The sequence below is a fragment of the Qipengyuania gaetbuli genome, assembly GCF_020171365.1.
GTDB lineage: Bacteria > Pseudomonadota > Alphaproteobacteria > Sphingomonadales > Sphingomonadaceae > Qipengyuania > Qipengyuania gaetbuli_B.
In genome coordinates this window covers 1887672-1944675 of record NZ_JAIUZO010000002.1, presented here as the reverse complement: position 1 = coordinate 1944675, position 57004 = coordinate 1887672, and the positions used below count along the sequence as shown (strand labels likewise).

The following is a 57004-nucleotide window of genomic DNA, read 5'->3' as shown; positions in this document are numbered from 1 at the left end:
TGCGAGGAATTTGCGCCGCTTGCCCCTCGCAGGCAAGCGGGTTGCCGACGGGAGGTGTGGAAAGCGCGCCCTATTCGGCCGGCCGGGCGCTATTTCACGAAACAGGGCAGGCCATCGGACTTCAGCCGGCCGCACAGCGCGTTTGCCGAACCGCGATCGCCCGCGACGGCCTGGAGGCGGTAGACCTTGCCGATATCGACCTGCGCCTCGATGACGCGGTGGCTTACCCCGCTCAGCGCCTCGGTCTGGCGGATGAGGCGAGCCCAGGCCGCTTCCGCTTCCTCGCGGCTCGGGAATGCGCCGACCTGGACGCCGACGCCCGAACGCGGTTCCGGCTTCGGGGCAGGCGCGGCTGCGGGCTCGTCCCCGGCATTGAGCGTGGTCGCAAGCGACGGGGCGGCGGCGCTGCCGGGCTTGTCGGCCAGGCGACCTTCGCGGGTCTGCCCTTCGCCCACGGCAAAGCTGGTGTCGCCCGTGCCGGCATAGGTCTTGCCGCCCGGGTTTTCGGGCCGCGACTTGTAGGGTTCGTCGGGAGCGGCAATCAGGCTGCCGTCGGCAGGCGGTTCGCTGGCCGCGCCGCCGAGAAAGTACCAGGTGCCGCCAAGGATCGCACCGATCAGTACCACGGCGAGCACGCCGATCAGGACGATGCGCGAGGTCGCATAGCCACCTTCGTCGCCTTCTTCCTCGTCGGCTTCCAGCCACGGCAAGCGCTCGTCGCTGTCGATCAGCTCGAGATCCTCGCCTTCGTCCCAGTCTGCGCCCTGGTCGTAGCCGCCTGCGGCCATTCCTACATCTCCTCGACCGCCTCGACCCCGAGAATGCCGAGGCCGTTGCGGATTACCTGCCCGATCTGCGAAGCGACGAACAGCCGCGCTCCGGTCAATTCGGCATCCCCCTCCTGGATGATGCGCTTTGCCGGATCATCGTTACCCGCATTCCAGTAGCTGTGGAAGGCGGCGGCAAGATCGCCGAGGAAAAAGGCGATGCGGTGCGGTTCGCGGGCGCGCGCGGCGGCCTCGACGATACGCGGGAATTGCGCAGCTTCGCGCACCAGCGCCAGTTCGTCCGCGCCGAGGCGATCAAGATGCGCATCGCTCGGCTCGACACCAGCCTTGCGCAGCGTCGAGCGGATACGCGCATGGGCGTACTGGAGGTAGAAGACCGGGTTGTCCTTGCTGGCCTCGACCACCTTGGCGAAGTCGAATTCCATCTGCGCTTCGGGCTTGCGGGTCAGCATGGTGAAACGCACCACGTCCTTCCCCACTTCCTCGACCACGTCGGCCAGCGTCACGAAAGTGCCCGAACGCTTGGACATCTTCACCGGCTCGCCGTCGCGCATCAGGTTGACCATCTGCACCAGCTTCACGTCGAAGGGGATCGGCTGGCCCTGCCCTTCGGAAAGCGCGGCGACGGCCGCCTTGATCCGCTTGACCGTACCGGCATGGTCGGCGCCCCAGATATCGATCAGCGCATCGGCCTTCTCCGCCTTCTGCAAGTGATAGGCGAGGTCGGCCCCGAAATAGGTCCAGGTCCCGTTCGATTTCTTGATCGGGCGGTCTTGGTCGTCGCCGAACCGGGTCGAACGGAACAGCGGCAGTTCGACCGGCTCCCAGTCTTCGGGCGGGGCCTTGCCCTTGGGCGCTTCGAGCACGCCGTCATAGACGAAGCCGTGTTCGCGCAGCCACTTTTCGGCATCTTCGGGCTTTCCGGCGGCCTGCAATTCGGCCTCGGAGGCGAAGGTGTCGTGATTGATGCCCAGTAGCGCGAGGTCGGCGCGGATCATGTCCATCATCGCCGCGACCGCCTTCTGGCGGAACAGCACCAGCCACTCTCCTTCGGGAGCAGCGGCGTATTTGTCGCCGAATTCGGCAGCCAGCGTCTTGCCGACCGGCTTCAGATATTCGCCCGGGTACAGGCCTTCGGGGACTTCGCCGATGTCTTCGCCCAGCGCTTCGCGGTAGCGAAGGTGTGCCGAGCGGGCGAGCACGTCCACCTGACCGCCCGCATCGTTGACGTAATATTCGCGGATCACCTCGTGGCCGGAAAATTCCAGCAGGCCCGCCAGCGCATCGCCCACCACCGCGCCGCGGCAATGGCCCATGTGCATCGGGCCGGTCGGGTTGGCCGAGACATATTCGACATTGACCTTCTGGCCGCCGCCCATCGCGGAACGGCCATAGTCTGCGCCCATGGCGGCAATCGCCGACAGCTCGCGCAGCCACGCCGTGTCGGCAAGGCGCAGGTTGATGAAGCCCGGGCCGGCAATGCTGGCCTCGACGATATCGGGTTCGCGCGTGAGGTGATCGACGATCAGTTCGGCCAGCGCGCGCGGATTGGTCTTCGCCTGCTTGGCCAGCACCATGGCGGCATTGGTCGCCAGGTCGCCATGCGAGGGATCGCGCGGCGGTTCCACCGTGACGTTCGATCGGTCGGTCCCGGACGGAAGCTGTCCTTCCATCTCGAGAGCATTGAGAACAGCGTCGATTTTCGCCGCGAAAGAGGCGTGGAGTGTCTGCATGTCAGCCATGCCCGCGCGCCTAGACGAATCGGGCGAAATGGCAAGATGCGAGGGGCGCTGGCGCCCGCCCGGTCAACGGGTGACGTTGTAGCGCAGCTGGTCTTCGGTCAGCTGGAAGCCGACGAGCAGTTCGAAGGTCGCGCGCTGGACGGCGGCACGCACTTCGGGATCGGCCAGCGGATCAAGCGCGGCATCGGGATCGCCCGCCTCGCGCTTGCGGGTGATGCGTTCGCGCACGTCGGCGGGCAGCGTCGCATCGGCGCGGTTGACGAAGGCACCTGCCTTGGCCGACGCGCTGGCGCGTTCCTGGCCATCGGCAAAGGTCAGCGTCACGGTGCCGACACGCTTGGTGACGACCGCGCTGCCACCGCGCAGGACGGTGGAGAAATAGGGCAGTTCGACCGTGCGCGCGCCGCGCACATCGCTGCGGCGGGCGACCACGTCGAAGCTCGCTTCGGAATAGACGCGCTCCACGTCTTCCGAGCAGGTCGAGGTCAAATTGGTGATCGCGGCCGTCACGTCGAGATCGGCCTGCGTCTTGGTGCCCGTGTTGCGGAACACGGTGATATCGCCGGTATAATCGGGGATGCCGACAGCCGGGCAGGCCGTGCGCACTGCGGTAATGCCGACCGCGTTTCCGGACACCACCAGTTCACCATCGCTCTTGCATCCCGCCAGTGCGAGACCCATTCCAAGTGCGGTCAGGAGGCGAAAGCGATTGGTCATGTCTGCGGCATTCCTCGTAAGTTCGTATTCAAAGACCCGACCGGGGCGAGCGTGCCCTAGCTTGGCGCGATGCAAAGCGCTAGAGGGGCGCGCATGAACGCCCCCTTTCCATCCACCGCTGCGGGCAATGACCCCCGGCTGCCCCTGAAGCTGCTGATTGCGGCACCCCGCGGTTTCTGCGCCGGCGTCGACCGCGCGATCGAGATCGTGGAACGCGCGCTCCAGAAATACGGTGCGCCAGTCTATGTGCGGCACGAAATCGTCCACAACCGCTACGTGGTCGATTCCCTGAAGGCCAAGGGCGCGATCTTCGTCGAGGAACTGGACGAGGTGCCCGACGATGCACCGGTCGTCTTTTCCGCCCACGGCGTGCCGAAATCGGTCCCGGCCGAGGCCGAACGGCGCAAGCTCCTTTATGTCGATGCCACCTGCCCGCTGGTGAGCAAGGTGCACCGCCAGGCCGAACGCCAGATCGAAAAGGGGCAGCATATCCTCTTTATCGGCCATGCCGGCCACCCCGAGGTGATCGGCACCATGGGCCAGGTCCCCGAAGGCCAGATCACCCTGGTCGAAACGGTCGAGGACGTCGCCGCCCTGCCCTTCACGCAGGATGACGACCTCTCCTTCCTCAGCCAGACCACGCTGTCGGTCGACGACACGCGCGAAATCATCGAGGCGCTGCAGGACCGCTATCCGCAGATCGTCGCGCCCAAGGCGGAGGACATCTGCTATGCCACCAGCAACCGGCAGGCGGCAGTGAAGGAAATCGCGGGCGGCTGCGATCTCGTCCTCGTCATCGGCGCGCCCAATTCGTCGAATTCGCTCCGCCTCGTCGAAGTGGCCGAGCGCATGGGCACCGATTCCCGCCTCATCCAGCGGGCCGAGGATATTGAGCCCGAATGGCTCGAAGGCGTGGCCACGCTGGGCCTGACGGCAGGCGCCTCCGCACCCGAAAAGCTCGTGCGCGAAGTGGTCGACCGCCTGTCCGACTGGCGGCAGGTGAGCGAGGAAATCATCACCACCGCCGAGGAAAACATGGTGTTCAAGCTGCCCCGACAGCTGACCGAATAGCTTGGCGGTCTACACCCATCTCGGTGCCGAGGAGCTTGCCCGGCTGATTGCCGAATACGACGTCGGCCAACTGGTTTCGGCCAAGGGCATCGCGGAAGGCGTCTCCAATTCGAACTGGCTCGTCGAAACGACGCAGGGCCGGTTTATCCTGACCATGTACGAGCGACGGATCGACACGGGCGACCTGCCCTTCTTCCTCGGCCTGCTCGACCACCTGGCCGAACGCGATTGCCCGGTGCCGGCAACGATCCATGATCGCAGCGGCGGCCTCTATCGGCTGATCGAGGGCAAGGCGGTGGCGCTGATCGAATTCCTGCCGGGCGTTTCGCCCAATGCCCCAACGCCGGGGCAGGCCCGCGCGGTCGGCGCTGCCCTTGCCGAAGTGCATCTCGCCGCGCGCGAATTCCCGCTCGACCGGACCGACGACCTCGCACCCTGCAATACGCTGGCCATACTGGAGCGGTGTGGCAGCAGCGCGCTCGCTTCCATCGATGCCGACCTTCCGCGCGCTCTCGAAAAGGGCCGCGAGGTGGTGGCTGCGTGGCCGGACGACCTGCCCGGTTCCGTCATCCATTCTGACCTCTTCCCGGACAATGTCCTGATGCTGGGCGAGCAGGTGACGGGGATGATCGACTTCTATTTCGCCTGCAACGGGTCGATGGCCTACGACCTTGCCGTCACCCATGCGGCATGGTGCTTCGACAAGCGCGGCGAGCGGTTCGACGCGGCCATCGGACAGGCCCTGATGGATGGCTATTGCGGTGTCCGGCCGCTCGGCGATGCCGAAAGGTCGGCCCTGCCGCTGCTGGCGCAAGGGGCGTGCCTGCGCTTCGTTGCCAGCCGGGCCGAAGACTGGCTCGACACGCCGGCGGACGCGCTGGTGACGCGCAAGGATCCGATGGATTTCGTGCGGCGGTGGGATTTCTACGTCGAAAACGGCACCAAGGTCTTCGCCTGAGCGGAACAGGCGGCTAGGGCGCACGGCGATGAAACACGTAGAACTCTTCACCGACGGTTCGTGCAAGGGCAATCCGGGCCCGGGCGGCTGGGCCGCGCTGCTGCGCATGGGACGTCACGAAAAGGAAATGTCGGGGGGCGAGCCTCACACGACCAACAACCGGATGGAAATGACGGCGGCTATCCGCGGCCTGTCCGCCCTGATCGAACCCTGCAAGGTCGATATCTATACCGACAGCAAGTACCTGATCGACGGCATTACCAAGTGGGTGCACGGCTGGAAGAAACGCGGCTGGGTCAATGCCAGCAAGAAGCCCGTCATGAATGCCGAACTGTGGCATGACCTCATCGAGGTGACGGCGCGTCATGATGTCGAATGGCACTGGGTCCGCGGCCATTCGGGCCACCCGGAAAACGAACGGGTGGATGCCCTCGCCAACCAGGCCGCCGACAGGGCGGCGGTCGGCGAGGGGTCATAGGGTCAGCTTTCGTCGACCGTTTCGGCGCCGGGGCCGTTCTTCTTGACCGATTCAATTGCGTTCTTGGCGCTGGCCTTCGAGCTGTAACCCTCGGTCCAGAAGATCGCTTCCGAATTGTACATGAAGTAGGCGACGAACTCGCCGGCCTTGTTCTTCTTGATCTTGAAATGGTGAGCCATCGATCTTCTCCCGTTTTTGCGGCTTCGGATGCCCCACACTAACAAATGATATGCGCTTGGCTAGGGGAAGCGGGCCGGCGAATAGAGTGTTGCATCAATTGTGCGGGTCATTTCATCGCTTGTGGCGCCCGTCAGCAGCTGGGCTCCCAGCCGCGCCGCCGCCGGTGACGTCTGGATGCCGAAGCCCCCCTGCCCTGCAAACCAGGCAAATCCCTCGACCTGCGGATCGAAGCCATAGACCGGCAACCGATCCGGCGCGAAGCTCCTGAGCCCCGCCCACTTGCGCTCCAGCGCGCGGACTTTCCAGTCGACGACCTGTTCGAACCGCTCGATCGCTTCGGCGACTGCCAGTTCCTCCGGCGCGGCATCGCAGGCCTCGACCGGATCCTCGTCATGCGGGCTGAGCCACACCCGGCCCGTCTCCGGCTTGAAGTAGAAGCTCCCCGCGATGTCGAGAACGAGCGGCAGGTCCGCGTCCGGTGCCGGATCGGTGCGCAATTGGGCAACGGTACGCCGATAGGGCTGGATGCCCAGGGGCCTCACCCCCGCAAGCGTGGCCACCTCGTCCGCCCAGGCCCCGGCGGCATTGACCAGCACTGCGGCGCGATAGGTCTCGCCCTTTGTGTCCTTCAGCGTCCAGGCACCGTCGTTACGGAAAGCGGTAGCCAGCCGCGCGCGGCACGCGATGTCTACGCCTAGCTGGCGAGCACGGCCGAGATAATGCGCATGGAGCCCTGCCACGTCGATGTCGGCACAGGCAGGTTCCCAGATGGCCGAGGTCCAGCTCTCGCGCAGGCCGGGGACACGGCCTTCCAGCTCGTCCCGGCCGATACGTTCGATCGTCGCGCCGCTATCGGCGAAGCGGGACATGAAGGCGTCGAGTTCTCCGGCGTCGCTTTCCCGCCCGATGTAGAGCGCGCCGCGCGGGCTCAGGAAACCGTGTTCCCGCAGGTACGCACCCGAGGCGATCGTCAGCGGGACGATCTCGGGGCCGCCGTAGCATTCTTCCCAGAAGGCTGCCGACCTCCCCGTCGAATGGTAACCGGGCTGGTCCTCCGCCTCGAGCACCAGCACGCTCGCACCGGCCTCCGCTAGTTCGGCGGCAAGGCTGGCTCCGGCGATGCCGGCCCCGACGATGGCAAAATCATAAATCTTCACGACGAGGCGGGCGCCACCCGGTCAAGGAATTCAGTCACTGCGCCGAGCGCGCGGTTTCGCACGGCTGGCACCTCGCGGAATATCTCGTGATGGGCCTCGGGGCCGAACTCGACCAGCTCGCCGCGCGGCAGGCGTTCAGCCGCGCGTTTGGCCGCGGCGTGGCTGACCAGCTTGTCGTTCGCGGTGGAGACGATGAGCACCGGCACGTCGATGCCCTCCATCGCGCCCGAAGCCTCGATCGCCCGGGTCGAGGCATAGGCACGCTCGACCCAGCCCCAGCTGCCCGGACCCATGACCAGTTCGGGACGCTTCTCGCGCCACCAGAGTTCGTCGGCATAGCGTTCACCGTCATGCGTCAGCAGGTCGCGGCGGCGTGCCGGGATTTCGCCGGGCTTCTCACTCCACTTCCAGGCGGGCCGCGTGGGTTCCCCGACCTTGGTCATGACCTTGGCGACGCCGTGAAGCAGCGGCAGCGGCAAGGGCGGGCCGCTCATGCCGAGCATGGGAGCGGACAGGACCACCGCATCTGGCGATACGGCACCGTCTACGAGGGCGCGCATGACGATATGCCCGCCCATGGAATGCGCGGCGAGGACATGCGGCCCCGGGGTCTGTGCCGACCAGTCGCGCCACAGGTTCGCAAGGTCATCGACCCAGTCGGAGAAGTCGCCGACGTGGCCGGTAATCGCATCGTCGCCCAGCCGGCCCGAGCCTGCCTGACCGCGCCAGTCGGCTGCGGTCACCCGCCAGCCGGCGCGGTGCCATTCTTCCAGCGTCTCGAGGTATTTCTCGTAGAAGTCACCGCGACCCGGCAGGAACAGGATCGAGCCGCGCGGCGAGCCTTGGGCACCCGGCCAGTCGATCCGGCGCAGTGCATGGCCGTCTGCTGCCGTCCACACGCCTTCGCTCGCATGGGCCGGGATGGCGCGGCGGTCGATTGCTGCCGGGGCGGTTTTTTCGGTGGCGTCGGGAATGATGTCCTCCGGCATGCGCGTCGATGGCATGGTTACTATTTGGTAAGCATGTTTCGGTAGCACCACCCCCTGAGACGAGTTCCGGGGGCGTGATGCACGACCAGATTTTCACCTACGTTTTGCTTGCCGCCTTGGCAATCGGCCTGCTGTGGGCAGCGGTGACCGATCTGAAGAGCCGCACCATCGGCAATCGCCTGAACCTGGCGATCGCCGCCGGCGCGCCGCTGTTCTGGTGGGCCAGCGGACTTTCGCTCTGGCCCGGCGTTGCCATACAACTCGGTATCGCAGTCGTTACCTTCGCGGTCTGCTGCCTGTTCTTCGCCATTCGCCAGATGGGCGGCGGCGACGTGAAGCTGCTGACCGCGCTGGCGCTGTGGTTCCCGCCGACCAATTTCATGGTGCTGGTCATCATCATGGCCATGGCTGGCTGGGTACTGACCCTGGCCATGGGCATGTGGGGCGTTGCGCATTCGCGCGTCGTGGGCGGACGTCCTGTCCGCGACACGCTGCTGCTGGGTGCCTGTACGCTGGTCGCGGCGAATTTCGCCAGCGCCGTCCTGGGCGGTCCCAAGCTGGCCCTGCCCGATGCGATCATGGAACCGCTGGCCTCGAACGGGGCCGCTTCGATCGCGGTCGCGCTGGTGCCGGTTGCCATTCTTGCCTTCGTTACGCTGGCCTCGATCCGGATCATCCGCCGGCACGACCAGCAGCCGCGCATTCCTTACGGACTCGCCATCGCAATCGCCGGCCTCTGGGTCGCGGGCGGTGATCTCGTTGCAGACTTTTCACGGGCCTCTTTGGGCTGACAACCCGATTTTAACCAATCGGATCGTAGAGACGGAAACCATAGCAGCCCGCCATCGATTCACGCGGGCCTTATGAGGGGGCTTAAAAGCCATGGATAGGAAGAAGCTGGTTCTGCTGGTTGGTGCGCTGGTCGTTGCGATCGGCACGGCACTTGTTGCCCGCAGCATGTTCGCAGGAGCCGCGGCTCCGGATGCCAACGCCGCAGCGCAGGTCGAAGCCGCCGGACCCAAGGTCCTGGTCGCGCAGCGTGCCCTGCCTACCGGCACCATCATCACTGCTGACGCCATCGGCTACCAGCTGTGGCCGGAAGAGCTGGTGCAGGATGCCTACTTCCTCGACGGCGAGGCAGACATCAGCAAGCTGATCGGCACCGTCGTGCGTCATCCTATCACGGCCGGCGAGCCGGTGACCCAGGGTTCGCTCGTGAGCCCCGGCGATCGCGGCTTCCTTGCTGCCGCCCTTACTCCGGGCATGCGTGCCATCACGGTTCCGGTCGATGCTAAGAGCGGTGTTGCCGGCTTCGTCTTCCCGGGCGACCGCGTCGACATGGTCCTCACCCAGACGGTGACTGGTAATGACGGCCTGGCGCTGAAAGCGTCGGAAACCATCCTTCGTAACCTTCGCGTGCTGGCGACCGACCAGTCGACCACGCAGGAAACCATCGATGGCGTTACCCAGGTCAAGGCGTTCCGCACGGTTACGCTCGAAGTGACCCCGGTGATTGCCGAGAAGGTGGCCGTCGCCCAGACGATCGGCACGCTCAGCCTCGCGCTGCGCGCCATCGCCGACAGCGAAGGCGAACTCGAACGTGCCCTCGCCTCGGGCGACGTGAGCATCCCCGACGATGCCACGCCCGAAGAAGAAGAGCGTATCCTGCGCACGGCGATGAGCCGTCCGGACGATGCCCGCGGCACCTATGTGACGGGCGGTGACGTCTCGCGCTTCCAGCGCACCACGATGCCGCCGCAGGGTTCGCGTGGCCGCACTTCGGACAATGACGATGGTACGTTCTCGAACACTTCGCCGCGCAGCTCGGCCCCGTCGGCTCCGGTCGTTCGTGGTCCGATGGTCCGCGTGACTCGCGGCAAGAGCACCGAGGCCGTTCCGGTCGCGATGCAGGGTTCGATCCACAGCATGAACAAGGCCATCGGCGACGGTGCGGGCAAGGCAGCGGACACTGTTCCGGTCGCGCTCAAGACCCTTCGCTAAGATCAAACAAGCTCAGGAAGCCATTCAGGGGGCAATTCCATGAAACGTCGTCTTTCCACCAAACTGCTGCTTGCCGGCCTGGCGATGGCGCCGCTGGCAGCCGCACCGACGACTACGGCCACGGCCCAGTCGGTTGTCCGCCCGAGCCAGGACATCGTCCTCTCGATCGGTCGCGGCGAACTGGTCAACGTGCCCGGCGCAATGACCGACGTGTTCATCTCGAACGAGAACGTCGCGGATGTGCAGGTCAAGTCGCAGCGCCAGCTCTACCTGTTCGGCAAGTCCGGCGGCGAGACCACGGTCTATGCCAGCAACGCGGCCGGCGACATCATCTGGTCGGCCAATGTCCGCGTGGGTTCGAACATCGGCAGCATCGACCAGATGCTCGCCCTGGCGATGCCCGAAGCGCAGATCAACGTAGCCACGATGGGCACCAATGTGGTCCTCCTCACCGGCACAGTGGCAGCTCCGGAAGACGCGGCAGAGGCCCAGGCCCTCGTCGAAGCCTTTGTGGGTGAAGGCACCAATGTCATCAGCCGCCTGCGCATGGCGACCCCGCTGCAGGTCAACCTGCAGGTCCGCATCGCCGAAGTCAGCCGTTCGCTGGTTCGCACGCTTGGCGTGAACCTCCAGTCGATCGACAGCTCCAGCGGCTTCAAGATCGGCATCGGCCAGGGTCGTCCGGCAGCGCTGTTCGCTCCCGGCCAGTCGCTCGGCATGAACGCCAGCACTAACGACGTCGGCATCAACCCCATCACGGGAGAGCAGGTCATCGTCCCGGCGACCTCGATCATGGGTGCCGACCTCGGCAGCACACTCGGCTTTGCCGGCAAGTTCCTCGGCCTCGACATCGGCGGCGCGCTCGACCTTGCGGAAACGCAAGGCCTGGTGACCACGCTGTCGCAGCCGAACCTGACCGCCCTGTCGGGCGAAACGGCGGAATTCCTCGCCGGTGGCGAATTCCCGATCCCGCTCAACCAGGGCCTCGGCAACACCACCATCGAATACAAGAACTACGGCGTCAGCCTGGCCTACACCCCGACAGTGCTCTCGAACGGCCGGATCTCGATCCGCGTGCGTCCCGAAGTGTCGGAACTGTCGGCCCAGGGCGCGATCGAGTTCGAAGGCTTCCGTATCCCCGCGCTTATTACGCGCCGTGCGGAAACGACCGTGGAACTCGGCTCCGGCCAGAGCTTCATGATCGCCGGCCTGCTGTCGAACAACCAGTCGAACCAGATCGAGAAGGCACCGGGCCTCGGTGACATCCCGATCCTCGGCAACCTGTTCCGTTCGACCGACTATCGTCGCGGCGAAACCGAGCTGGTCATCGTGATCACGCCGTACCTGGTGAAGCCGGTCAATGCGAACGACATTCGCCTGCCGACCGACGGTTACCAGAAGCCGACCGAATTCCAGCGCCTGCTGGGCTTCCGCGAAGGCGACAGCACTGGCGAAGGCCCCGCCCGCCCGGTTCCGACCGTGCGCGACGCAGGCAGCGCCGATCCGCAGATCTCCTACGAGACCTCGGGCGACAACAAGCGCGTGGCAAACAAGGGCGAAGCCCGCCGCGAAGAGAAGACCGCCGCTGCAAAGCCCGGCTTCAGCTTTGAATGAGGGGACGAGACGTGACTAACGCAATCAACCGCAAGCTTACCGCTTCGATCGCAGCCTCGCTCGCCCTCGCACTGGGCGCCTGCGGCAGCTCGAACATGGAAAACCGGACGCTTTACAGCGTGAAGCAGCCGGTGGTGGAACGCTCCAACTTCGTGCTCGACGTGAACACGAATGCCGACGGCCTGCCCGTGTCCGAACAGCAGCGCCTCGCCGAATGGTTCGAAAGCATGGACCTGCGCTACGGTGACCGCGTCGCCATCGAGGATGCCACCGGTTCGGCCGCCGTCCGCGAAGACGTCGCCGTGCTCGCCGGCCGCTATGGCCTGCTGCTTGCCGAAGGTGTGCCGGTCACTGCCGGATACGCCCAACCCGGCCAGGCACGCGTGGTCATCACCCGTTCGACCGCATCGGTCCCGGGCTGCCCCGACTGGTCGCACACAGCCGAGGGCAACGGCGGCAATGCAACCAACCCGAACTACGGCTGCGCCATCAACAGCAACCTCGCTGCGATGGTCGCCAATCCCGAAGATTTGATCCGCGGCCAGCAGGGCAGCGGTGAAACCGTCGTCACCACCTCGACCAAGGCCATCAAGGCCTATCGCGAGATGGAGCCGACCGGAAAGGGCGGCCTGCCCGAAGTCAGCACCACTGAAGGGGATTAATTCATGAGCGCTTCCTGGAAATCCGGAATGCCCGGAAATCGCGATCCGTTTGCAGCCTTCATCTGCGACGAAACCGCGCTGGATGTCCTGCGCCCGGTGGTGATCGAACTCGGCTGGCAGCCTGAAAAGTGCAACAAGGGTGGCCTGCGCAACGCGATCCAGTCGCTGTCGGTGTCGGCCAGCCCGAACATCCTAATGGTCGACCTGTCGGAAAGCGGCGATCCGCTGAACGACATCAACGCCCTCGCCGAGGTTTGCGAACCCGGCACGGTGGTGATCGCGATCGGCCAGGTCAACGACGTGCGCCTCTATCGCGACCTGCTCGCCAGCGGCATCCATGACTACCTGCTGAAGCCGCTTTCGGCTTCGGTGCTGCGCGATTCGCTGAATGCCGCACAGGCCGTCTTCCTCGCACCGCGCGGTGGCGAAGCCGACCAGGTCAAGCGTCACATCTCGACCGCAGTCGTCGGTACGCGTGGCGGCGTCGGTGCATCGACCATCGCGACCTCGCTCGCCTGGATCTACGCGGAAAAGCACATGCCGACCGCGCTGCTCGACCTCGACGTGCACTTCGGTGTCGGCGCACTCACGCTCGACCTCGAACCGGGCCGCGGCCTGACCGACGCGATCGACAACCCGAGCCGCATCGACGGCCTGTTCATCGAACGCGCCATGATCCGCGCCAACGACAATCTGGCGATCCTGTCGGCAGAAGCGCCGATCAACTCGCCGCTGATGACCGATGGCTCGGCCTTCCTGCAGCTGCAGGAAGAGTTCCGTCACGCCTTCGAGATGACGCTCGTCGACATGCCGCGCAACATGCTGATCAACTTCCCGCACCTGCTGAACGACGTGAACGTCGTGACGCTGGTCACGGAAATGACGCTCGCCTCGGCGCGTGACACGATCCGCATCCTGTCCTGGCTCAAGACCAATGCCGCGCATGCCACCCCGGTGGTCGTGGCCAACAAGGTCCAGCCCGGCATGCAGGAAATCAGCAAGGCCGACTTCGAGGCTTCCATCGAACGCTCGATCGACGTCTCGATCCCGTACGATGCGAAGGCCGCAGTGAACGCCGCCAAGCTTGGCAAGACCTTCGTAGATGCGAACGGTTCGAGCAAGGCGACAGGCGCGATCAAGCAGCTTTCCTCGCGCATCATCGGCCTCGGCGACGAAGAGAGCGACGAGGCGCAGGATGTCGGCGGCAACAAGAAGTCGCTGCTGGGCAGCTTCGACATCAAATCGCTGCTGGCCAAGAAGGACAAGGCCCAGTTCGAGAACGCGGGCGAATAATTATCCCGGAGGCGGGTTGGCCCCAGCGCCCCCGCCTCCCGGACTGACCCAATAATCACGGGACGGGACGGAGAGACACGATGAACTTGATCCAGCTCTTGCTGGTTACCGGCGGGCTCTTCACGCTGCTCGTGCTCGGTTACGTGGCTTTCGCAGGTCCCGACGCCGGCAAGAACAGCCAGCGCCGCTTGCAGCAGCTCCGCTTCCGGCATTCGGAAAGCACCGATGCCAAGGTGGAATCGCAGCTAAAGAAGGCGATCGCGGCCCGCAAGCCCAAGCAGTTCAAGCAGGCCGGATCCGGCTCGCGCGTTGAAGCTCTCGCTATCCGCCTCGACCGGACCGGCAAGGGCTGGACCCTCAGCCAGTACGCCTATGCCTCGCTCGGCATCGCGCTCGTGCTTACGCTCCTCATCTTCCTCAAGAGCGGCGCGTTCCTGCTCTCGATCGGCGTCGGCCTGTTCGCCGGTGCGGGCATCCCGCACTTCATCGTCGGCCGCGCGATCAAGAAGCGCACCAACCAGTTCAACGTGAAGTTTCCCGACGCCATCGAACTGCTCGTTCGCGGCCTTCGTTCGGGCCTTCCGGTTACCGAGACGCTGGCCGTCGTCGCCCAGGAAGTTCCCGGACCTGTGGGCGCGGAATTCAAGGGCATCGTCGAGCGCATCAAGATCGGCCGGACCATGGAGGATTCGCTCCAGCAGACCGCCGATCGCCTGGGCATTCCGGAATTCAACTTCTTCTGCATCACGCTCGCAATCCAGCGCGAGACGGGTGGTAACCTCGCTGAAACGCTGTCCAATCTGTCGGACGTGCTTCGCAAGCGTGCGCAGATGAAGCTCAAGATCAAGGCAATGAGTTCGGAATCGAAGGCCTCGGCCTACATCGTCGGCGCGCTGCCCTTCATCGTGTTCGGCATGATCTGGTGGATCAACCCGACCTACATCGGCGCCTTCTTCGAGGATGACCGCCTGATCGTGGCCGGCCTCGGCGGGCTCGTGTGGATGAGCATCGGCGGCTTCATCATGGCCAAGATGGTCAGTTTCGAAATCTAAGGAAGCAGGGAAGAGTAATCATGGAACCCGCAAGCGGCCCCACCCTCCTCGGCTTCGACGTGATCCTCGTCGGCTCGATCCTTGCCGGGATCGCGGCACTGGCGGTGTTCGTGGCGATCTACTCGGCCGTCACCATCAAGGACCCGATGGCCAAGCGCGTCAAAGCGCTCGAAGGCCGCCGTGAGGAGCTCAAGCTCGGCCTGATCACGACCAGCGCCAAGAAACGCCAGAGCCTCGTGCGCAAGAACGACACGGCGGACAAGGTCAAGGACACGCTCGGCAACCTCAAGGTGCTGCAGCAGAGCCAGGTCGAGGACATGCAGCAGAAGCTGGCCTGGGCCGGTCACCGCAACAAGGAAGTCGCGGTCCTGCTCATCGGCCTGCGCATGGTGCTGCCTATCCTGCTCGGCGGCATCGCCGCGATCCTGCTCTACGGCGTCGAGATCTATCCCGACTGGCAGTTCAAGCGCGTGGCCGCGCTCGCGCTGGCGACCTTCCTTGGCTACAAGGGCCCGGAAATCGTCCTCAAGAACAAGGCCACCAAGCGCACCGATGCAATCCGTAAGGGCCTGCCCGACGCGCTCGACCTCCTGGTCATCTGCGCCGAAGCCGGTCTGACCGTCGATGCCGCCTTCAACCGCGTCGCCAAGGAACTGGGCCGCGCCTATCCGGAACTGGGCGACGAATTCGCCCTGACCGCGATCGAGCTGTCCTTCCTCAACGAGCGCAAGCAGGCCTTCGACCACCTTGCCTATCGCGTGAACTTGGAAGCGGTGCAGGGCGTGGTCACCACCATGATCCAGACAGAACGCTACGGTACGCCGCTCGCCAGTGCGCTGCGCGTGCTGTCGGCGGAATTCCGCAACGAGCGCATGATGCGCGCCGAAGAGAAGGCCGCGCGTCTTCCGGCGATCATGACCGTGCCGCTGATCATGTTCATCCTGCCGGTGCTGTTCATCGTCATTCTCGGCCCGGCGGCCTGTTCAATCTCCGACGCCTTCAGTGGCGGTATCGGATAACCCGGCTACCCGGCAGAAAAGCGGGTCGTTTTCGAGAGCCTGGTCGACTACCTAGTCGGCCAGGCTTTCTGCATCGAAGTCCCCCGCATTGTCGCGCACGCGGGCGAGCATGTCGCGCAGGGCCGCCTGCTCGCTCTCGTCGAGCACCGAGAACATCTCCCGCTCGATCGTCAGGGCCAGCGGCATGATGCCGGCATGGACCGCCCTGCCCTCCGCAGTCAGCGCCAAGAGGTGCGAGCGCCCGTCCTTGGCATTGGGCGTGCGTTCGGCCAGCCCGCGGCTTTCCAGCGTCTTGCAGGCGCGATTGACCGGCACCTTGTCCATCAGCGTGAGCTGCGAAAGCTCGCGCTGGGTCAGCGGGCCGCTGTCGCCGAGCACCGCCATGATGCGCCATTCGGTGGTCTTGAGCGCGAACCGCTTGCGATACTGCTCCGCAATGCGGGTCGAAACCGCGTTGGAGGCGACCGACAGCTGGTACGGCAGGAAGTCCGCTAGGCGCTTGGCAGGTTGGCGTTTCGACATGACGCCACCCTTGCGAAGGCGGCGCGCCTTGGCAAGACCGTTGCGTCTGTAACCGTCACAAGCGTTACTATTCGTAGCCCGGCTCGTCCCACCAGGGGTAGAAGTCGGGCATGTTGCCGCCGACCGTGTCGGGATAGGCGGGCGCACGCTTCTCGAGGAAGCTGGCGATGCCTTCCTTCGCATCGGCACTGCGGCTGAGACGGTAGATCGCGCGGCTGTCCACGCGGTGCGCCATCATCGGATGTTCGAGCGGCGAAATGCGCCACAGCATCGCGCGGGTCATAGCGACCGAAACGGCCGAGGTGTTGTCGGCAATCTCGCGGGCGATACCCATGGCAGCATCCATCAGCTCTGCCTGCGGATGGAGCGAGCGGACCAGCCCCCGGTCGAGCGCTTCCTGCGCATCGAACACGCGGCCCGTCATGCACCATTCGAGCGCGGTCTGCATCCCGACGAGGCGGGGCAGGAACCAGCTCGAGGCCGCTTCCGGCGTGATACCGCGCCGCGCGAAGACGAAGCCGAAGCGCGCATTGTCGCTCGCCAGCCGGATGTCGAAGGGCAGCTGCATGGTCGCGCCCACGCCCACGGCCACACCGTTGCAGGCGCCGATCAGCGGCTTCTTCGAGTTGAACAGGCGCAGCGTCAGCCGCCCGCCGCCATCGCGCACGCGTTCGTCGGACAGGCTGTCCACCGGATTGGGATCGGAGAAGACGTGCCCCCCGCCCTCCGGCGTGAGGTCGGCCCCGGCGCAGAACGCGCGGTCGCCATGCCCCGTCACGATCACCGCGCGCACGCTGTCATCGGCGTCGGTCACGTCGAGCGCATCGATGAACTCGTCCATCATCACGCGGGTGAAGGCGTTCATCTTCTCCGGCCGGTGCAGCGTGACGATGGCTACGCCATCGGCGATGTCGAGCTTGATCTGCGTGTAGGCGCTCATTCGGATTCCCTCTCCTTTAACGCCTACAGGATGGAACACATGGAACAGGGTCCTGGGAGGAAATACATCCCCTCCCGCCCCGCCGGGTCCCAAGGCGCTTTTTCTCGCTGCGTTCCATGCACCACGCCTAGCGGCGAAGACAAGTGGTAGGAAAGCGTGCCCTTACCTCAGCGCCGCTCGAACGCCGCGATCAGCGAGGCAAGGTGGGCGCGGTGGGCGCGCGTTTCCGCGTCCGCCGCAGGCCCTGCCGCTATCGCCTTGATCCGCGCGATCCCTGCCAGCGCGGCCGAGCGCGAGACATAGTCGTAGGTCGGCAGCGGCCGCGGTCCCATGGGGGTCGGCTCCATCCCGCCGCCTGCGCCCGAAGCGATGCCGATCAGGCGGGTGAGGTATTCGACCTGCAGGTTCTGGCGATAGGTGTTCACCGCGCCGACGCGGTCCGCGTCGAACATCACGCCGGTCAGTTCCGCCATGTAAGTGCTGACCGGATAGGCCCCGCCATAGCGGCGCGTATCGGTAAGGCGCGTGAGCACATTGGGGTGCAGCAGATGGTCGAGCAGCGACTGCTGGACGCGCAGCGCACGGGCGTGCGGCTGGGGATCGACATTGGTCCCGTACATGTCGAAGCCGCGGCGTTCGACCTGCAGGCGGTTCAGCAGGTTCTCGCCCGCCGAAAAGGCATCGGGCGCAAAGGCCAGTTTGCTGACCACGCCGAGCGCGCGGCGCTGTTCGGCCACCGAGACAGGGACCAGCGGCTGCTGGGCGCCCGGCTGCCCGACCACCGAACGGTTGTTGTAGACGCCCGCGATCCAGCGCGAGGCGATATTCGCTGCGCGCGCCTTCTGGCCGGTCAGGCCGTAGTAGCTGTTCACCAGCGCCTGGTAGGTATCGCCGCTGTCGACCACGCGGTCGGCAAGAACGGCGAGCGTCTGGTCGACCAGCGCGGCGCGCTGCGTGGCCCAGCCGATCGGATCGTCCGACAGATCGTCGATCATCACGCGCGGATCGATATGCGTCCCGGGCGAACGCATGTCGTCGGCATCATTGCCATAGACCAGCGCCGGTTCGGTCGAGCGCGCCACGATGGCGGGCAGCAGGCTTTCTTCGGGCGTATAGCCGTACTGGATGGCCCAGACGTCATATGGGCCGGGCCGCGCAATGGCGAACTGGCCCTGCGGCTGGCCCGCAGGCGCGATGTTGATCTCGGTGTAATCCATCACCGAATTGGTCGGCAGTGCCGCGCCCGATCCGAGCGAGGACAGCGGTATCGAATGCGAGGAGCGCATGTTGTGCGTCAGGCCTAGCGTGTGGCCCACCTCGTGCAGCACGAGATAGGCCAGTTCCTGTCTCAGCAGTTCGTCCAGTTCCTCATCGCTCGCCCCGCGCGCCGCGAAGACGGAACGTGCGGCCATCATCTTGGCCTGCAAATCGGCGGCAAGCGTGCAGTTGGCTGCATGACGTCCCATGCCCGGAACGGACTTGCCGTAGGTAGGCAGGCCCGCCGTATCGAAAATCTCCGACTGCCATATCCGGCTCTTCAGGTAGACGTATTCCAGCATGATATCCGCGCCGATGATCTCGCCCGTGCGCGGATTGGTGAAGCTGGGGCCGTAACCGCCGAAGGGGGGCCTCGGCGATGAAGTCCAGCGCATCACGTTGTAGCGGACATCGCCTGCGTCCCAGCTCGCATCGTCGGGCTGGATCTGCACCTCGATCGCGTTGGAGATGCCGGCCGCCTCGAATGCTTCGTTCCAGGCCAGCGTCGCGTCGCGGATCGTGCCGCGCAATTCCCTCGGCGTGGTGTTCTCGATCCAGAAGGTGATCGGCTTGACCGGGTCGGACACTGCCGCAGACGGGTCCTTCTTTTCCAGCCGCCAGCGGTTGATCACGTCGCGGTAAGGCGCGTGCTCGACCGATGTCAGGTCGGTCTTCTGGTTGGTAAAATAGCCGACGCGGAAATCGTCGGCGCGCGGCTCGAAACCGGGTGCAGGCATCTTGAGGAAGGAATGCTGCACGAGGATCGCGACCGACCGCGCATCGGTGATGTCGGCCCCGCCGAAATGGAACGGTTTGGGATTGTCGAAGACGTATTCGACGCGGATATCGGTGTTGTCGGGGAAGTTGGCGAAGGTGGAAATCTGGGTCTTGTCTTCGGACAATTCGCCCAGCGCGAAGGCGGAGCCGGGCTTGTCGTCAGGCGATTGCCACGGCTTGATCTGCGACAGCGCTTCCTTTTCCAGCAGCGCGTCGGCCGAAATCAGGAACTTGCGGCCATCCTCGCTGGTGGCTGCAATCTTGACGTTGCCAATGGGCGCGCGGGCGATGTTCGCTTCCGAAGCGCGGGCGAGCGCGCTGTCGGGATCGAAATAGAAGCTCGTGTTGACAGCTTCCACCTCGACGCGGTCGTACTTCTTGTTGAAGGTGACGATCCGGTTGTCGCGGAAATTGCCGCGGAAATGGTTCGCCTCGACCGGGCCGTTTTCGGTGTAGGTGAAATAGATGAACTCGCTGCCCAACTGGTCGGCGTCGAGTTCGAGATAGACCTCGCCGGTCTTGGGATCGCGATAGAGCGGGAAGAGGCCGTCGGTCTTGCGGAAACCTTCGACGAACTGGGCGAGCGTCTTGGCCGCTTCTTCGCCGCCCTTTTCCCCGCCCTTGTCCTTGGCTTCGTCCTTGTCCTTGGCCTGCGCCGTGCCGGTTACCAGCAGGGCAGCGCCCAGGAACAGAAATGCCTTCTTCATCGAAATCCCCCTCGTGCCGAGTCCCGGCGCAAAGTGATCGGCTTTCGCGAAGAAAAAGCAAGCGATTAGGCGGAGCAGACACTGCCCGAAAAGCAAGTGCCGCCCGCCCCTTGCAGGACGAGCGGCACTGGATGCGGCCTGTGGCCGGAAACGCGCTTAGCGCGGCGCCATGCGGATCGCGCCGTCGAGGCGCACGTCCTCGCCGTTGAAATAGCCGCACTCGATCATGGTCATGGCGAGCATGGCGTATTCTTCCGGGTTGCCGAGACGCTTGGGGAACGGCACCGAAGCGGCCAGCGCTTCCTTCACCTGCGGCGGGGCAGCGTTCATCAGCGGGGTGTTGAAGATGCCCGGAAGGATGGTGTTCACGCGGATGCCTTCCTGCATCAGGTCGCGTGCGATCGGCAGGGTCATGCCGATGACGCCGCCCTTCGAGGCGGAATAGGCGGCCTGGCCGATCTGGCCGTCTTCACCGGCAACCGATGCCGTGTTGACGATGGCACCCCGATCGCCGTCTTCCGACAGCGGGTCGAGCGTCATCATGCCGGCAGCCGACTTGGCGATGCAGCGGAAGGTGCCGATGAGGTTCACCTGGATGATGAACTCGAAGGCGGACAGCGGGAAGTGCTTGATTTCGCCGGTCTGCTTGTCGCGGCTGGCGGTCTTCATCGCGTTGCCGATCCCGGCGCAGTTGACGAGGATGCGTTCCTGGCCGTGGGCTGCGCGCGCCTTGGCGAAACCGGCATCGACGTCCTCGTCGCTCATGACGTTGACCTTGCAGAAGATGCCGCCGATGTCCTTGGCGACCGCTTCGCCCTTCTCTTCGTTCATGTCGAAGATGGCGACCTTGGCGCCCTTGGCTGCCAGCGCGCGGGCGGTGGCTTCACCGAGGCCCGATGCGCCGCCGGTGACGACTGCGGGGGTATTGGCTGAAACTTCCATGGAAAAATCCTCTCGAAATGGGGGTGATTAGAGCGCCTCGACGATGGTGACGTTGGCGACGCCGCCGCCTTCGCACATCGTCTGCAGGCCGTATTTCTTGCCGCGCGCCTTCAGCGCGTGGACGAGCGTTGCCATCAGCTTGGTGCCGCTTGCACCGAGCGGGTGGCCGAGCGCAATCGCGCCGCCGTTGACGTTGAGGCGGTCGGGATCGGCACCGGTGTGCTTGAGCCAGGCGAGCGGCACCGGGGCGAAGGCCTCGTTGACCTCGAACAGGTCGATGTCCTCGATCTTCATGCCGGCCCGCTGCAGCGCACGGTCGGTGGCAAACAGCGGCTCTTCCAGCATGATCACCGGATCGCCTGCAGTGACAGTCAGGTTGTGAATGCGCGCCATCGGGGTGAGGCCGTATTCCTTCAGCGCCTTCTCGCTGACGACCAGCACCGCGCTCGACCCGTCGCAGATCTGGCTGCTGGTGGCCGCCGTGATCGTGCCTTCGGGGCTGAGCAGCTTGACCGAGGAAATCGATTCCAGCGTCGCATCGAAGCGGATGCCTTCATCGACCGTGTGCATTTCGGTGCCTTCGGGGGTTTCCACCTCGACCGGCACGATCTCGGCATTGAATGCGCCCGACCGGGTCGCCTCGATCGCCTTCTGGTGGCTCGACAGGGCGAAGCGGTCGAGGTCGTCCTTGGTGAAGCCGTGCTTCTTCACGATCATCTCGGCGCCCATGAACTGCGACCACTGGATGCCGGGGTATTTCTCCTCGAGGCCGGGCGACTTGTAGTTCCCCAGCCCCTCTTTCATGTGGAACATGGCAGTCGAGCCCATGGGCACACGGGTCATGCTTTCCACGCCGCTGGCGATCACGACGTCCTGCGTCCCGCTCATTACGGCCTGCGCGGCGAACTGGATCGCCTGCTGCGAGGAACCGCACTGGCGGTCGATGGTGACGGCCGGCACGCCTTCGCCGAGGCGCTTGGCGGCGAGCACGGCGTTACGGCCGACCTGCATGGCCTGTTCGCCGCCCTGGCTGACGCAGCCCATCACCACATCGTCGATCGCCTTCGCTTCGAGTCCCGAACGCTCCATGATCGCATCGAGCGACTTGGCAGCGAGGTCGACTGGATGGATTCCGGCAAGGCGACCGCCGCGCCTGCCCCCGGCAGTACGGACGGCTTCGACGATATAGGCTTCGGGCATTGCTCTCTCCGGTAAAAGTTGGTTTCGATTTGCTACGGGCTAGGATCGCTTTCCGTTTACGTCAACTGCGAAGTGCGGCGGGTGCGGGTGTGCGTTGCATGGTTGCGACAAAAGAACGCTATCACCCGAAAATCGCGGAAAACGGCCAAAAAAACGGTGTTGCAGCAATGCTACACCATAGGATGCAAATTGCTCGCAAGGATGCGCAGTCCTTTTCATCAAACCGTCATAAGGCGTAGTCCGTCGCGCAGGGAATGGACGAGGGGAGAATCTGGCATGAAGACCAGTGGCTCCAAGGCCTTCACCCATCGCATTTGGTTGGGGGACCATGGGCTGCGCTTCGGCACGGCGTCTGGGCTACTCAACCTGCAACGCCTTCGCCGCTCCGGCGGTGCGGGCACTTCATAAGGGTATGAAACCAGATGAAAAAATCTACGCAACTTCGCCTTAGCGCCGGATCGCTGTCCGTCGCTCTGGCCATGGTGGCGGCTCCGGCCTTCGCCCAGGATGCGGATGTCACCGACACCGCAGCCTCGGAAGAAGCCGCACCGGCCATCATCGTGACGGGTACGCGTCTTAACGCAAACCCGAACCTCGAGAGCGCTGCTCCCGTCCTTTCGGTTTCGAGCGAGCAGATCCAGTCGACCGGTACGGTTCGTATCGAAGACCTCGTCAACCAGCTGCCGCAGGTTTTCGCCGGCCAGGCCGGTGAAGTCTCGAACGGCGCTTCGGGTACTGCAACGCTCGACCTTCGCGGCCTCGGCTCGGTCCGTACGCTCGTCCTGATCGACGGTCGTCGCCTGCCCTACGGTTCGTCGCAGATCTCGTCGGCCAACCTCGACCTTATCCCGACCCAGCTGATCGAGCGCGTCGACATCCTGACGGGTGGTGCATCGGCAGTTTACGGTTCGGACGCAGTCGGCGGTGTTGCCAACTTCATCCTCAAGCGTGACTTCGAAGGCGTCGAACTGGACTTCCAGGGCGGCTTCCAGCAGCACGGCAACGACATCGACTTCTGGGAAGGCGTTCTTGACAGCGCCAGCCAGCCGAAGCCGGGTCCGATCGTGGACGGCGCAGAATATGCCTTCACCGGCATCTTCGGCACGAACACTGCCGACGGCCGTGGTAACGTCACCATTTACGCCAATTACGAAAAGCGTGAAGCCGTTACCCAGAACAACCGCGCATTCTCTGCCTGTACGGTAGGCCCCTCGAGCCGTGGCTTCGAAGGCGTCGGCTGCGTCGGTTCGGGTAACTTCCGCCTGTTCGGTGGCCCGGGTGGCTTCGCCTTCCAGCAGGAAGACGGCACCATCATCCCCTACGCCGGTGGCCCGCAGCAGACCTACAACTTCGGTCAGCGCAACTTCTTCCAGCGTCCGTCGGAGCGTTTCACGCTTTACGGTAAGGCGTATTACGAAATCTCCGACAACGTCGAAGCTTTCGCCGACATCAGCTATGTCGACAACTTCTCGGATGCACAGATCGCAGAAACCGCTTCGTTCGGTATCGGTTCGTACTCGATCAACTGCGACAACCCGTACATCCAGAACACGCCCGGCCTCCAGCTGACCGACATCTTCGGCTGTTCGGCTCAGGACATCATCGACGGCACGATCGTGAGCGGCATCACCGCTTCGCACCGTAACGTCGAAGGCGGCCCGCGTAACTCGCGCCTCGAAAACTCGGCGTTCCGTATCGTGGGCGGTTTCCGCGGCACGTTCGGCGACATCTGGGACTGGGAAGCTTTCGGCCAGTACGCCGAAACCTCCGACACCTCGACCTCGACCAACGACTTCGTCGTTTCCAAGCTGCAGCAGGCTTTCTTCGCAACGACCGATGCAAACGGCAACGTGGTCTGCGTCGATCCGTCGGGCGGTTGTGTTCCCTACAACCCGTTCCAGCGTAACCCCGATGGCACCACCGCCATCACCCCGGATCAGTACAACTTCATCCAGGGTGTCGGCATCGTCATCGGTGAAACCTCGCAGCTGGTGCTCGGCGCCAACCTGCAGGCAGACCTTGGTGATTACGGCTTCAAGTCGCCGCTCTCCGAAGAAGGCGTCGCCTTCCTCGTGGGTGTGGAATATCGCCAGGACAAGCTGAACGCGATCCCTGACGAAATCAGCCAGGTTCCGGGCGGCGGCTTCACGGGCGTCGGCGGTGCAACCCTGCCGGTTTCGGGTCGTGTGGACGTCCACGAGTTCTACAGCGAACTCCAGATCCCGCTGATCACCGACCGTCCGTTCTTCAACGAACTGGTCCTCGCCGGTCAGTACCGTCACTCGGAGTATGAAGCTTCGGGTAACGACACCACGAACAGCTTCGGCACGGACGCTTTCGGCGCCCAGCTGAGCTGGTCGCCGGTCGACAGCCTGACGCTGCGTGCCAACTTCCAGCGTGCAGTTCGCGCACCGAACGTTATCGAGCTCTATACGGGCCAGAACACCGGTCTGCCGAACCTGAACGTTGCCGGCACCAACAGCAACGGCGTGCAGGTCTATGACCCGTGCGCTACCAACGCTCCGATTGCTTCGCTCGCAGCTTGCGCCAACACCGGCGTGACTGCAGCACAGTACGGCACCATCCTCGACGTGATCTCGGGCCAGACCCAGGCACTGACGGGTGGTAACCCGCAGCTGCAGCCGGAAAGCTCGGACACCTGGACCTTCGGTGCGGTTTTCGAACCGACCTTCGTCCCGGGTCTGTCGATCTCGGTGGACTACTTCGACATCACCGTCGAAGATTACATCAGCGCCGGTATCGCGGCTCAGGTCTCGCTGGATAACTGCCTTGCAACGGGCGATCCGACGTTCTGTGACCTGATCACCCGTGGTCCGGGCGGTACGCTTGCAGCTGGCCCGCAGGGCGTCGGCTTCCAGCAGACCAACATCAACATCGCAGAACTGACCACGTCGGGCATCGACGGCCAGATCAGCTACCGTACCAACCTCGGTAGCCTGGGCGGCCTGAACTTCAACTACGCAGCGACCTATCTCGATACGGCTGACTTCATCCCGTTCCCGGGTGGTGATCCGATCGTTTGTGCCGGTTACTCGGATAACGGCTGTCTCCAGCCCGTTAACGCGCAGTACCGTCACCGTCTCGCTGTCACCTGGGAAAGCGACTTCAACCTGGATGCTACCGTCGCGTGGCGTCACTACAGCGAAGTCGATGCCTTCGGTGGTGAAGATGTGGGTCCGAACGAGTCGCTGATCGACGACAACCTGCCCGCTCGTAACTACGTCGACCTGTCGATGTTCTACGACGTGACGGAGTCGATCACCCTGCGCTTCGGTGTGAACAACATCCTCAACGCAAACCCGCCGGTCAGTGCATCGTCGGGCCCGCCGCTGGGTAACGGTAACACCTATCCGACCATCTACGACACCGGTCGGTCCTTCTTCGCAGGCCTGAACATCCGTTTCGGCGAATAAGAAGAAGCTAAACGCTACGAAGGAGCCGCGGACCGAAAGGTCCGCGGCTTTTTCTTTGCCTGCTGCATATCGGCGCCGGGTGGTGGCTGTCGCTCGCGCAATCCACCTTGCGGGGCTTGCCCGGCGGTACTTCCTTGGGGGCCCCATTCCTCTGCCCCCCTCCCCCCCGCCCCTCCGAAATCTTCCTGCGCTCGACGATCGCATGCTTCGCGGATGCCCGGCGGAGTTTTGCCCGCGTGACCATGCTGTTCGGGTTTCCCGCACAGGGCCGGCCTGGCTGCGCTGGACTGGACCAGAGGCAGGAGCGGGCCAGCCCTGTACCTGGAGGCGTGGCAACACGACTGCAGGCGCGACGCTCTCACATGCCCGTACACGCCGATGAATGCCCCGAGCACCTTCGCGCCCAAGCGCCCAAGCAAAGCCGGCAACAGCCCACGACGACACACTCGCCATCGGGCTTGCCCTTCACGAGCGGGCAATTCGCTTCATCCCGCAGGTAGATCGCGCCGCCCATGTCCGGACAGCGCAGCTCGATGTGCTCGCGTCAGGGCACGTTGTAGCAGGGGCCTCGTAGCCCGTTCGCGATGATCAAGACCGCCCGTGCCGCTTCGTTGAAGGTATGACAGGCACTGTCGGACCGCTTGGACACAGCATCGATCAAGAGCGCATCCCGGCCGTCCACCCGCAAGGGTACCGTGCACTCTGCCCTGGGTCACACCGACGCGTGCTGGAAAAGGCCGCCCTCCGATGATTCGTAAGCCCGCCAGCAACCGCCATCGCCCGCGTGGGCGCCAGATACAAAAACGGCCCCGTACCGAAGTACGGGGCCGTCCTGTCGGCCGTTACCGGCCAGATCGGATTAGAACTTCACGCCGATCGAGGCGAAGTACTCACGACCGTTGAGGTCGTAACCGTTACCGATCGGAGTGTTCGAGATGCCGAGCACTTCGTTGGTGTCCACCAGCGGCGGCTTCTTGTCGAAGATGTTCGAAACACCCACGCGGATGTCGAAGCTGTCGAAGTCGAAGCGCAGCGAGGCGTTGCTGACGAAGTAATCGTCGGCGTAGCCGATGTCGCGGCAGAACACGCCGTCACCCGCAACGATGCCGTCGGGGATGAACGCGCCGGTGACCGGATCGTTGCTGCCCGAACCGTTACCAAGGCAGGTGTTACCGATGAAGCCGGTCGGCTGGCCGTCCGGACCACGTCCGAAGGCGTCCGACAGCGGGTCGATACCGTCTTCCTGCTGCTCGGTCTCGCCGATGTAGCGGGTCTGCCAGGTGAAGGTCACGTTGTCGACCTGGGCGCTGAAGATCGCGCGACCCGTCCAGGACGGGAAGCCGAACTCACCGGCGTCGCTGTCCACCGTCGGTTCACCGGTGTCGGTCAGGAAGACCGAGTCACGCTGGATCAGGTGGTTGGCACGCAGGTTCAGGCCGAGACGGATGTCCTTGCCGAAGGCAGCGACATCAGCGCCGAAGTTGGCGTTCAGGTCGATACCGCGGACCGCTTCTTCGTTGATGTTCACGAAGCCTGCGAAGACGTCCGTGATCAGCTGACGCGAAGCCGGATCGGTGTCGTACTGGATGAAGTCACAGAAGTTCGAACGCTGGCCATCGTCGCGCAGGAAGCACTGGTTGACGATGAACTGGCCGGTCGGTTCTGCGATCGCACCCTTCACGTTGATGTCGTAGTAGTTGAAGTTGAAGCCGAAATCGATCGGACCGAACGACTCTTCGAAAGCGAAGCCGGTCGTGATCGAGGTCGAGGTTTCCGGATCCAGCGCGAAGCTACCACCCGAGGTGATTTCGACGCTCGGCACGGTGACCGTGTTCGCACCGTCGGTACCGACGCGGGTCGGATCGCGGCCTTCACGGCGGCAGTTGTCGAGAACCGAAGCATCACGCGTGTCGTTGCCTGCCTGGTAGCCGCCGTTGAGCGGTGCATAGGCATTGGCCGGGACGGCGCAGGGATCGGAGATACCACCGAAGCCCGACTGACCGGCCAGGAACAGTTCGCGCAGGTTCGGCGAACGGAACGACGTACCGTAGGAGAACTTCACGAGCAGCTGCTCGATCGGACGCCAGCCGAACTTCAGCGAGTAGGTACCGTTGGTGCCGTAGAACTCGTCTTCGGTCACACGGCCCGACAGGTTGACGCGCAGGTCTTCGACCAGCGTTTCACCCGACATGAGCGGAAGATCGATTTCGCCGAAGGCTTCCCAGATTTCCTTGCTGCCGGTCGCGCCCTGGTCGGCGAAGAAGCCGAAGAACAGGCCTTCCGAAGCAACTTCGTCGGGGATCGAGGCGAGCGAGTCGTTACGGTATTCACCACCGATCACCATCTTGGCGGTGCCGCCGGGCAGTTCGAAAACGCTACCCTGCAGGTAAGCCGAGATGATGGTCTGTTCGTAGGTCGTGTCGAAGTCACGGGTGTCGAACAGGTAGTCACGTTCGGCCTGGGTAGCGAAGTCGCCAACCGCGGTCTGGTAGAGGCTCGGCGCGAAGAGGTTCACGGGCACACAGCCTGCAACCACGTCGTCGCGGAGGTTGTCGGGGTTACGGAAGCCCGTGGTACCGCAAGCACCGCTCGAGAGGACCGGCGGGGTCGCGAAGCGAACCGCACTGTCGACCGTCGGGTCGAGGCCGAGGGCCAGGGCCAGGCGGTCCTGACGGATACCGGCGCGCGACGAGGTACCTTCCGAACGCGAGTACACGCCCGAGATGTCGAAGGTCCAGTCGTTGCCCGGGCCGAAGTTGATGAAGGGCAGGTCGCCGCGGATGCCGAAGACACCGCGATACTGCTCCTGCACCGTCTCGACCACGTTACGGTCGCCGTCCACGCCGACAACCGGGCGGACCGTGTAGGAACGGCCGGTCGGACGGGCGAAAGCGCCACCAGCGAAGGTGTAGAGACCGTCGAAGGTGTTGTTGTCGTCGCCGCAGTCGTTGTTGGCGATGTTACACGGGTTGAACGGGTTGCTGCCCTGAACGTACGGGAACAGCTGCGGCTGGGTGCTGCGGGCAGTCACTTCTGCGCGGCTGTAGTTCGCTTCGAAGTACGGCGTGATGTTGTAGTCGCCGCCGAAGCTGTACTCACCGTAAGCCATCACGTTGTACGTGTCCTGCGGGCTCACGAACGAGGGGCTGAGGTCGGTACCGTTGCGCGTCACTTCTGCGAAGTTGACGTCCAGCAGGCCGTCGCCGTTGCGATCGACAGGATTGCCGAATGCGTCGAAGGCGTCGCTGAAGAACGGGATACCCGTGTTACCGGCCTGGCCGGTGGTCGGGTAAACGGTCTCGTCGTAGTAGATCGAGCTGAAGAACAGCGGGCTGTTCGGGATGATGCGGCGGACCGCTGCGTCGATCGTACAATCGGTCGGGATTTCGCCGATGGTGCCGCCGCTGTCAGCCAGCGTGTTGGCATTGTCCGAGATGCCCAGCGTACGGATTTCACCGCTGTCGGTGACTTCGTAGTGGGTGTTACAACCAGCGAGGAAGTCGCGGTCGCCGATCTTGATCTCGTCGCGCTTCTGGTATTCGAAGCCGATACCGAAGTTCCAGTTGCTGCCGTACTTACCCCAGGCAGCGCTGATGCGGTAATCGTTGCCCGCGCCCTGTTCGTTCAGGTCGCCGCTGGCAAACAGTTCGACGCCGTCGAAGTCCTTGCGCAGGACGATGTTACCCACGCCGGCAACTGCGTCCGAACCGTAGACCGACGATGCACCGTCGAGCAGCAGGTCGTAACGCGCCACGAGCGACGACGGGATGAGGTTGATCGACGGGTTGCTCGGTGCGCCTTCGACACCGGCCGGTGCGAGACGGCGGCCGTTGACGAGCAGCAGGGTGCGGTCGGCACCAAGACCACGAAGGTCGAGGGTCTGCGAGCCCGGGCCGTTGTTGAGCACGAAGCCCTGGAAGGTGGCATCGATCTGGATACCGGCAGCGGATTCGCTCTGCTGGAGGATCGCGGCGGTATCGAACTGGCCGGTGTCCTGCAGCGTTTCGGTTTCGAGAACCTGCAGCGGCGAGATGCTGTTGTAGGTGTCGTTGCGCTGAATGCGCGAACCGGTAACGACGATCGCGCCCGGCACGGCTTCCGTGCTGGCGTCGGTTACGTCGACGGTTTCGGCGACGCATTCGCCACCCACTTCTTCCTGGCCTTCAGGACAATCGGCGTCCTGGGCGAAAGCCTGGCTTCCGACGGTCAGCGCAATTGCCGACGCCGAGAAGGCGAGACCCTTGATGGTTTTCGTGTGAATTTTTCGCATTGAATACTCCAGTCGCGACAACTGGAACTGCGCCCCCGTGTCCCCGGACAACAAAACCGGACACACCCCTAGTGGCGTCCGGTTCCGTCATGATCATGCCCGGGACTTTGAAAGCCCCCAGTCCCAACTGAGGGTGGTTCTGCGTGAACGCCCCGCAAGTGTCAAAGCGCCCACGCGGATTTGAAGCGGATGTTGCGTAAATCCCACATTAATCTGGCGGTCAGGTGAAGCCGTGCAAACCTATGCGCAATTATCAGTCTAATTATTGCAACTGATCTGGAATTTTCTTTCGCGAGCGAGCGTGGCCGGTTTTCGCGAATTGAAGAAATCCCGCGAATCACTGCGGATTTTGCAGCTTCATGACGGGCGGGACTTGTGCGCCCCGCCCATCGAAATCAGCTCACCTTCATGTCCAGCTGCCCGTCGCCTTCGTCGATCCGGACGGTCGATCCATCGGGCACCTTGCCCGACAGGATCATGTCGGCCAGCGGGTCCTGTACATAGCGCTGGACGGCGCGCTTGAGCGGCCTTGCGCCGTAGACCGGATCGTAGCCGACGCGGCCAAGCCACTTCTTCGCGCCATCCGTCAGGTCGAGCACGATCTTGCGGTCCTTGAGCAGCTTCTGCACTCGCGCCACCTGGATATCGACGATCGGCGCCATGTGCTCCTGCGCAAGGCGGTGGAAGAGGATGATCTCGTCCAGCCGGTTGAGGAACTCGGGCCGGAAATGCCCGCGCACCACGTCCATCACCTGCGGCTCGACATCCTCGACCTTCTGGCCGTCGTCGAGATTGGCGAGGTACTGGCTGCCGAGGTTGGAAGTGAGGATGATCAGCGTGTTGCTGAAATCCACCACCCTGCCCTGCCCGTCGGTCAGGCGCCCGTCGTCGAGTACCTGCAGCAGCACGTTGAAGACATCGGTGTGCGCCTTCTCGACCTCGTCGAACAGCACCACCTGATAGGGCCTGCGGCGAACGGCTTCAGTCAGGACGCCGCCTTCCTCGTAACCGACATAGCCCGGAGGCGCGCCGATCAGGCGGGCGACCGCGTGCTTCTCCATGAATTCGCTCATGTCGATGCGCACCATCGCGCTGTCGTCGTCGAACAGGAATCCGGCGAGCGCCTTGGTCAGTTCGGTCTTGCCGACGCCGGTGGGGCCCAGGAACAGGAAACTGCCCAGCGGACGGCCGGGGTCCTGCAGGCCGGCGCGCGCACGGCGCACCGCCTTGGACACCGCATCGATCGCCTGGCTCTGGCCGATCACCCGCTTGCCGAGAATGTTTTCCATGTCGAGCAGCTTCTCGCGCTCGCCTTCCATCATCCGGTCGACGGGAATGCCGGTCCAGCGGCTGACCACACCCGCGATGTCGTCTTCGGTGACTTCTTCCTTGAGCAGGGCGTTGTCGGTGTGGCCGCTTGCCTCCTCGAGCTTCTTCTCGAGCTCGGGAATACGGCCGTATTGCAGTTCGCCCGCCTTGGCGAGATCGCCCGCGCGCTGCGCCTGTTCCAGCTCCAGCCGTGCTTGGTCGAGCTCTTCCTTGACCCGCGCTTCGGCATGGATCTTGTCGCGCTCGTTCTGCCAGCGGGTGGTCAGCTCCGACGACTGCTGTTCGAGTTCGGACAGCTCCTTGCGCAGCGCCTCGAGGCGGTCCTTGGAGGCACTGTCGGTTTCCTTCTGCAGTGCCTGCTCCTCGATCCGCAGCTGGATGATACGACGGTCGAGACCTTCGATTTCCTCGGGCTTGCTCTCCACTTCCATGCGGATGCGCGAAGCTGCCTCGTCCATCAGGTCGATGGCCTTGTCGGGCAGGAAGCGGTTCTGGATGTAGCGGTTGGACAGCTGCGCCGCCGCGACGATCGCACCGTCGGTGATGCGCACGCCGTGGTGCAGCTCGTACTTGTCCTTGATGCCGCGCAGGATCGAGATCGTGTCCTCGACCGTGGGCTCGTCGATGTAGACCGGCTGGAAACGCCGCTGCAGCGCGGGGTCCTTCTCGACATACTTCTGGTATTCGTCGAGCGTGGTCGCACCGATGCAGTGGAGCTCACCGCGCGACAGGGCGGGCTTGAGGAGATTGCCCGCATCCATGCTGCCTTCGGACGCGCCCGCGCCGATCAGCGTGTGCATCTCGTCGATGAACAGGATGATCTGGCCTTCGGCGCCCTTCACTTCGTCTAGCACCGCCTTGAGGCGTTCCTCGAACTCGCCGCGATACTTCGCGCCCGCAATCAGCGCGCCCATGTCGAGTGCCATCAGCGTGCGGCCCTTGAGGCTGTCGGGCACGTCGCCATTGGCGATGCGCAGCGCGAGGCCTTCGGCAATCGCGGTCTTGCCAGTGCCGGGTTCGCCGATGAGGGCGGGATTGTTCTTGGTCCGGCGGGCGAGGATCTGCACCGTGCGGCGGATCTCCTCGTCGCGGCCGATCACGGGGTCGAGCTTGCCGTCGCGCGCCGCCTGCGTGAGGTCGCGCGCGTACTTCTTCATCGCGTCATAGCTCTCTTCGGCGCTGGCGCTGTGCGCGGCGCGGCCCTTGGTCGCTTCCTGGATGGCCGCTTCGAGCGACTTGGCATCCACGCCTGCCGACTTCAGCGCGCGGCCGGCGTCATTGTCCGCCAGCGCGAGCGCCTGCAGCAGGCGCTGCACGGGCACGAAGCTGTCGCCCGCCTTCTCGGCCAGCTGTTCCGCTTGGTCGAGCACCCGCACGGCATCATTGTCGAGGCCTGGCGTCTGCTGCGCCCCGCCGCCCGACACAGACGGCACCTTGCCGAGCGCGGTGTCGACTTCGGTAATGGCCACGCCAGGGTTGCCGCCAGCGCGCTGGATCAGCTGCGCGGCCATGCCCTCGCTGTCTTCCAGCAGTGCCTTCAACAGGTGCAGCGGCGAGATGCGCTGGTGGCTCATGCGGATTGCCACGGTCTGCGCGCTTTGCAGGAAACCCTTGGCGCGATCGGTGAACTTCTCGAGATTCATGCTGGTCCCTCAGTAAGAATTACCGCTCGAATATGGTGTTGCGATTATGCAACACAAGCCCTCCCCCGCAAAAATCGCGAGGTGTGTTACTCGAATATAGGGGTGCCTCTTCGCTTGGCGAGAGGCAAGGCGAAAATTATTCTGCCGGCTGGCCTTCCAGCCCTGGCACCATGACGGTACGGCTGCCGCCGAAATCCTCGCGCACCACGATCAGGCCCTGGCGTTCGAGATGGTCGAGCAGGCGGCGGATGCGGCCCGGCGAACTGGTGCCGTAGGCGCGTGCGAGCGCGTCCTCGTCGACCTCGGTCTCGCCCGCATGGGCGGCCTTGGCGATGACGAGGAACGGACCGAGCAAATCGTCGTCGACCATGCCCGACAGGTGCATGATCTGCGCCTGCGTCGCCTCGTCCAGTTCGGCGAGGCCTGCCCCTGCAACCGCGAACTTGCGGCGGAAGGCCTGCATGTCGGGCATGGGGCCGATCAGCCGCTCGCGGCGGCAGCGGGTGAGGAAGGTCTGGTATTGCGCGCTGGCGGACTGGAAGGCGATGCCTTCTTCTGCGGCCAGTTCGGCGATGATCTCCGCTATGCGCGAGACGACGGCGGAGGTGTCCACGCCGGGCTTCGGCGCATCCAGCTGGCGTTCTTCTGCACGGGCAATGCTGTCCTCCATCTCCTCCACGCGCGGCGCGGGCGGCGGTGCGGGAGGCGGCGGCGCCTTGGCGACATCGCTGGCAAGGTCACGGGTGAGCAGGTCGGCCATGTCGGCAGGCGCCGTGTCGGGCAGCGCAATGAGCCCTTCGGCGCGGGCCTTGAGCCCCGTCTTCACCGGACCGATTTTCACCGCCACCGGCAGGCGCGTGATTGCCGGGCCGAGCGCGAGGAAATGCCCGCGCTCCAGCTCGCGGATGCGTTCCGCCTGCCGCCGCTCCATGCCGAGCAGGTCGGCGGCGCGGACCATGTCGATATCGAGGAAGGTGCGGCCCATGAGGAAGTTCGAGGCTTCCGCCGCGACGTTCTTCGCCAGCTTCGCCAGCCGCTGCGTCGCCACCACGCCGGCCAGACCGCGCTTGCGGCCGCGGCACATGAGATTGGTCATGGCCGACAATGTCATGCGGCGCGTGTCCTCGGCGATCTCGCCCGCCACGGCAGGCGCGAACATCTGCGCCTCGTCCACCACCACCAGCACCGGATACCAGTGCTCGCGCGGGGCATCGAACAACGCGGTCAGGAACTGTGCGGCGCAGCGGATCTGCTGTTCCACCTCGAGGCCGTCGAGGTCGAGCACCACGCTGGCGCGGTGTTCGCGGATGCGGCGGGCCAGCGCCTCGATCTCCGCCGGCGAATAGGCCGAGCCGTCGATCACCACGTGGCCGAATTCTTCCGCTAGCGAGGGAAAGTCGCCTTCCGGGTCGATCACGACCTGCTGCACCATCCCTGCGCTTTCCTCGAGCAGGCGGCGCAGCAGGTGCGACTTGCCGCTGCCCGAATTGCCCTGGACGAGCAGGCGCGTGGCAAGCAGCTCCTCGATATCGAAGAGGACCGGCTTGCCGGACGATTCATTGCCGATGGTGATGCTGGTGGTCACAAGGCTCTGGCTAGCCAGCCGAATCCCGTTAACGAAATAGCCGCGCGGCGGTTTTGCCCAGCGAGATTGCACCGTTCGTCGCAGGCCGCTAGGCGAAGGGCCGAGAGAGGATTGTCATTCATGGCCAAATGGGTCGGGCGGATCGGATTTGCCCTTCTGTTCATCGTCGTCGCTGCATTCATCACGCTGGCGACCTGGGAACCGTTCTGGGCACGCGGGGCCGAAGTCGACCCGCCGGCCGAGGTCTACACGGCGGAAATCATTCGCAGCGAGTTCGGCGTGCCGCATATCTACGGCAAGCGCGACCGCGACGTGGCCTATGGTGTCGCCATCGCTCATTCGGAAGACGATTTCTCGACCCTGCAGGACGTGATCGCGATGGCACGCGGCCGCTACGGCGCGATTGCCGGACAGGAAGGCGCGGCGGTCGATTACGTCTACCACCTGCTCGACGCGCGCGGCACGGCAGAACGCCGCTATCCCGAACTGCCCGCCGATACGCGGGCGCTGTTCGAAGCCTATGCCGCGGGCCTCAACGACTATGCCGAGCAGAACCCCGACGAGATCAAGCTCGGCAACCTCTTTCCCGTGGCGGGCATGGACGTGGCTGCAGGCTTTGCGCTGCGCCAGCCATTCTTCTTCGGCCTCAACGGGGTGATCGAGCCATTGGTGGCGGGCGACGACCTGCGCCCCGAATTCGGCCCCGACATTCCCGGCTTCCCGCGCGGGTCGACGGACCAGCCGACCGAGGAAAGCGCCGACAAGATTGCCTATTCTCCCTTCGGTCCCGACGGCGCTCACAACGGCTCCAATGCCTTTGCCGTCACGCCTGAAAAGTCAGGCGGCCCCACCACGCTGATCTCCAACAGCCACCAGCCCTGGCGCGGCGGGGTCGCCTGGTACGAGCTGGTCGTGGAGAGCGAGGAAGGCTGGCACTATGCCGGGGCCAATTTCCCCGGCTCGCCCTTCCCCTTCCTCGGCCATAACGAGGACCTCGGCTGGACCAACACGGTCAACACGCCCGACATGGTCGACGTCTACAAGCTCGAACTCGACGAGACCGGCACGCGTTACCGCTTCGCCGACGAATGGCGCGACCTTGAAAGCCGCACGGTCACCCTGCCTGTCCGTCTCGGTCCGATCGTCCTGCCGATCCAGCGCGAGGTGTTCCGCTCGGTCCACGGGCCGGTGATCAAGAACGAGAACGGCGCCTTCGCCTTCCGCTATGGCGGGATCGACAACCTCGGCCAGCTCGATGCCTATTACCGGCTCAACAAGGCGAAGACCCTCGCGGAATGGGAAAGCATCCTTGCCCGCATGGACATCCCGTCGACCAATTTCATCTATGCCGACCGCGAGGGCAATATCGCCTATGTCTACAATGCCGCCCTGCCCGACCGCCGGCCGGGACCGAACTGGCGCGGCATCCTGGCGGGCGACGATCCCGAACTCCTGTGGGACGGCCCTGTCGACTACGAGAAGCTGCCGCGGCTCGTGAACCCGGCGTCGGGCTGGCTCTACAATGCCAACAATGCCCCCTTCACCGCTGCGGGGCCGGGTAGCGATTTGTCGCCCGGCGACTTCGCGCCCGAACTGGGCGTGGAGTTGAAACAGACCAATCGTTCACGCCGGGCATGGAAGCTGCTTAGTGAGACAGACGTGCTCGACCGCGCCAATCTGGAGCGGATCAAGTACGACACCGGCTATGCCCGCGAGGATTACGTCGCGCGGCTGTGGGACGATCTGGAAAAGCTCGACCTGTCGGACGATCCTGCGCTGTCGCGAGCGCGTGCCCTGCTGATGCAATGGGATTTCACCGCCGACAACGTGGGCCGCGCCGATGCGCTGGCGCTGCTGATGATCCGCGAATTCATGTCCTCGTCCTACCAGAACAAGCCGTGGCCCGATGTGCGCGCCGAACTGGAAAAGGCGGTTGCCCATCTCACCACCCATTTCGGGCGGATCGACCCGCCGATGGGCGAAGTGCTGCGCTTGCGTCAGGGCGAGGTCGACCTGCCGCTCGACGGGGGTTCGGACACGCTGCGCGCCTCGACGCTGTGGAACGTGGAGGCGGACGGGCGACTGTCGGTCAAGCACGGTGACAGCTTCATCCAGTGGGTAGAATGGGAAAAGGGCAAGCGGGTCCGCTCGCGCTCGATCCAGCCCTATGGCGCGGCCACCACGCGCCCTGCTTCACCGCATTACGCAGACCAATCTACGCTGTTCGTCCAGCACCGCTTGAAGCCGGTGCACTTCTGGCGCGAGGACGTGCTGCAAAATGCCAAGAGTCGCAAGACGGTGACCAATCGCCGCTAATAGATTACGAACACTTATGAATTTCCAGGGGACTGCAACATGAAACGCGTTATTTCGACCAGCATCATCGCGCTCGCCGTATCGGCCTGCTCGACCTATTCGGACCCGGCCGTGGAATCGGCGGCCGCTCCCGCAGCAGAAGCCGCTGCCTTCGAGCCGGCTCCGCTGTCGGCGCTGGTCGCGGAAGTCGACCTTCCGTATGAAAAGTTCGTCCTCGACAATGGCCTGACTGTCATCGTCCACGAAGACCGCAAGGCGCCGTTGGTCGGCGTTTCGGTGTGGTACGACGTCGGTTCGAAGCACGAACCGGCGGGCAAGACCGGCTTTGCCCACCTGTTCGAACACCTCATGTTCAACGGCACGGAAAACGCCCCGGCTGACTGGTTCGAATACATTCAGCAGATGGGCGGCACCGATGTGAACGGGACCACCAACCCCGACCGCACCAACTATTTCCAGACCGTGCCGACCGGCGCGCTCGACCGCGTGCTGATGCTCGAAAGCGACCGCATGGGCCACCTGCTCGGCGCGGTCACGCAGGAGAAGCTCGATAACCAGCGCGGCGTGGTCCAGAACGAAAAGCGCCAGGGCGACAACAACCCCTTCGGCCTGCTGCGTTACGAAATCTTCGAAAACCTCTTCCCCAAGGGCCACCGCTACCACCACTCCACCATCGGTTCGATGGGTGACCTCGATGCTGCGTCCATGGACGACGTGCGCAGCTGGTTCACCGATCACTACGGCCCGAACAACGCCGTCCTCGTGCTGGCCGGCGACATCGACGCGGCGACCGCCCGCGCCAAGGTCGAAAAGTGGTTCGGCGATATCGAGCGCGGCCCCGAAGTGAGCCACCCCACCGTCACCGTCCCGACGCTGGCGGAATCGAAGACCAAGACGGTCACCGACCAGATCTCGACCACGCGCCTCTATCGCATGTGGACCGTGCCGGGTTCGAACTCGGCTGAATCGGTTCCGATGAACCTCGCCTCCTCCGTGCTCGGCGGCCTGTCGAGCTCGCGTCTCGACAATGCGCTGGTCCGCGAAGACCCGGTCGCCGTGTCGGTCAGCAGCTTCAACTTCACGCTGGAAGATGCAGGCGTCTTCATCGTCCAGGCGGACGTAAAGCCGGGCGTCGATCCGGCGGAAGTAGCCGCAAAGCTCGATGCGCAGATCGCCAGCTACATCGCCACCGGCCCGACGGCCGACGAACTGGAACGTGCCAAGGTCTCGACCATGGCAGGCGTCATCCGCGGCCTTGAATCGGTCGGCGGCTTCGGCGGCAAGGCCCCGCAGCTGGCCTCGGGCGAGCTGTTCATGAACGATGCGGGCTATGTCGAGAAGCAGCTGGAGCAGATGGCGGCGACTACGCCTGAAGTGGTCCAGGGCCTGATGCAAAAGTGGCTGACCCGCCCGGTCTTCAACCTCGTCTACAACCCGGGCGAACGCACCGAAGGCGGCGAAAACCGCGGCGGCGCGATCACCGGTCCGGATTCGCTGGCCGACATCGCGCAGGCCAATTACTGCGCCGAGGAAAGCTGCGACCTGTCGGGCATCGCCACCACGATGCAGGCCGATCGCGACACGCTGCCCGAACTGGCCCCGCTGGCCGGTCTCGACTTCCCCGATATCGAACGCGCCACGCTGTCGAACGGCATGGAGGTCTATTTCGCCCACCGCGATGCGGTTCCGACGGTGCAGGTCCAGGTCGAGTTCAACGCCGGTCGTGCAGCCGAAACCGCTGCCACGCTCGGCACGCAGCGCCTGCTGCTGGCGGTGATGGGCGAAGGCACGGAGCGTCTCGACGCGACCGAATATGCCATCGCGCAGGAACGCCTCGGCGCCTCGATCTACGAAGGCTTCGATGCCGACTTCACCAATTTCGGTGTCGCTGCGCTGGCCCCGAACCTGGCTCCCTCGCTCGAACTGCTGGCGGAAACCATCCGTTCGCCCGGCCTGCGCGCCAATGTGATCGAGCGTGAGCGGGCCCGCCTGCTCAACGGCCTGTCGTCGGAGCTGAAGGATCCGAACTCGATTGCCGACCGCACCGCGCGGCAGGTGGTCTTCGGTTCGCATCCCTACGGCCTGCCGGCATCGGGTCTCGGCTCTGCCGATCGCCTGAAGTCGCTGACCGAAGCCGACCTGCGCCAGTTCCACGTGACCTGGCTGCGTCCCGACAATGCCCGTATCTACGTGGTCGGCGACACCTCGCTGGCCGAAGTGACCCGCCTGCTCGAAGCAAGCTTCGGGGACTGGAAGGCACCTGCGACGGCCAGGCCGGAACGGCTCTACAACGTCGCCATCCCGGCGCCGGAACAGCGCATCGTGCTGGTCAACCGCCCCAATTCGCCGCAGTCGGTGATCTACGGCGCACAGGTCCTCGACCTGCGCGGCCGTGACCAGGACATCACGCTCCTGTCGGCTGCGAACGAGGCGCTGGGCGGCGGCTTCCTGGCCCGCATCAACATGAACCTGCGCGAAGACAAGGGCTGGTCCTATGGCGCCGGTAGCGGCGTCGGCAACGCCTTCGACCGCGTCTATTACGGCGTGCGTGCACCGGTTCAGTCGGACCGGACCGGCGATTCGATCAGCGAGATCCGCAAGGAGATCAACGAATTCGTCGCTGCCCGCGGTGTCCAGCCGAACGAGCTGGAGCGGATCGTGAACTCGAACATGCGCGAGCTGCCCGGCCAGTTCGAGACGGCGGGCGACGTGCTCGGCGGCCTCGTGAACATCGTGCGCTACAACCGTCCGGACAATTACTACGAGACCCGGGCGCAGTTCTTCAGCAAGCTGACTGCTGCCGAACTCGATGCAGAAGCGCGCCGGAACCTGGACGAAGGCGACATGGTCTATATCGTGGTCGGTGACGCCAAGGTCGTCGAACCGCAGCTCGAAAGCCTCGGCCTCGAGGTCGAAGTCATCGAGCCGCAGGAGTAAGCCCTTGTTGACATCGGTGTAAGTAGCGCCGATGTCACCACCACCGTTTCGGCCCGCAGGTGCGGGCCAGCCAATTGAGGAGAATACGCATGTCCGTAGCCGGTACCTATGACACCATCGTCAAGAGCCCGATGGGCGACCAGAAGGGCACCTTCACTGTCGTTCCGGGTGACGATGGCTCCAGCTTCACCGGCTCGATGGCCGGCGGCATGGGCTCGATGGACGTCAAGGACGGCACCATCGACGGCAATACGCTGAACTGGAAGATGGACATGACCGTGCCCATGCCGATGACGCTGACCTGCACCGCCACGGTGGACGGCAGCCAGCTGACCGGCAAGGTCAATGCCGGCGCATTCGGCGACATGCCGCTGACCGGCGAGCGCCAGGGCTAATCCCCTCGGGCATCTGCCTTATCGAAAGGGCCGTCGGAGCGATCCGGCGGCCCTTTTCTCTTGCGAGCTATCCTGCCCGCCGCAATGGCGAGGCATCTTGGTCCCCGGCCGCGCAGGCCAGCGTACGCCACTTGCCCGGCGTCATTCCCGCTACCTTGCGGAACGCCCGGACGAAGCTGGAAGGCTCGGAATAGCCAAGGCTCAGAGCGATTTCGGATACCGGGAGGTCGGTCGAGCGCAGCTTCTCCGCCGCCACCTGCACAATCGCATGACCCGAAAGGTCGCGCAGGGATATCCCGCTGGCAGCCAGTTGCCGGGCAAGCGACCGGACCGACGTCCCTCTCGCCTGCGCTAGTTCACTCATCTGCGGCACGCGACCGCGTTCGCGCAGCGATGCAAGCACAAGCGCAGTAATCTCGCCCTCGAGATCGCCGCCCTGCTGGTGCGCTGCTCCTTCCCTGCCGCCAATCTCGCGCAGCAGATCCTGCCAAGTCGACGCGCGATAACCGGGGTTCGCCAGCCTGAGGGCCGTTGTCTCCAGCCGGACGAAAGTTCGCTCCGCCCCTCTCCTGATGCTTGCGGGAACAAGCCCGTTGACGGCTTGCAGCAAGAGCGGGTCCGCATGCACTGCTTCCACATAGGGCGAGCTCTTCAGGCCATCACCGGACGGTCCGAAGCGCGCATAGGAATCGGCAATGCGCAGCACGAACAGGGTCGTGATCACCTCCACGAAGCCGCGGAACTGCCCGAGCGTGGGATCGGCGGAGATGAATATGTCGCACCACGCTCCGTCGTCGGCAAGTTGCAGGTGCAGTTGCGGATTGGTGCGATTGATGATCCCCACAACGGCTTCGAGCGCAGCGCCAAGGTCCGGAGCGCTGAACACAATCGTCTCGTGGGGGACGTAAGGCCAATCGAGGAATTTGCGGATCAGTGCTTCCTCGCCGTGCAACTCAATCAGATTGCCAATCATCCGCAGGTCATCGGCGACCGAGATATCTTCCGTCGAATAGGTTTCTGCAGTCAGACCTGTCCCGCGCCACAAATCTTCAGGCCAGCCGAAGCTCGCCGCCCAATAGCGGGTCAGGCCGACGGGCACGGGGGCCGACGCGAGATCGGGCCGCAGCGCCTCGAGCCTTTCGATCGATTCCGTCAGACGGTTCATCAGTCCCTTTCCGCGCAACGGGCAGGAGAGTGCCGCAATGGCAGAAAATGTCAATCGATTGGCAGGAAGGGTCAATATGAAGTGGAATAATCCTCTGATACGCTGCGCAAGACTCAGAAAGGGTTAGAAAAAGACAGGGAAAAATTACGTCTCACGAGCCCTTCGAATCGCAAAAAAAGAAACTCAGGAGATCGTTATGAAAACCCGTATCGCGACAGCTGTCGCATTGGCAGCAAGCACGGCACTCGTGGCCACGCCGGTTCTGGCCCAAAAGGCAAGCGCCTTGGTCGGGCTCAATGGCGCACCCGCCGCGAATGCCGAAAACGAACTCATAAGTCTCGGGTTCAAGAACATCTCCAGCCACAGGGGTTCTGGCGGCTTCGTCAACAGCTACTGGTGGAACGAACGCGGCGACAACTGCGTGGTTGTCGAATCGCGCGACGGCCAGGTTATGACTGTCAACGACGCCAGCGATCAGGACTGCGGCCACCATAAGGGGGGCGATGCGGGCGCTGCCGTTGCTGCCGTAGCAGGTGCCGCGATCCTCGGCGCTTTGCTGAGCCACAAGTCGCACCACCACGAAGACAAGCAGCACTACAACAATGTCGAGGACGAGGGCCACTACGAGCGTGGTTACAATGACGGCCTCCACAACGCGCCCTACCACAATTACGACCGCTCGAACGCCTATTCGGACGGCTACCAGTCTGGCGTGAGCCAGCGTAATGCCAACCTCAGCTACCACAGCGGGCGCGGCGGCTATCATGCCACGGCGCAATTCTCCGACCTTCAGGGCGCGCGCGCGGCCGGCGGCATGGACACGCTGGAGCGGCGCGGTTTCCGCCAGGTGGACAATTTCACCAGCGGCAACACGCGTTATTCGATCCAGTGGAACCGCGACACGCGCCAATGCGTGCAGGTGACGATCGCCGACGGTCATTTCTACGACCTGCGCGACATCGGTCGCCATCCGCAGTGCCGCTAAGCTGACGGGAGAGCTGACGATGCGGTATGCATTCATCGTGGCGGGCGCTTCGGCGCTCGCCCTCTCCGCTTGCGGCGGCGCGGCTGAAGACACGTCGGAAGCCGAAGCGCCGGCAGAAGAACTCGCGGTGATCCCCGAAAGCCTCGCCCCCTTCGGCGACGGTTATCCCAATCCGGGCGATCCGTGCGTCCGGCTGGGCGAAAGCGAAGCGACCTCGAACTATCTCGACGACAGCGCCGTCCTCGTCGGCTGCCCCAGCGAAGCGGCGGCAGAAGCCGTGGGCGGACAGATCGTCGGCAATGTCGAAGGCGTGAGGCTGGTCAGCGTACCGATGGGCGATGCCAATGCCGGCATGGTCTCACCGGTAGGCGAAAACGGCCCCGCGGAAGCGCCCGCTCCGGCCAAGGCTGCCGAGATCAAGATCCGCGGCGCAAACAGCCTCGAAAGCAAGTGCGCTGCCAAGGTCGGCCGCGAAACGGGTGCGCCCGTGATCGGGACCAACCGGATCGAGGAATCGGAAGCGGCCATCGCCATCTACATCAACGTGCAGGGCGGCGAAGCGCCGTGGCAATGCCTCGCCTATCGCGACGGGACGATCGGCGAGATCATGTACACGGGCAGCGAAGGCGCCATGTAATCGGGTGTAAGGGGCGGCGGGCGTTCTGCGCACCCCGCCCCGGCCCAGCGGAGGGAAACCATGCGTAAATTCATCGTAACCGGCGGGCTTGCCATTGTGCTGGCCGCATGCGGAGGCGCGGCCGAAACGGACAATGCAGCCCCGGCAGAGGCCAAGACCACTGCTGATGCCGCCACCGAAGCTGCACAGCCGGCCTATGGCGAAGGCGATGCGCTCGTCGCCGGGACCGACTACAATGCCACCACCCTGCTCAAGTGTGGCTTCGACAATGCCGCGCCCGAGCAGACCTGCGAGGCGGGCATCAAGCGCAATTGGGGCGAGGAAGGGCAGCACCTGATCGAGGTGTCGAAGCCCGACGGCTTCAAGCGGGCGATCTTCCTGCGCGGAACCGAACCCTATGGCGCCGACAGCGCGCAGGCGGACGGTTCTGCCGGCTGGGATTTTGCAACCACGCGTGACGGCGACCAGGTGACGGTCAAGTTCGGGCCGGAAACCTATGTGCTCGTCGATGCGATGGTGACGGGCGGTTGATCGCCCGAGGACTTCTAGAGGAGAGGTTATGATGTCCGCGAAGAAAGTGCGAAACCTCGGGCTGGCAGGCCTTGCCGCCCTGACGCTCGCCGGCTGCGAAAGCCTGCCCGGGAACGTCTATCACCCGCTCAATGGCACGACATGGCGCCTCGTCGATGTAGAGACGTCGGGTACGTCCACGCGGCTTAATCCCGAGCTCCAGGCGCGCCACACGCTGACGTTCGAGCGTGGCGGAAGACTGAACATGCAGCTCGATTGCAACCGCGGATCGGCTGACTGGGAAGCCTCGCTGCCCCAGACCTATAACGGTTCGATCAGCATTTCGCAGGTCGCGGCAACCCGCGCTTTCTGTCCCGATCCGACGTTTGGTGAAGCGCTGGCTGCAGACCTGCCGAGTTCCAGCGCCTACACGCTGACGCCCGACGGGCGCGGTCTCGTGATCCGCACCGCGCGGATCGTTTACGCTTTCGAGCGAAACTGACGGCTATGAAGAACAGAGGGCGGATGCGAACCAGACATGCCACCGTGCTGACGGTATCCGTCCTCTTCCTTGCATCCTGCACCCAGGCGCGGGCGGAAAGCCCTTCGCCGCCGCCTGCGCCGGATTGGGATTTCGTGGTCTTCGAGGTGAAGAGCTGGGGCGGTCCGGTCACATCCTGGCGTATCCTGCCGAATGGCGGGGGCAGCTGGACCGAGGCCGTTCGCCCGGAAGGTCAGCCGCCGACAGCGCCTGCCTCTCAGGCCTGGCACGAGATCGAACCCGACGCGGCCAATTACATCAAGCTGGAGTCAATCCTGCGCAAGCTCCCGAGCCCCGCACCCGATTTCAACGCCTGCGACAATTTCATGAACGACATGGCCTACGGCACGCTGCGCCTGACGCGCGGTGCCACCACGACCGAGATCGCGTGGAACGATGGCTGCCTCGACGACGATTATCGCGAGTTCATGGGCGTGCTGCGTGAAGCGGACGAGCACATGCAGGCGCTCGGCAAGGCGGCACCTGTCAGCCGTGTCGAGCCGCCCGCAGGCGGCTGACCACCCTCAGCGTTTCCAGAGCCAGTACAGGATCGCAGCGTTGATCGCCGGGGCAAGGATAGCGAGCCACGCGCCCGTCAGCCCGATCTTGTCGCCAAGGATATTCCACGGCAGCCCCAGGGGCATCAGGAAGACACCCGAAAGCGGATCCTGCTCCTGCCCGAACCAGCCGAAAGTGCCGACAGCCAGCAGGAACAGCGCCACCACGTAAAGCACCACGAAAACGATGAAGACCCACTTCATGAAACCGCCCTCCCCGAAGTGGCATGAAGCTATGTCATTCGCGCAGCAATGAAAAGGCCCGCCGGATCGCTCCTGCGGGCCTTTGTCATTTACGGATGGGCGGTCGTTATTCGACGATGTCCATTTCCTCGATCAGGCCCTGCGCGCCGTCGACCTTGTCCATCACCCACAGCATGTAGCGGGTGTCGACATGGATCGTGCGCGTGGTGCGCGGATCGAAGTCCCAGTCGGAATTGACGCTTTCGAAGGTGCCGTCGAACAGCAGGCCGACCAGCTCTGCGCGCGCATTGAGCGTGGCCGAGCCGCTGTTGCCGCCGGTGCTGTCGAGATCGGACAGGAAGTTCACCGGCACCGAACCGATGCTGTCGAGCTTGTACTTGCCGTAATCCTTCTCGCGGATTTCCTTCAGCTGCTTTTCCGGAGCGTTGAAGGGATCGATACCCGTGTCCTTTTCGAGGATGCCTTCCAGCGTGGTGAACGGCAGGTAGGCCATGCCGTCACGCGGCGAGCCGCCGAGCACGGTGCCGTATGTCACGCGCAGCGTCGAGTTGGCATCGGGATAGGTCGTGATGCCTTGCGAGCGCTGCCACTGCATGATCGCGTCCATGTAGGCCGGACGCAGCGCCTGTGCACGGCCTGCACGCTCCTCGCCCTCGGCTTCCTTGGCGCGCTCGTAGGGGTAGAGCGCCACGGCCAGCTTGACGAAGGGATCATTGCTCGCCTCGAAGGTGGCCGCATCGGCTTCCATCAGCGACAGGCGGGTTGCCGTCTCGTCGAGCGTGGTGCCGGTGTAATAGGCGTCCAGCTTGTCCGACAGCTGCTGCGTGGTCATGCCCGGCGTCAGGCCGAGCGCCTTGTCGAAGACAGCCACGCGGTTTTCCTCGGGCTGCTTGATGTAAGTGCTCAGGAACATCAGCCATTCCGCCTTGTCGACCGAGGCCTCGTACCGGCGGTCGAGCGCCTGGAGGCCCTGGCGGAAGAAGGTCATGTCGCGGTCCTGGTAGCCCGGATCGCGCAGGGCGTTTTCCTTCTCGCGTTCCTTCGACAGGCGATAGAGACGCTGGGCGGCCGACAGCAGCGCAGGACGCGTGGCGTTGTTGTACCAGAAGCTTTTGCGGGCTTCGGCAGCGCTTTCGACCGTGAGAGCCTGCAGGCCCGAGATCGCCTTGCCATAACCGGCGCGCGACTTGTCGGCGCCGATCCATGCCGCCAGCGCTTCTTCGCGCTCGCGGCGACGGTCGACGAGGCCGACGCGGCGCGCGCCCTCGATCTGGCCGCGCAGGTTCTTCTCGCTGTTGTTGAGGCCGGCGAGGCGCGATTCGTACTTTACGCGCGCATCCGACCCTTCGGGGGCGGCTGCCTCGATCGTGTCGATCCAGTCGTTCAGCAGCGTGACGAAGGTCGGGTACGACCAGTCGAAGGTGTTCTCCACTTCGGCCAGCGTCGCATAGCGCTGGGTCGAGCCGGGATAGCCCGCGGCCATGACGAAATCGCCATCCTCGAGCCCGGCCGCGCTCACTTTCAGGTGATGCTCGGGCGCATAGGGCACGTTGTTTTCGGAATAGTCTGCCGCCGAACCGTCGGGCGCGACATAGGCACGGTAGAAGGCGAAATCGCCCGTGTGGCGCGGCCACATCCAGTTGTCGACGTCGCCGCCGTACTTGCCGATCGAATCCGCCGGAGCGTAGACGAGGCGCACGTCGCGCACTTCGAGGCGCTTGATCAGCGTGTACTCCGCGCCGCCGTAGAAGCTGGCGACCTGGCAGCGATAGCCGGCCTCGGCCTCGCATTCGGCGGTGATGTCCTTCATCCGCTGCTCGAGCGTTTCGTAGCGCTCGGTCGCGGACATGGCATCGACACCGTCGCGCATGCGGCCGGTCACGTCGGTGATCTCGGTCGTCACGTAGATGCGCGAGCCGGGGGCGGCGGGCAGTTCATCCTTGAACGCCTTCGCGAGGAAGCCGTTTTCGAGATAGTTGTTCTCGGCCGTCGAATTGTACTGCACCGAACCGCGCGCGCAGTGGTGGTTGGTGACGACGAGGCCCTGCGGCGAGACGAAGCTGGCCGAACAGCCGCCCAGCGACACGATGGCGCCCATGGGGAAGCCGGTCAGGTCCGACAGGGCTTCGGGATCGATTTCCAGACCGGTTTCCTTCAGGTCCTTGGCGATTTCGGGCAGCTGGCCGGGCGTGAACATCCCTTCCTTGGCGGCAAGCGGTGCGGTTGCGGTGCAGGCAAGCAGCGCCGCAATCGTTGCGGTCTTACGCATGTAGTTACAGTCCCCTCAATTGTGCGCACGAACGGCGCAAGAACGGCCAATGCGCTATGCTTTCCAGAGGCTTGGAGCAAGCGCGGGCTCGCCGAATGACATATGCGCCCGACGAACGGGCGGCGGCGCATCAAATGATGTGCCTGCGCACCGCCTGGTAGGCCGCTGCAGCAACGGTATTGGCCAGATTGAGCGAACGGACCTTGTCCGAGCGCATCGGCAGGCTGACCATCTGGTCGCGGTGCGCCTCGACGATTTCGCCCGGAATGCCCTTCGTCTCGCGCCCGAAGACGAGATAGGCATCATCGGGGTAATCCGGTTCGTAGAAATTGCGCGGGGCATATTCCTCGAACAGGAACATCTGGTCGCTGCGCGGAGCCCGTTCGGCAATGAAGTCCGACCAGCTGCCGAATTCGACCAGCCAGATATGCGGCCAGTAGTCTAGGCCGGACCGCTTCACCCGCTTGTCCGAAATCTCGAAGCCGAGCGGGTGGATCAGGATCAGCTCCATGTCGAGCGCCACGCAGGTGCGCCCCACCGCCCCGGTGTTGCCGGGTATCTCGGGCTGGACGAGGACGATGGAGGTCATCGCCTTGCGCTCAACCGTCGAGCTTGTCCTTCAGGATCTGGTTCACGACCGCCGGATTGGCCTTGCCCTGCATCGCCTTCATCGTCTGGCCGACGAAGAAGCCGAACAGCTTGTCCTTGCCGCCGCGGTATTCCTCCACCTTGTCGCCATTGGCCGCGATGATCGCGTCGATCGCCGCTTCGATGGCGCCGGTGTCGCTGACCTGCTTGAGGCCCTTCTCGTCGGCAATCGTTTCCGGATCGCCGCCAGTCTTGAGGACGATCTCGTAGATTTCCTTGGCCTGGCCGCCGGAGATGTCGCCCTTGTCCTGCATGGCGAGGATCTTGGCCTGCGCTTCGGCGGTGGCGTTGGCCGGATCGGCTTCATCACCGAGCGACTTCAGGACGCCGGGTGCGACCGAGAGCGCCCAGTTGGCGACCTGCGTCGCGACCTTGGCCTCGGGCTGGCCGATCTGCCTGGCGGTTTCGGCCAGCAGCGTTTCGAAACGCGCGAAGGTTTCGACCTCTGCGGTCAGTTCGCGGGCGTTGTAGGGCGTGAGGCCCAGATCGTTCTCGTAGCGGGTGCGCTTGGCATCCGGCAGTTCGGGCAACGAAGCGCGGCATTCCTCGAGGAAGCTGTCCTCCAGTTCGAGCGGAAGCAGGTCCGGATCGGGGAAGTAGCGGTAGTCATGCGCATCTTCCTTCGAACGCATGGTCCGCGTGGTGCCGGTATTCGGGTCGAACAGGCGCGTTTCCTGGTCCACCGTGCCGCCGTTCTCGATGACGTCGACCTGGCGGTTCGCCTCGTATTCGATGACCTGCATCACGAAGCGGACGGAATTCACGTTCTTGGTTTCGGTGCGCGTGCCGAATTCCTCGCCCGGGCGGCGGACCGACACGTTCACGTCGGCGCGCATGGAGCCTTCTTCCATATTGCCGTCACACGAGCCGACATAACGCAGGATCGAGCGCAGCTTGCGGACATAAGCGCCCGCTTCGGCAGGGCTGCGCATGTCGGGCTTGGACACGATTTCCATCAGCGCGATGCCGACGCGGTTGAGGTCGACATAGGACATGGTCGGATGCTGGTCGTGCATCAGCTTGCCCGCGTCCTGTTCGACGTGGATGCGCTCGATCCCGATGACCTTGTCTTCGGGAATGCCGGCCTTCTCGTCCGCCTCGATATGCAGCGAGCCTTCACCCACCAGCGGGTGGTAGAGCTGGCTGATCTGGTAGCCCTGCGGCAGGTCGGCGTAGAAGTAGTTCTTGCGGTCGAAGCGCGACCACTTGTTGATCTGCGCCTCGATCGCCATGCCGGTGCGCACCGCCTGGCGGATGCATTCGCGGTTCGGCACGGGCAGCATGCCCGGCATCGCCGCGTCGACGAGGCTGACCTGCGTATTCGGTTCAGCACCGAAGGCAGTGCTGGCGCCCGAAAACAGCTTGGCGTTCGAAGTGACCTGCGCATGGACTTCGAGGCCGATCACGACCTCCCATTCGCCCGTGGCGCCCTGGATACGGTAAGTGCTCACCACCATTTCTCCGGCTGAGCGTTGAAGTTTGCGCGGTTCTGGATCGCAAGGCCTGCGTTCAGCACGCCCTGTTCGTCGAAGGGCTTGCCGACCAGCTGCAGGCCGAGCGGCAGGCCGTCGGAATTTAGCATGGCAGGCACGCTCATGGCAGGCAGGCCTGCAAGCGAGGCCGGAACCGCGAAGACGTCGTTCAGGTACATCGTCAGCGGGTCTTCGTTGAGCGAACCGAGCGGGAAGCTGGCGGTCGGCGTGGTCGGCGCAAGGATCACGTCGCACTGGGTGAACGCCTGCTCGAAATCGCGCGCGACCAGCGTGCGGATCTTTTGGGCCTGCGTGTAATAGGCGTCGTAGAAACCGGCGCTGAGCACGTAGGTGCCGATGAGAATACGGCGCTTCACCTCGTCGCCGAAACCGGCGGCGCGGGTGGCGGCGTACATGTCCTGCAGGCCTGCACCGTCGGGCAGTTCGCGCAGGCCGTAGCGCACGCCGTCATAGCGCGCGAGGTTGGACGAGGCTTCTGCCGGAGCGACGATGTAATAAGCAGGCAGCGCATACTTGGTGTGCGGCAGCGAGACGTCGACGATCTCGGCGCCTGCATCGCGCAACCATTCCTTGCCCTGTTCCCAGCTCTTGAGGATTTCCTCGTCGGTCCCGTCCATGCGGTATTCGCGCGGGATGCCGACCTTCTTGCCCTTGAGGTCCGCCGACAGCGCGGCCTCCCAATTGGGCACAGGCATGTCGAGGCTGGTCGCGTCCTTGGGGTCGAAACCGGCCATGGCTTCGAGCATGATCGCGCAATCCTCGACGCTGCGGGCCATCGGGCCTGCCTGGTCGAGCGAGCTGGCGAAGGCGACGACGCCCCAGCGGCTGCAGCGACCATAGGTCGGCTTGATGCCGCAGATGCCGGTAAAGGCGGCGGGCTGGCGGATCGAGCCGCCGGTGTCGGTACCGGTGGCAGCCGGCGCAATGCGCGCGGCGACCGCGGAGGACGAACCGCCCGACGAGCCGCCCGGGCTCATCGCGGCATTGGTACCTTCTTTCTTCCACGGTGAATTGACGTTGCCGAAATAGCTCGTCTCGTTGGACGAACCCATGGCGAACTGGTCGAGGTTGAGCTTGCCCAGCATGCCCGCGCCTGCGTCCCACAGGTTCTGCGAGACGGTGCTTTCATACTCGGGCTTGAACCCTTCGAGGATGTGGCTGGCGGCGGTGGTCTGGACGCCCTTGGTGGCGAACAGATCCTTCATGCCGATCGGCACGCCGCCCATCTTGCCCAGCTCTTCGCCCTTCGCACGCTTCGCGTCGGTCGCGTCGGCGGCAGCCAGCGCATGGTCGGGCGTGGTAACGATGAAGGCGTTGAGTTCGGCTGCTTCGGCCACGGCCGCGTTGAAGCTTTCCGCCACTTCGCGCGCGGTGAAGTCGCCGCCGGCCACGCCGTCGCGGATCTGCTTGACGCCAAGCTGCGTAAAATCGGTCATTATTCGATCACCTTGGGCACGCCGAAGAAACCGTGTTCGGCGGCAGGGGCATTGGCCAGCACCTCGTCGCGGCGACCGCCGGCGGTGTGGGGGTCGGCATCGATTACGTCGTCGCGCAGGCGCAGCGTGTTGGGGATGACCGCGGTCATCGGCTCCACGCCTGCAGTATCGACCTCGCCCAGCTGCTCGACCCAGTCGAGAATGCCGTTGAGTTCGGGGACCATGCGATCGAGCTCCGCATCCGCCATGCGAATGCGGGCCAGCGAGGCGATTTTCGCCACTTCTTCTCGGGTAACGGACATGGCCGCGCGTTAGCCGCGAGAGCGGCGCGCTTCAAGCGGCCAATGCACCCTTATTCGACGGGCGCACCCTCGGGAGCGGCCTGGCCCTGCTGCGCCTGCATTTGCTGCTGGAGCTGCATCAGGCGCTGCTGCGCTTCGGGCAGCGGCATGATGTCGATGATTTCGACTTCGAACACGAGGTCAGCATTCGGCGGAATCGGCGATCCGGCGGGGGGATTCGCGCCGTAGGCCTGGTCGGCCGGGATCTCGATGCGGTACTTGCCGCCTTCCCTGGTCTGCAGCAGTCCGTCGACGAAGCCCTGGATCAGACCGCCATTTTCCTCGAGCGGGAACGGCGTACCGTCGGGGAACACGCCCGGCGGGAACGGGCTTGGCTGCGACCGATCGAATTCCGTGCCGTCGGTCAGCGTGCCGACGTATTTCGCGAACACCACGTCGCCGATCTGCGGCGAAGGACCGGTGCCTTCGGTAATCACTTCCACGTCGAGACCCTTCGGCATGGCCGCCCAGGCAAGGCCGCCACCGATCAGGATGGCCACGATGACGCCCAGCCACAGCTTGGTGAGCGAGCCCTTGGCGATGGGCTGGAGGGGAACGCGGGTGATCTCGGTCATGGAAAATTCGTCCTGATACGCAAAGGGCGCGGATTTCTCCGCGCCCTCATGGCTTGGCTTGGAAGCTAAGGCAACGGCTTACTTGATGCCGTCACGCTCCATGCGCTTGCGCTCGAGCTTGCGGGCGCGGCGAACGGCAGCAGCCTTTTCGCGGGCGCGCTTTTCGCTCGGCTTTTCGTAGTGGCGACGCAGCTTCATTTCGCGATACACGCCTTCACGCTGCAGCTTCTTCTTGAGCGCGCGGAGGGCCTGGTCGACATTGTTATCGCGAACCATGATCTGCATAAACTTCAATACCTCGACTATCGGGCCAGAGCCCGCATTTGCGGGGTTTGCCTCCTTGAATAGGGTTTCGCTCTTTCAACGAAAAGCGCGCCGAATCCCTTTCGGACCGGCTCGAACGGCGCGCACATACGGATTCTTCCTACAAATGGCAAGCCTGCAGTGCCGCCTTTCGCAAACCCGCGCGAGGCGCTAGGGCTGCGCGCAATGTCGACCCTCTCCCCATCCATCGCCACGCTCTACGTCGCCCTAGGCGGCGGAGTCGGTGCCGCGCTGCGTTACCAGACCGGCCGCGCCATGACGCAGTGGCTCGGCGCGCCGATCATGGGCGCATTCCCCTTCGCCACCCTCGCCGTGAATGCGGTCGGCAGCCTGCTGATGGGCCTGCTGGCGGGCTGGCTGGTGCGCAGCGGCGGCGCGATGAGCGAACAGGCCCGCCTGCTCCTCGGCGTCGGCGTGCTGGGCGGTTTCACCACCTTCAGCGCCTTCAGCCTCGAGATGGTCCTGCTGATCGAGCGCGGCCAGTACCTGTTCGCAACGCTTTATGCCGTCCTGTCCTTTGCGCTCGGCATTTCCGGCCTGATGGTGGGTCTTGCGCTAATGAGGATGACGGCATGAATACCGCCGACGAAGTTCGCCAGTTCACCGTCGCACCCGACGATGACGGCATCCGCGTGGACCGCTGGTTCAAGCGCCACCTGCCGCAGATCGGCTTCGGCACGGTCAGCAAGTGGGCGCGCACCGGCCAGATCCGCGTCGACGGCAAGCGCGTGAAGCCCGACGACCGGCTCGAACAGGGCCAGCAGATCCGCGTGCCCCCGGGCGGCGATGCCCCGCACAAGAAAGCCAAGGCGCGCCGCGAACTCAAGCCGGCCGAGATCGAGCAGGCCGCGGAAATGGTCATCCAGAAGACCAAGTCGGCGCTCGTCCTGAACAAGCCGCCGGGCCTTGCCACACAGGGCGGCACCAACACCTTCAACCACGTCGACGGCCTGCTCGACGCCTATATGGAAGAGGGCGACGACCAGCGGCCGCGCCTCGTCCACCGGCTCGACAAGGATACCTCCGGCGTCCTGCTGGTGGCGCGCACGCCCGGCAGCGCGGCATTCTTTTCCAAGCGGTTCTCCGGCCGCAGCGCCAAGAAGATCTACTGGGCGCTGGTGGTCGGCGTGCCGGACATCCGCGAAGGCGTGATCGAGGCCCCGCTTGCCAAACAGCCCGGATCGGGCGGCGAGAAGATGCACGTGGACTATGAAGGCGGCGCGCCCGCCAAGACCAAGTACCGCGTGGTCGAGAGCGCAGGAAAGAAGGCGGCCTGGCTCGAACTGCAACCGATGACCGGCCGCACGCACCAGCTGCGCGTTCACTGTGCCGCGATGGGCCACCCGATCGTCGGCGACGGCAAGTATGGCGGCAAGGATGCCTTCCTGACCGGCTCGATCAGCCGCAAGATGCACCTCCACGCCCGCCGCCTGATCATCGACAGTCCCGATGGCGGAAAGCTGGACGTGACGGCCGAGCTGCCCGAGCACTTCGCCGCCAGCATGGAGCAGATCGGCTTCGACGAGAAGGCCAGCGACGCGACGCCGATGCGCGACGATCCGCCGCCCAAGTCGCGCGAGGAAAAGAAGCAGCAGGCCCGCCAGCACGCGAAGAACTATCGCAAGGCGCGCAAGGGCGAGCGACGCGGGCGCGGCGCGGCCACGGCCAGCAAGCCCAAGCCGCGGGCGAAGCCGGCCAAACCGCCCAAGGGCAAGCGCTGATGCATCCAAACCCGCTGTTCCGGAGCGAGGACAGGGCCCTGTTCGAGGCATTGATCGACGAAATCGGGTTCGGCATGGTCTTCCACACCACTCCGGACGGGCCGCGCGTGGCGCATGTCCCGCTGCTGTCCACCGGTGACGGCGCGGTTCAGTTCCACCTCGCGCGCGGCAATGCGCTTACCCGCCACCTCGACGGGGCCGCGGCGTTGGTCACCGTCAACGGCCCCGATGCCTACATCAGCCCGCGCTGGTATGACGAGCGCGACACCGTCCCCACCTGGGATTACGTCGCGCTGGAAATCGAAGGCCGCGTGCAGCGCATGGACGACGAGGGCCTCGAAGCCCTGCTTCACGCTGTCATCCGGAAATTCGAGGGACGGCTTGAAGGCGAAGGCTGGTCGGCGGATGAATCGAGCGAGGCGACATGGTCGCGCCTGTTCAAGGGCATCGTCGGCTTCGAAATGGAAGTGCTCGCCTGGCGCCCGACCTTGAAACTGTCGCAAAAGCGCACTCCGGCCGAGCGCGAACGGATTGCCACGGGCCTTGAAACGAGCGGCAGCCCTGCCCTTGCCCGGCTGATGCGGAGCCTTGCAACATGACGCGCCTCGCCATCTTCGATTGCGACGGCACGCTGGTCGACGGCCAGGCCGCCGTGTGCGAGACGATGGAGCGTGCCTTCGGGGCGGTTGGAGCGCCTCCCCCCGACCGCAACGCCATCCGGCGCACCGTCGGCCTCAGCCTCCCGCTCGCTGTGCGCCACCTCATGGCGGACGCGCGAGAAGCTGACCAGCTACAGGTGGTCGAGGCCTACAAGCAACTGTTCCGCGAAACGCGCCTGTCGGGCGCCCTGCACGAACCGCTATTCGACGGCATGGCCGACCTGCTCGAGAGGCTGCACGCAGATGGCTGGCTGCTTGGCGTAGCCACGGGAAAGAGTGACCGCGGCCTGCATTCCTGCCTCGATACCCACGGGATCAAGCACCGCTTCGCCACGCTGCACGGCGCGGACCGCTATCCATCAAAGCCGCATCCCGCCATGCTGGAGGCCGCACTTGCCGAAACGGGTATCGATGCGGGCGATGCAGTGATGATCGGCGACACGGTCTTCGACATCCACATGGCCTGCGATATCGGCGTGCGCGCGATCGGGGTCGGCTGGGGCTATCACGAGGCCGAAGAATTGCTCGCTGCAGGCGCCGTGGGCGTCGCGCAGACCATGGACGAACTGGAGAAACTGATCCGTGAGTGACGAAGACAAGGCCGCGCAGCGGTTCTGGCTGCTTCAAATAATCCGCCTGTCGGGTGCGGTGATGGTCCTGCTTGGCGTAATGGCTATCGCAGGCGCACTGCCGTGGCCGCAAATGGTCGGCGTCTTGCTGCTGGTGGGCGGCGCGGTGGACTTCTTCTTCATTCCCGTCCTCCTTGCCAAGCACTGGAAGCAGCACGGATGAAACGCTTCTACAAGGACGTGACCGTCGCCCGGACCGACATCGGCTGGACGGTCCAGCTTGATGGCCGACCGATCAAGACGCAGGGCGGAAAGCCGCAGGTCCTGCCGACCGAGGCCTTGGCGGAAATGCTCGCAGCCGAATGGCGTTCGCAGGGCGAGACAATCGATCCCTCTACCTTCCGGTTCCGCGATATGGCGGACTATGCACTCGACGTGGTGGCAAGCGATCCCGAGCCAGTGGTCGAGAAGCTGCTCGGCTATGCGGAAACCGATACGCTTTGCTACCGCGCCGATCCGGAAGAGCCGCTCTACCGTCGCCAGCAGGAAATTTGGGAGCCGCTGCTGACGGCCTTCGAGGCACGCGAGGGCGTGACCCTGCACCGCGTCAGCGGCGTGCTGCACAAGCCGCAGGCCGAAGCGTCGCTGGCAAGGCTGCGCGAGCGACTGGCAGGCCTCGGTGCGTTCGAGCTAGCCGCTCTCGAGCAGCTTACATCGCTGGCGGCTTCGCTCTGCATCGGTCTCGGCGCGCTGGAAGAGGATGCAGATACCGAGGCGCTGTGGGCCGCCGCCAATCTCGAGGAAGAATGGCAGGCCGATCTCTGGGGCCGCGAGGAAGAAGCGGAAGAACGCCGCGCCAAGCGGAAGCGCGATTTCCTGGCGGCAGTCGAGTTTGCGCGGGTCAGCGGCTAAGGTTACCGCTTTTTCGGCTCAAGCGGGCAAGCGCATTTTGTCTCCAACCCGGGTATAAGAGCGACATGACGACCAGTGAGGTGACTGGGGCGGAAAAGCTCGCAGCCAGGCTGAACATCATTCCGATTGGGTTTTTCGGGCTTTGGCTCGGTCCCTTGCTGATGTTCTGGGCACAGGCCCTTGGGCCTCTTCGCCCGTTCGATGTCGCCCCTCCCGCCCTTACCGCGTGGCCTTGGCTTGGCTCATCGCTGGTGCTGGCCATGTGCACGCTGTTTCTTCCTTCGGGCTGGTATGAAACCCGGCCATTCGAAACCGCAGGGAAGGTCTATCGATATCTCGGGGTGCCTGCGTTCCGCCGGTTTGTCACCAATGGCGATCTCGTCAATCGAGCGGTTGCGAGCAGGCATCCGAACTACCGCGTCTTCCGGTATGCAGAGTTGCGCGACGCCCTCTGGCGCCAGTGTTTCCAGAGCGAGCGATCCCACCTTGTCGCCTTCGTGGCCGGAGCGGTTGCTACAGCCTACGCGGTTCAGATCGATTGGCATGGCTGGGCGATATGGCTTACCGCGAGCAACCTGGGCGCCAACCTACTGCCCGCCCTGGTGCAAAGGTTCACCCGCGCGCGGCTTTCGGCTCTTCAAAGCCGGAAAGAATGGAACCTGCGGCGAAACGGAAACGCGAACATCGCGTGAGGGCCGCAAGCGGGCCGTCAGCCGAAAATGACACCCAGTCGCAGGACTAACCGACCCACTCCGCGACCTGCGCGGCGACATCGTTCGCCGCGCGGTTGAGTGCGGGGCCGACACCCTGCACATCGGGCGTCACGCCGGGCACGACTGCCTGGAAACGGCGGGTCTCGACCGCCTGCCCCTCGCCGGGACGCACGGCGTCGAAGACCACCACCACGCTCGACGTCGTGGCGTCATAGCCGAACTGGCGCAGCGTGCCGGTCAGTCGGTTGGTTGCAAGCGCACCCGGATCGTCGCCGTCGATCACCACGCGGCCCGACTGGGTGCGGATGGTTTCAGCAACAAGTCGGCGGAACAGGCGTGCGGGCTTTTCGACCCAGACGGCATCCTTGAGATAGGCCAGCTCGGTGGCGGTCACCTGGACAGGAACGCGCGTCACGTCGAGGGCGGCGGGCGCATCGAAGTCAACGAGTGCGATGGCCGTGCCAGATGCGCTGGAGCCACCCGTTCCGGCAGGCGCGCTGGCGCTCGGAGTCAGGGTGAGCAGGCTTTCGGGCGGTTCGCCGCCGAAGCTGATGCAGCCGCCCAGCAGGAGCGCGGGGGCGAGGATCGCGAGGGTCTTGGTCGGGTTCATCGCGGGTTCGCCTCTTAGGGTTCGTATTCGGGCAGCGGCTGACTGGAAAGCAGCGATCCTGCGCCCTTCTCTTCTATTTTCTCGGTCACGCTGCGCAGCGCCTTGCTGGTCGCGCGCAGGTCGCGCAGCGTCGCCTCGGCAGCAGGCAGCGTGCTTTCGG

52 protein-coding genes (2 of these 52 only partly in view) are annotated in these 57004 nt (G+C 64.5%); 26 read left to right on the top strand and 26 right to left on the bottom strand.

Going from position 1 to position 57004, the window contains the following annotated elements; translation table 11 throughout:
- The 4 genes from nagZ to LCL94_RS10130 form a co-directional block, all read right to left on the bottom strand.
- Nucleotide 1 carries a 1-nt sliver of a beta-N-acetylhexosaminidase gene (nagZ, locus tag LCL94_RS10145; RefSeq protein WP_224832098.1) on the bottom strand. It extends 1019 nt beyond the left edge of the window, so only 1 of the gene's 1020 nt is visible here; only part of the start codon is in view: it crosses the left edge, with 1 base visible at nt 1; the stop codon falls past the left edge of the window.
- Nucleotides 2-89: 88 nt separating this feature from the next.
- Nucleotides 90-788 (bottom strand): SPOR domain-containing protein, encoded by a 699-nt coding sequence (locus LCL94_RS10140; RefSeq protein WP_224832097.1) that lies wholly within the window; start codon nt 786-788, stop codon nt 90-92.
- A 2-nt stretch (nt 789-790) separates the two neighbouring features.
- Nucleotides 791-2530: an arginine--tRNA ligase gene (gene argS, locus LCL94_RS10135; RefSeq protein ID WP_224832096.1), complete on the bottom strand. Its 1740-nt coding sequence runs from the start codon at nt 2528-2530 to the stop codon at nt 791-793.
- Nucleotides 2531-2593: 63 nt separating this feature from the next.
- Nucleotides 2594-3247, bottom strand: coding sequence for a hypothetical protein (locus LCL94_RS10130; RefSeq protein ID WP_224832095.1), 654 nt, complete (start codon nt 3245-3247; stop codon nt 2594-2596).
- 93 nt (nt 3248-3340) lie between these two features.
- On the opposite strand from LCL94_RS10130, the gene ispH reads away from it, so the two are divergent.
- From ispH to rnhA, 3 genes are read left to right on the top strand one after another with little or no spacing between them, the layout of a single operon-like run.
- Nucleotides 3341-4318 (top strand): 4-hydroxy-3-methylbut-2-enyl diphosphate reductase, encoded by a 978-nt coding sequence (gene ispH, locus LCL94_RS10125; RefSeq protein WP_222554444.1) that lies wholly within the window; start codon nt 3341-3343, stop codon nt 4316-4318.
- A gap of 1 nt (nt 4319) precedes the next feature.
- Entirely contained in the window at nt 4320-5276 is a 957-nt protein-coding gene (gene thrB / locus LCL94_RS10120; RefSeq protein WP_224832094.1) for a homoserine kinase, read from the top strand.
- A 28-nt stretch (nt 5277-5304) separates the two neighbouring features.
- The gene (rnhA, locus tag LCL94_RS10115) at nt 5305-5754 is read left to right on the top strand and encodes a ribonuclease HI (RefSeq protein ID WP_222554446.1); all 450 of its coding nucleotides are present in this window, start codon (nt 5305-5307) and stop codon (nt 5752-5754) included.
- A gap of 2 nt (nt 5755-5756) precedes the next feature.
- On the opposite strand, the gene LCL94_RS10110 is transcribed toward rnhA, so the two are convergent.
- Genes LCL94_RS10110 through LCL94_RS10100 form a run of 3 tightly spaced genes read right to left on the bottom strand, consistent with a single transcriptional unit; the run spans nt 5757 to nt 8080 of the window.
- Complete coding sequence (locus LCL94_RS10110; RefSeq protein ID WP_160751827.1) at nt 5757-5933, bottom strand: YegP family protein; 177 nt, start codon at nt 5931-5933, stop codon at nt 5757-5759.
- Between the two features lie 60 nt (nt 5934-5993).
- Nucleotides 5994-7091 carry an NAD(P)/FAD-dependent oxidoreductase gene (locus LCL94_RS10105; RefSeq protein WP_224832093.1) on the bottom strand — a complete coding sequence of 366 codons (1098 nt, stop codon included), beginning with the start codon at nt 7089-7091 and terminating at the stop codon, nt 5994-5996.
- Nucleotides 7088-8080: an alpha/beta hydrolase gene (locus tag LCL94_RS10100; RefSeq protein ID WP_224832092.1), complete on the bottom strand. Its 993-nt coding sequence runs from the start codon at nt 8078-8080 to the stop codon at nt 7088-7090. Before LCL94_RS10100 ends, LCL94_RS10105 begins: the two co-directional genes overlap by 4 nt.
- 77 nt (nt 8081-8157) lie before the next feature.
- Here LCL94_RS10100 and LCL94_RS10095 point away from each other — a divergent pair, with 77 nt between their 5' ends.
- From LCL94_RS10095 to LCL94_RS10065, 7 genes are all read left to right on the top strand, one after another.
- On the top strand, nt 8158-8871 hold the full coding sequence (locus LCL94_RS10095) for a prepilin peptidase (protein ID WP_224832091.1): 714 nt from the start codon (nt 8158-8160) through the stop codon (nt 8869-8871).
- 91 nt (nt 8872-8962) lie between these two features.
- Nucleotides 8963-10081 carry a Flp pilus assembly protein CpaB gene (gene cpaB / locus LCL94_RS10090; RefSeq protein WP_224832090.1) on the top strand — a complete coding sequence of 373 codons (1119 nt, stop codon included), beginning with the start codon at nt 8963-8965 and terminating at the stop codon, nt 10079-10081.
- Nucleotides 10082-10120: 39 nt separating this feature from the next.
- Nucleotides 10121-11695: a type II and III secretion system protein family protein gene (locus LCL94_RS10085; protein WP_224832089.1), complete on the top strand. Its 1575-nt coding sequence runs from the start codon at nt 10121-10123 to the stop codon at nt 11693-11695.
- Between the two features lie 11 nt (nt 11696-11706).
- Nucleotides 11707-12357: a CpaD family pilus assembly protein gene (locus LCL94_RS10080; RefSeq protein ID WP_224832088.1), complete on the top strand. Its 651-nt coding sequence runs from the start codon at nt 11707-11709 to the stop codon at nt 12355-12357.
- Between the two features lie 3 nt (nt 12358-12360).
- Nucleotides 12361-13650, top strand: a complete 1290-nt coding sequence (locus tag LCL94_RS10075; RefSeq protein WP_224832087.1) for a pilus assembly protein CpaE — start codon at nt 12361-12363, stop codon at nt 13648-13650.
- Nucleotides 13651-13730: 80 nt separating this feature from the next.
- Nucleotides 13731-14702, top strand: coding sequence for a type II secretion system F family protein (locus LCL94_RS10070; protein ID WP_224832086.1), 972 nt, complete (start codon nt 13731-13733; stop codon nt 14700-14702).
- A 20-nt stretch (nt 14703-14722) separates the two neighbouring features.
- Nucleotides 14723-15721, top strand: coding sequence for a type II secretion system F family protein (locus LCL94_RS10065; protein WP_263611773.1), 999 nt, complete (start codon nt 14723-14725; stop codon nt 15719-15721).
- Between the two features lie 51 nt (nt 15722-15772).
- Here the strand turns inward: LCL94_RS10065 and LCL94_RS10060 are convergent, their stop codons facing one another.
- From LCL94_RS10060 to LCL94_RS10040, 5 genes are all read right to left on the bottom strand, one after another.
- Complete coding sequence (locus LCL94_RS10060) at nt 15773-16243, bottom strand: MarR family winged helix-turn-helix transcriptional regulator (protein ID WP_222554456.1); 471 nt, start codon at nt 16241-16243, stop codon at nt 15773-15775.
- Nucleotides 16244-16310: 67 nt separating this feature from the next.
- Nucleotides 16311-17183 (bottom strand): crotonase/enoyl-CoA hydratase family protein, encoded by an 873-nt coding sequence (locus LCL94_RS10055; RefSeq protein ID WP_224832085.1) that lies wholly within the window; start codon nt 17181-17183, stop codon nt 16311-16313.
- 167 nt (nt 17184-17350) lie between these two features.
- Complete coding sequence (locus LCL94_RS10050) at nt 17351-19924, bottom strand: zinc-dependent metalloprotease (RefSeq protein ID WP_224832084.1); 2574 nt, start codon at nt 19922-19924, stop codon at nt 17351-17353.
- 156 nt (nt 19925-20080) lie between these two features.
- Complete coding sequence (locus tag LCL94_RS10045) at nt 20081-20866, bottom strand: SDR family NAD(P)-dependent oxidoreductase (protein ID WP_224832083.1); 786 nt, start codon at nt 20864-20866, stop codon at nt 20081-20083.
- Between the two features lie 27 nt (nt 20867-20893).
- Nucleotides 20894-22066 (bottom strand): acetyl-CoA C-acetyltransferase, encoded by a 1173-nt coding sequence (locus LCL94_RS10040; protein ID WP_224832082.1) that lies wholly within the window; start codon nt 22064-22066, stop codon nt 20894-20896.
- A gap of 422 nt (nt 22067-22488) precedes the next feature.
- Between LCL94_RS10040 and LCL94_RS10035 the strand changes: the two genes are divergently transcribed.
- Entirely contained in the window at nt 22489-25500 is a 3012-nt protein-coding gene (locus tag LCL94_RS10035; RefSeq protein ID WP_224832081.1) for a TonB-dependent receptor domain-containing protein, read from the top strand.
- Between the two features lie 859 nt (nt 25501-26359).
- On the opposite strand, the gene LCL94_RS10030 is transcribed toward LCL94_RS10035, so the two are convergent.
- From LCL94_RS10030 to LCL94_RS10020, 3 genes are all read right to left on the bottom strand, one after another.
- Entirely contained in the window at nt 26360-29770 is a 3411-nt protein-coding gene (locus LCL94_RS10030; RefSeq protein ID WP_224832080.1) for a TonB-dependent receptor domain-containing protein, read from the bottom strand.
- Nucleotides 29771-30165: 395 nt separating this feature from the next.
- Complete coding sequence (gene clpB, locus LCL94_RS10025) at nt 30166-32742, bottom strand: ATP-dependent chaperone ClpB (RefSeq protein WP_160606194.1); 2577 nt, start codon at nt 32740-32742, stop codon at nt 30166-30168.
- A 136-nt stretch (nt 32743-32878) separates the two neighbouring features.
- On the bottom strand, nt 32879-34327 hold the full coding sequence (locus LCL94_RS10020) for an ATP-binding protein (RefSeq protein ID WP_224832079.1): 1449 nt from the start codon (nt 34325-34327) through the stop codon (nt 32879-32881).
- 120 nt (nt 34328-34447) lie between these two features.
- Between LCL94_RS10020 and LCL94_RS10015 the strand changes: the two genes are divergently transcribed.
- The 3 genes from LCL94_RS10015 to LCL94_RS10005 all read left to right on the top strand — a co-directional run bounded on the left by LCL94_RS10015 (nt 34448) and on the right by LCL94_RS10005 (nt 39975).
- Entirely contained in the window at nt 34448-36643 is a 2196-nt protein-coding gene (locus LCL94_RS10015) for an acylase (RefSeq protein ID WP_224832078.1), read from the top strand.
- 39 nt (nt 36644-36682) lie between these two features.
- Nucleotides 36683-39580, top strand: coding sequence for a M16 family metallopeptidase (locus LCL94_RS10010; RefSeq protein ID WP_224832077.1), 2898 nt, complete (start codon nt 36683-36685; stop codon nt 39578-39580).
- A gap of 89 nt (nt 39581-39669) precedes the next feature.
- Complete coding sequence (locus tag LCL94_RS10005; protein ID WP_160606190.1) at nt 39670-39975, top strand: hypothetical protein; 306 nt, start codon at nt 39670-39672, stop codon at nt 39973-39975.
- Nucleotides 39976-40042: 67 nt separating this feature from the next.
- On the opposite strand, the gene LCL94_RS10000 is transcribed toward LCL94_RS10005, so the two are convergent.
- A complete protein-coding gene (locus LCL94_RS10000; RefSeq protein WP_224832076.1) occupies nt 40043-41215 on the bottom strand; it encodes a helix-turn-helix domain-containing protein in 1173 nt (390 codons plus the stop codon).
- A gap of 121 nt (nt 41216-41336) precedes the next feature.
- Here LCL94_RS10000 and LCL94_RS09995 point away from each other — a divergent pair, with 121 nt between their 5' ends.
- Genes LCL94_RS09995 through LCL94_RS09975 form a run of 5 tightly spaced genes read left to right on the top strand, consistent with a single transcriptional unit; the run spans nt 41337 to nt 44331 of the window.
- Nucleotides 41337-42125: a hypothetical protein gene (locus LCL94_RS09995; RefSeq protein WP_224832075.1), complete on the top strand. Its 789-nt coding sequence runs from the start codon at nt 41337-41339 to the stop codon at nt 42123-42125.
- A 19-nt stretch (nt 42126-42144) separates the two neighbouring features.
- Nucleotides 42145-42762, top strand: coding sequence for a hypothetical protein (locus LCL94_RS09990; RefSeq protein ID WP_224832074.1), 618 nt, complete (start codon nt 42145-42147; stop codon nt 42760-42762).
- A gap of 60 nt (nt 42763-42822) precedes the next feature.
- Nucleotides 42823-43293, top strand: coding sequence for a hypothetical protein (locus LCL94_RS09985; protein ID WP_224832073.1), 471 nt, complete (start codon nt 42823-42825; stop codon nt 43291-43293).
- Between the two features lie 31 nt (nt 43294-43324).
- Complete coding sequence (locus LCL94_RS09980) at nt 43325-43774, top strand: META domain-containing protein (protein ID WP_224832072.1); 450 nt, start codon at nt 43325-43327, stop codon at nt 43772-43774.
- Nucleotides 43775-43797: 23 nt separating this feature from the next.
- Nucleotides 43798-44331, top strand: a complete 534-nt coding sequence (locus tag LCL94_RS09975) for a hypothetical protein (RefSeq protein ID WP_224832071.1) — start codon at nt 43798-43800, stop codon at nt 44329-44331.
- Nucleotides 44332-44337: 6 nt separating this feature from the next.
- Here the strand turns inward: LCL94_RS09975 and LCL94_RS09970 are convergent, their stop codons facing one another.
- The 8 genes from LCL94_RS09970 to rpsU form a co-directional block, all read right to left on the bottom strand.
- Nucleotides 44338-44574 (bottom strand): hypothetical protein, encoded by a 237-nt coding sequence (locus LCL94_RS09970; RefSeq protein WP_224832070.1) that lies wholly within the window; start codon nt 44572-44574, stop codon nt 44338-44340.
- Between the two features lie 106 nt (nt 44575-44680).
- Nucleotides 44681-46843 carry a S46 family peptidase gene (locus LCL94_RS09965; protein WP_224832069.1) on the bottom strand — a complete coding sequence of 721 codons (2163 nt, stop codon included), beginning with the start codon at nt 46841-46843 and terminating at the stop codon, nt 44681-44683.
- Between the two features lie 130 nt (nt 46844-46973).
- The gene (locus tag LCL94_RS09960; RefSeq protein WP_224832068.1) at nt 46974-47432 is read right to left on the bottom strand and encodes a tRNA (cytidine(34)-2'-O)-methyltransferase; all 459 of its coding nucleotides are present in this window, start codon (nt 47430-47432) and stop codon (nt 46974-46976) included.
- A gap of 10 nt (nt 47433-47442) precedes the next feature.
- On the bottom strand, nt 47443-48948 hold the full coding sequence (gene gatB / locus LCL94_RS09955) for an Asp-tRNA(Asn)/Glu-tRNA(Gln) amidotransferase subunit GatB (protein WP_224832067.1): 1506 nt from the start codon (nt 48946-48948) through the stop codon (nt 47443-47445).
- Nucleotides 48939-50420, bottom strand: coding sequence for an Asp-tRNA(Asn)/Glu-tRNA(Gln) amidotransferase subunit GatA (gatA, locus tag LCL94_RS09950; protein ID WP_224832066.1), 1482 nt, complete (start codon nt 50418-50420; stop codon nt 48939-48941). The genes gatB and gatA overlap by 10 nt, the downstream gene beginning before the upstream one ends.
- Nucleotides 50420-50722, bottom strand: coding sequence for an Asp-tRNA(Asn)/Glu-tRNA(Gln) amidotransferase subunit GatC (gene gatC / locus LCL94_RS09945; RefSeq protein ID WP_224832065.1), 303 nt, complete (start codon nt 50720-50722; stop codon nt 50420-50422). Before gatC ends, gatA begins: the two co-directional genes overlap by 1 nt.
- 50 nt (nt 50723-50772) lie before the next feature.
- Nucleotides 50773-51336, bottom strand: a complete 564-nt coding sequence (locus tag LCL94_RS09940; RefSeq protein WP_224832064.1) for an FKBP-type peptidyl-prolyl cis-trans isomerase — start codon at nt 51334-51336, stop codon at nt 50773-50775.
- A gap of 78 nt (nt 51337-51414) precedes the next feature.
- Complete coding sequence (gene rpsU, locus LCL94_RS09935; RefSeq protein WP_006834591.1) at nt 51415-51621, bottom strand: 30S ribosomal protein S21; 207 nt, start codon at nt 51619-51621, stop codon at nt 51415-51417.
- Between the two features lie 204 nt (nt 51622-51825).
- Here rpsU and crcB point away from each other — a divergent pair, with 204 nt between their 5' ends.
- From crcB to LCL94_RS09900, 7 genes are all read left to right on the top strand, one after another.
- Nucleotides 51826-52236: a fluoride efflux transporter CrcB gene (crcB, locus tag LCL94_RS09930; protein WP_222554481.1), complete on the top strand. Its 411-nt coding sequence runs from the start codon at nt 51826-51828 to the stop codon at nt 52234-52236.
- The gene (locus LCL94_RS09925; RefSeq protein WP_224832063.1) at nt 52233-53381 is read left to right on the top strand and encodes an RluA family pseudouridine synthase; all 1149 of its coding nucleotides are present in this window, start codon (nt 52233-52235) and stop codon (nt 53379-53381) included. The genes crcB and LCL94_RS09925 overlap by 4 nt, the downstream gene beginning before the upstream one ends.
- Entirely contained in the window at nt 53381-53980 is a 600-nt protein-coding gene (locus tag LCL94_RS09920; protein ID WP_224832062.1) for an FMN-binding negative transcriptional regulator, read from the top strand. Before LCL94_RS09925 ends, LCL94_RS09920 begins: the two co-directional genes overlap by 1 nt.
- Nucleotides 53977-54630: an HAD-IA family hydrolase gene (locus LCL94_RS09915; RefSeq protein WP_224832061.1), complete on the top strand. Its 654-nt coding sequence runs from the start codon at nt 53977-53979 to the stop codon at nt 54628-54630. The genes LCL94_RS09920 and LCL94_RS09915 overlap by 4 nt, the downstream gene beginning before the upstream one ends.
- Nucleotides 54623-54832, top strand: a complete 210-nt coding sequence (locus LCL94_RS09910; protein WP_224832060.1) for a hypothetical protein — start codon at nt 54623-54625, stop codon at nt 54830-54832. Before LCL94_RS09915 ends, LCL94_RS09910 begins: the two co-directional genes overlap by 8 nt.
- Nucleotides 54829-55521 (top strand): ATP12 family chaperone protein, encoded by a 693-nt coding sequence (locus tag LCL94_RS09905; RefSeq protein WP_224832059.1) that lies wholly within the window; start codon nt 54829-54831, stop codon nt 55519-55521. Before LCL94_RS09910 ends, LCL94_RS09905 begins: the two co-directional genes overlap by 4 nt.
- Nucleotides 55522-55586: 65 nt before the next feature.
- A complete protein-coding gene (locus tag LCL94_RS09900) occupies nt 55587-56213 on the top strand; it encodes a hypothetical protein (protein WP_224832058.1) in 627 nt (208 codons plus the stop codon).
- Nucleotides 56214-56259: 46 nt separating this feature from the next.
- Here LCL94_RS09900 and LCL94_RS09895 read toward each other — a convergent pair whose 3' ends face one another.
- Together LCL94_RS09895 and LCL94_RS09890 are read right to left on the bottom strand one after the other, a co-directional pair.
- Nucleotides 56260-56844 (bottom strand): ABC-type transport auxiliary lipoprotein family protein, encoded by a 585-nt coding sequence (locus LCL94_RS09895; RefSeq protein WP_160606163.1) that lies wholly within the window; start codon nt 56842-56844, stop codon nt 56260-56262.
- Between the two features lie 14 nt (nt 56845-56858).
- On the bottom strand, nt 56859-57004 hold the final stretch of the coding sequence (locus tag LCL94_RS09890) for an MlaD family protein (protein ID WP_224832057.1). It continues 802 nt past the right edge of the window; 146 of the gene's 948 nt are visible here — the last part of the coding sequence; its start codon lies off the right edge, out of view — the gene reads right to left on this strand; its stop codon occupies nt 56859-56861.

Excerpts from the sequence above, each read along its gene's own strand:
- LCL94_RS10140 (WP_224832097.1), bottom strand. The coding sequence starts at position 788 with ATGGCCGCAGGCGGCTACGACCAGGGCGCAGACTGGGACGAAGGCGAG.
- argS (WP_224832096.1), bottom strand. The coding sequence starts at position 2,530 with ATGGCTGACATGCAGACACTCCACGCCTCTTTCGCGGCGAAAATCGAC.
- LCL94_RS10130 (WP_224832095.1), bottom strand. The coding sequence starts at position 3,247 with ATGACCAATCGCTTTCGCCTCCTGACCGCACTTGGAATGGGTCTCGCA.
- ispH (WP_222554444.1), top strand. The coding sequence starts at position 3,341 with ATGAACGCCCCCTTTCCATCCACCGCTGCGGGCAATGACCCCCGGCTG.
- rnhA (WP_222554446.1), top strand. The coding sequence starts at position 5,305 with ATGAAACACGTAGAACTCTTCACCGACGGTTCGTGCAAGGGCAATCCG.
- LCL94_RS10110 (WP_160751827.1), bottom strand. The coding sequence starts at position 5,933 with ATGGCTCACCATTTCAAGATCAAGAAGAACAAGGCCGGCGAGTTCGTC.
- LCL94_RS10100 (WP_224832092.1), bottom strand. The coding sequence starts at position 8,080 with ATGCCGGAGGACATCATTCCCGACGCCACCGAAAAAACCGCCCCGGCA.
- LCL94_RS10095 (WP_224832091.1), top strand. The coding sequence starts at position 8,158 with ATGCACGACCAGATTTTCACCTACGTTTTGCTTGCCGCCTTGGCAATC.
- cpaB (WP_224832090.1), top strand. The coding sequence starts at position 8,963 with ATGGATAGGAAGAAGCTGGTTCTGCTGGTTGGTGCGCTGGTCGTTGCG.
- LCL94_RS10085 (WP_224832089.1), top strand. The coding sequence starts at position 10,121 with ATGAAACGTCGTCTTTCCACCAAACTGCTGCTTGCCGGCCTGGCGATG.
- LCL94_RS10075 (WP_224832087.1), top strand. The coding sequence starts at position 12,361 with ATGAGCGCTTCCTGGAAATCCGGAATGCCCGGAAATCGCGATCCGTTT.
- LCL94_RS10070 (WP_224832086.1), top strand. The coding sequence starts at position 13,731 with ATGAACTTGATCCAGCTCTTGCTGGTTACCGGCGGGCTCTTCACGCTG.
- LCL94_RS10065 (WP_263611773.1), top strand. The coding sequence starts at position 14,723 with ATGGAACCCGCAAGCGGCCCCACCCTCCTCGGCTTCGACGTGATCCTC.
- LCL94_RS10060 (WP_222554456.1), bottom strand. The coding sequence starts at position 16,243 with ATGTCGAAACGCCAACCTGCCAAGCGCCTAGCGGACTTCCTGCCGTAC.
- LCL94_RS10055 (WP_224832085.1), bottom strand. The coding sequence starts at position 17,183 with ATGAGCGCCTACACGCAGATCAAGCTCGACATCGCCGATGGCGTAGCC.
- LCL94_RS10050 (WP_224832084.1), bottom strand. The coding sequence starts at position 19,924 with ATGAAGAAGGCATTTCTGTTCCTGGGCGCTGCCCTGCTGGTAACCGGC.
- LCL94_RS10045 (WP_224832083.1), bottom strand. The coding sequence starts at position 20,866 with ATGGAAGTTTCAGCCAATACCCCCGCAGTCGTCACCGGCGGCGCATCG.
- LCL94_RS10040 (WP_224832082.1), bottom strand. The coding sequence starts at position 22,066 with ATGCCCGAAGCCTATATCGTCGAAGCCGTCCGTACTGCCGGGGGCAGG.
- LCL94_RS10035 (WP_224832081.1), top strand. The coding sequence starts at position 22,489 with ATGAAAAAATCTACGCAACTTCGCCTTAGCGCCGGATCGCTGTCCGTC.
- LCL94_RS10030 (WP_224832080.1), bottom strand. The coding sequence starts at position 29,770 with ATGCGAAAAATTCACACGAAAACCATCAAGGGTCTCGCCTTCTCGGCG.
- clpB (WP_160606194.1), bottom strand. The coding sequence starts at position 32,742 with ATGAATCTCGAGAAGTTCACCGATCGCGCCAAGGGTTTCCTGCAAAGC.
- LCL94_RS10015 (WP_224832078.1), top strand. The coding sequence starts at position 34,448 with ATGGCCAAATGGGTCGGGCGGATCGGATTTGCCCTTCTGTTCATCGTC.
- LCL94_RS10010 (WP_224832077.1), top strand. The coding sequence starts at position 36,683 with ATGAAACGCGTTATTTCGACCAGCATCATCGCGCTCGCCGTATCGGCC.
- LCL94_RS10005 (WP_160606190.1), top strand. The coding sequence starts at position 39,670 with ATGTCCGTAGCCGGTACCTATGACACCATCGTCAAGAGCCCGATGGGC.
- LCL94_RS09995 (WP_224832075.1), top strand. The coding sequence starts at position 41,337 with ATGAAAACCCGTATCGCGACAGCTGTCGCATTGGCAGCAAGCACGGCA.
- LCL94_RS09990 (WP_224832074.1), top strand. The coding sequence starts at position 42,145 with ATGCGGTATGCATTCATCGTGGCGGGCGCTTCGGCGCTCGCCCTCTCC.
- LCL94_RS09985 (WP_224832073.1), top strand. The coding sequence starts at position 42,823 with ATGCGTAAATTCATCGTAACCGGCGGGCTTGCCATTGTGCTGGCCGCA.
- LCL94_RS09980 (WP_224832072.1), top strand. The coding sequence starts at position 43,325 with ATGTCCGCGAAGAAAGTGCGAAACCTCGGGCTGGCAGGCCTTGCCGCC.
- LCL94_RS09975 (WP_224832071.1), top strand. The coding sequence starts at position 43,798 with ATGCGAACCAGACATGCCACCGTGCTGACGGTATCCGTCCTCTTCCTT.
- LCL94_RS09970 (WP_224832070.1), bottom strand. The coding sequence starts at position 44,574 with ATGAAGTGGGTCTTCATCGTTTTCGTGGTGCTTTACGTGGTGGCGCTG.
- LCL94_RS09965 (WP_224832069.1), bottom strand. The coding sequence starts at position 46,843 with ATGCGTAAGACCGCAACGATTGCGGCGCTGCTTGCCTGCACCGCAACC.
- LCL94_RS09960 (WP_224832068.1), bottom strand. The coding sequence starts at position 47,432 with ATGACCTCCATCGTCCTCGTCCAGCCCGAGATACCCGGCAACACCGGG.
- gatB (WP_224832067.1), bottom strand. The coding sequence starts at position 48,948 with ATGGTGGTGAGCACTTACCGTATCCAGGGCGCCACGGGCGAATGGGAG.
- gatA (WP_224832066.1), bottom strand. The coding sequence starts at position 50,420 with ATGACCGATTTTACGCAGCTTGGCGTCAAGCAGATCCGCGACGGCGTG.
- gatC (WP_224832065.1), bottom strand. The coding sequence starts at position 50,722 with ATGTCCGTTACCCGAGAAGAAGTGGCGAAAATCGCCTCGCTGGCCCGC.
- LCL94_RS09940 (WP_224832064.1), bottom strand. The coding sequence starts at position 51,336 with ATGACCGAGATCACCCGCGTTCCCCTCCAGCCCATCGCCAAGGGCTCG.
- rpsU (WP_006834591.1), bottom strand. The coding sequence starts at position 51,621 with ATGCAGATCATGGTTCGCGATAACAATGTCGACCAGGCCCTCCGCGCG.
- crcB (WP_222554481.1), top strand. The coding sequence starts at position 51,826 with ATGTCGACCCTCTCCCCATCCATCGCCACGCTCTACGTCGCCCTAGGC.
- LCL94_RS09925 (WP_224832063.1), top strand. The coding sequence starts at position 52,233 with ATGAATACCGCCGACGAAGTTCGCCAGTTCACCGTCGCACCCGACGAT.
- LCL94_RS09920 (WP_224832062.1), top strand. The coding sequence starts at position 53,381 with ATGCATCCAAACCCGCTGTTCCGGAGCGAGGACAGGGCCCTGTTCGAG.
- LCL94_RS09915 (WP_224832061.1), top strand. The coding sequence starts at position 53,977 with ATGACGCGCCTCGCCATCTTCGATTGCGACGGCACGCTGGTCGACGGC.
- LCL94_RS09905 (WP_224832059.1), top strand. The coding sequence starts at position 54,829 with ATGAAACGCTTCTACAAGGACGTGACCGTCGCCCGGACCGACATCGGC.
- LCL94_RS09900 (WP_224832058.1), top strand. The coding sequence starts at position 55,587 with ATGACGACCAGTGAGGTGACTGGGGCGGAAAAGCTCGCAGCCAGGCTG.
- LCL94_RS09895 (WP_160606163.1), bottom strand. The coding sequence starts at position 56,844 with ATGAACCCGACCAAGACCCTCGCGATCCTCGCCCCCGCGCTCCTGCTG.